Origin of the sequence: Enterococcus raffinosus (assembly GCF_018917525.1) — a bacterium.
Lineage (GTDB): Bacteria > Bacillota > Bacilli > Lactobacillales > Enterococcaceae > Enterococcus_A > Enterococcus_A raffinosus_A.
This window is the reverse complement of sequence record NZ_JAHLOS010000019.1, coordinates 1-57,671: the sequence shown is the minus strand read 5'-3', so window position 1 is coordinate 57,671 and position 57,671 is coordinate 1. Positions and strand designations below refer to the sequence as shown.

Annotated in this window: 61 protein-coding genes, 1 other RNA gene and 1 other annotated feature (1 of these 63 running past the window's edge); of the genes, 19 read left to right on the top strand and 43 right to left on the bottom strand. The window is 38.8% G+C overall.

The features are described from left to right. Positions 1-777, top strand: partial view of an NCS2 family permease gene (locus KQI58_RS12905; RefSeq protein ID WP_216409499.1) — the 3' portion only. It extends 663 nt beyond the left edge of the window; only the last 777 of its 1,440 coding nucleotides appear in the window; its start codon lies beyond the left edge, outside the window; the stop codon is at positions 775-777. A gap of 36 nt (positions 778-813) precedes the next feature. Here KQI58_RS12905 and KQI58_RS12900 read toward each other — a convergent pair whose 3' ends face one another. Further along, on the bottom strand, positions 814-2,295 hold the full coding sequence (locus tag KQI58_RS12900) for a sensor histidine kinase (protein ID WP_216409498.1): 1,482 nt from the start codon (positions 2,293-2,295) through the stop codon (positions 814-816). Further along, positions 2,292-3,014, bottom strand: coding sequence for a response regulator transcription factor (locus tag KQI58_RS12895; RefSeq protein WP_216409497.1), 723 nt, complete (start codon positions 3,012-3,014; stop codon positions 2,292-2,294). Before KQI58_RS12895 ends, KQI58_RS12900 begins: the two co-directional genes overlap by 4 nt. 211 nt (positions 3,015-3,225) lie before the next feature. Here KQI58_RS12895 and ssrA point away from each other — a divergent pair. Then, positions 3,226-3,592: a transfer-messenger RNA gene (gene ssrA, locus KQI58_RS12890) on the top strand. Positions 3,593-3,891: 299 nt separating this feature from the next. Next, a complete protein-coding gene (locus tag KQI58_RS12885) occupies positions 3,892-4,578 on the top strand; it encodes a phosphoribosylaminoimidazolesuccinocarboxamide synthase (protein ID WP_216409496.1) in 687 nt (228 codons plus the stop codon). Between the two features lie 89 nt (positions 4,579-4,667). Here KQI58_RS12885 and KQI58_RS12880 read toward each other — a convergent pair whose 3' ends face one another. Beyond that, entirely contained in the window at positions 4,668-4,886 is a 219-nt protein-coding gene (locus KQI58_RS12880; RefSeq protein WP_216409495.1) for a hypothetical protein, read from the bottom strand. 470 nt (positions 4,887-5,356) lie between these two features. On the opposite strand from KQI58_RS12880, the gene KQI58_RS12875 reads away from it, so the two are divergent. Next, positions 5,357-5,563, top strand: coding sequence for a DUF378 domain-containing protein (locus KQI58_RS12875; protein ID WP_216409494.1), 207 nt, complete (start codon positions 5,357-5,359; stop codon positions 5,561-5,563). 85 nt (positions 5,564-5,648) lie between these two features. Here KQI58_RS12875 and KQI58_RS12870 read toward each other — a convergent pair whose 3' ends face one another. The 14 genes from KQI58_RS12870 to KQI58_RS12805 form a co-directional block, all read right to left on the bottom strand. Next, on the bottom strand, positions 5,649-6,482 hold the full coding sequence (locus KQI58_RS12870; protein ID WP_216409493.1) for an energy-coupling factor transporter transmembrane component T family protein: 834 nt from the start codon (positions 6,480-6,482) through the stop codon (positions 5,649-5,651). Then, complete coding sequence (locus KQI58_RS12865) at positions 6,469-8,160, bottom strand: ABC transporter ATP-binding protein (protein ID WP_216409492.1); 1,692 nt, start codon at positions 8,158-8,160, stop codon at positions 6,469-6,471. Before KQI58_RS12865 ends, KQI58_RS12870 begins: the two co-directional genes overlap by 14 nt. A gap of 16 nt (positions 8,161-8,176) precedes the next feature. Beyond that, on the bottom strand, positions 8,177-8,728 hold the full coding sequence (locus KQI58_RS12860) for an ECF-type riboflavin transporter substrate-binding protein (RefSeq protein ID WP_216409491.1): 552 nt from the start codon (positions 8,726-8,728) through the stop codon (positions 8,177-8,179). A gap of 39 nt (positions 8,729-8,767) precedes the next feature. After that, positions 8,768-9,607, bottom strand: coding sequence for an SAM hydrolase/SAM-dependent halogenase family protein (locus tag KQI58_RS12855; protein WP_216409490.1), 840 nt, complete (start codon positions 9,605-9,607; stop codon positions 8,768-8,770). 118 nt (positions 9,608-9,725) lie between these two features. Beyond that, positions 9,726-9,969: a binding site (T-box leader), on the bottom strand. A 112-nt stretch (positions 9,970-10,081) separates the two neighbouring features. Further along, positions 10,082-10,720 carry a bifunctional 4-hydroxy-2-oxoglutarate aldolase/2-dehydro-3-deoxy-phosphogluconate aldolase gene (locus KQI58_RS12850; protein ID WP_216409489.1) on the bottom strand — a complete coding sequence of 213 codons (639 nt, stop codon included), beginning with the start codon at positions 10,718-10,720 and terminating at the stop codon, positions 10,082-10,084. Between the two features lie 9 nt (positions 10,721-10,729). Beyond that, entirely contained in the window at positions 10,730-11,272 is a 543-nt protein-coding gene (gene hxlB / locus KQI58_RS12845; RefSeq protein WP_216409488.1) for a 6-phospho-3-hexuloisomerase, read from the bottom strand. After that, positions 11,269-11,895: an orotidine 5'-phosphate decarboxylase / HUMPS family protein gene (locus tag KQI58_RS12840; RefSeq protein WP_216409487.1), complete on the bottom strand. Its 627-nt coding sequence runs from the start codon at positions 11,893-11,895 to the stop codon at positions 11,269-11,271. The genes hxlB and KQI58_RS12840 overlap by 4 nt, the downstream gene beginning before the upstream one ends. Beyond that, positions 11,892-12,854 (bottom strand): sugar kinase, encoded by a 963-nt coding sequence (locus KQI58_RS12835; protein WP_216409486.1) that lies wholly within the window; start codon positions 12,852-12,854, stop codon positions 11,892-11,894. The genes KQI58_RS12840 and KQI58_RS12835 overlap by 4 nt, the downstream gene beginning before the upstream one ends. Positions 12,855-12,931: 77 nt before the next feature. Next, positions 12,932-14,203, bottom strand: a complete 1,272-nt coding sequence (locus KQI58_RS12830) for a gluconate:proton symporter (protein ID WP_216409485.1) — start codon at positions 14,201-14,203, stop codon at positions 12,932-12,934. Between the two features lie 13 nt (positions 14,204-14,216). Further along, on the bottom strand, positions 14,217-14,462 hold the full coding sequence (locus tag KQI58_RS12825; RefSeq protein ID WP_016182127.1) for a hypothetical protein: 246 nt from the start codon (positions 14,460-14,462) through the stop codon (positions 14,217-14,219). Beyond that, positions 14,462-15,199, bottom strand: coding sequence for a sugar phosphate isomerase/epimerase family protein (locus KQI58_RS12820; RefSeq protein WP_216409484.1), 738 nt, complete (start codon positions 15,197-15,199; stop codon positions 14,462-14,464). The genes KQI58_RS12825 and KQI58_RS12820 overlap by 1 nt, the downstream gene beginning before the upstream one ends. A 185-nt stretch (positions 15,200-15,384) precedes the next feature. Beyond that, positions 15,385-16,371, bottom strand: a complete 987-nt coding sequence (locus KQI58_RS12815; RefSeq protein WP_216409483.1) for a LacI family DNA-binding transcriptional regulator — start codon at positions 16,369-16,371, stop codon at positions 15,385-15,387. A 78-nt stretch (positions 16,372-16,449) separates the two neighbouring features. Further along, positions 16,450-17,052: a transglutaminase-like domain-containing protein gene (locus tag KQI58_RS12810; protein WP_216409482.1), complete on the bottom strand. Its 603-nt coding sequence runs from the start codon at positions 17,050-17,052 to the stop codon at positions 16,450-16,452. Further along, entirely contained in the window at positions 17,033-17,563 is a 531-nt protein-coding gene (locus KQI58_RS12805) for an adenylate kinase (protein WP_216409481.1), read from the bottom strand. The genes KQI58_RS12810 and KQI58_RS12805 overlap by 20 nt, the downstream gene beginning before the upstream one ends. Positions 17,564-17,724: 161 nt before the next feature. Here KQI58_RS12805 and KQI58_RS12800 point away from each other — a divergent pair, with 161 nt between their 5' ends. Continuing rightward, a complete protein-coding gene (locus tag KQI58_RS12800; protein ID WP_216409480.1) occupies positions 17,725-18,513 on the top strand; it encodes a Cof-type HAD-IIB family hydrolase in 789 nt (262 codons plus the stop codon). A 36-nt stretch (positions 18,514-18,549) separates the two neighbouring features. On the opposite strand, the gene KQI58_RS12795 is transcribed toward KQI58_RS12800, so the two are convergent. Further along, positions 18,550-19,875, bottom strand: coding sequence for a citrate/2-methylcitrate synthase (locus KQI58_RS12795; RefSeq protein ID WP_437177528.1), 1,326 nt, complete (start codon positions 19,873-19,875; stop codon positions 18,550-18,552). Between the two features lie 187 nt (positions 19,876-20,062). On the opposite strand from KQI58_RS12795, the gene acnA reads away from it, so the two are divergent. Both acnA and icd read left to right on the top strand, forming a co-directional pair. Beyond that, positions 20,063-22,714 carry an aconitate hydratase AcnA gene (gene acnA / locus KQI58_RS12790; RefSeq protein WP_216409478.1) on the top strand — a complete coding sequence of 884 codons (2,652 nt, stop codon included), beginning with the start codon at positions 20,063-20,065 and terminating at the stop codon, positions 22,712-22,714. Continuing rightward, positions 22,714-23,949 carry an NADP-dependent isocitrate dehydrogenase gene (gene icd, locus KQI58_RS12785; protein ID WP_216409477.1) on the top strand — a complete coding sequence of 412 codons (1,236 nt, stop codon included), beginning with the start codon at positions 22,714-22,716 and terminating at the stop codon, positions 23,947-23,949. The genes acnA and icd overlap by 1 nt, the downstream gene beginning before the upstream one ends. A 213-nt stretch (positions 23,950-24,162) precedes the next feature. On the opposite strand, the gene KQI58_RS12780 is transcribed toward icd, so the two are convergent. After that, entirely contained in the window at positions 24,163-24,390 is a 228-nt protein-coding gene (locus tag KQI58_RS12780) for a hypothetical protein (RefSeq protein WP_216409476.1), read from the bottom strand. A gap of 117 nt (positions 24,391-24,507) precedes the next feature. Beyond that, positions 24,508-24,984 carry a GAF domain-containing protein gene (locus KQI58_RS12775; protein ID WP_216409475.1) on the bottom strand — a complete coding sequence of 159 codons (477 nt, stop codon included), beginning with the start codon at positions 24,982-24,984 and terminating at the stop codon, positions 24,508-24,510. Positions 24,985-25,308: 324 nt separating this feature from the next. Between KQI58_RS12775 and KQI58_RS12770 the strand changes: the two genes are divergently transcribed. Next, a complete protein-coding gene (locus KQI58_RS12770) occupies positions 25,309-26,718 on the top strand; it encodes a peptidoglycan DD-metalloendopeptidase family protein (protein WP_216409474.1) in 1,410 nt (469 codons plus the stop codon). An 84-nt stretch (positions 26,719-26,802) separates the two neighbouring features. After that, the gene (locus KQI58_RS12765) at positions 26,803-27,513 is read left to right on the top strand and encodes a DNA alkylation repair protein (protein WP_216409473.1); all 711 of its coding nucleotides are present in this window, start codon (positions 26,803-26,805) and stop codon (positions 27,511-27,513) included. Positions 27,514-27,556: 43 nt separating this feature from the next. Here KQI58_RS12765 and budA read toward each other — a convergent pair whose 3' ends face one another. From budA to KQI58_RS12745, 4 genes are all read right to left on the bottom strand, one after another. After that, positions 27,557-28,270 (bottom strand): acetolactate decarboxylase, encoded by a 714-nt coding sequence (gene budA / locus KQI58_RS12760; protein WP_216409472.1) that lies wholly within the window; start codon positions 28,268-28,270, stop codon positions 27,557-27,559. Between the two features lie 49 nt (positions 28,271-28,319). Next, complete coding sequence (gene alsS, locus KQI58_RS12755; RefSeq protein WP_216409471.1) at positions 28,320-29,972, bottom strand: acetolactate synthase AlsS; 1,653 nt, start codon at positions 29,970-29,972, stop codon at positions 28,320-28,322. Between the two features lie 236 nt (positions 29,973-30,208). Next, complete coding sequence (gene tsaA, locus KQI58_RS12750) at positions 30,209-30,673, bottom strand: tRNA (N6-threonylcarbamoyladenosine(37)-N6)-methyltransferase TrmO (RefSeq protein WP_216409470.1); 465 nt, start codon at positions 30,671-30,673, stop codon at positions 30,209-30,211. 35 nt (positions 30,674-30,708) lie between these two features. After that, the gene (locus KQI58_RS12745) at positions 30,709-31,557 is read right to left on the bottom strand and encodes a MerR family transcriptional regulator (protein ID WP_367397939.1); all 849 of its coding nucleotides are present in this window, start codon (positions 31,555-31,557) and stop codon (positions 30,709-30,711) included. Between the two features lie 133 nt (positions 31,558-31,690). On the opposite strand from KQI58_RS12745, the gene KQI58_RS12740 reads away from it, so the two are divergent. The 5 genes from KQI58_RS12740 (at position 31,691) to KQI58_RS12720 (ending at position 34,622) form a co-directional block, all read left to right on the top strand. After that, positions 31,691-32,554: an SPL family radical SAM protein gene (locus KQI58_RS12740; RefSeq protein WP_216409468.1), complete on the top strand. Its 864-nt coding sequence runs from the start codon at positions 31,691-31,693 to the stop codon at positions 32,552-32,554. Between the two features lie 80 nt (positions 32,555-32,634). Then, complete coding sequence (locus tag KQI58_RS12735; RefSeq protein WP_216409467.1) at positions 32,635-32,907, top strand: hypothetical protein; 273 nt, start codon at positions 32,635-32,637, stop codon at positions 32,905-32,907. 17 nt (positions 32,908-32,924) lie between these two features. Next, on the top strand, positions 32,925-33,845 hold the full coding sequence (locus tag KQI58_RS12730; protein WP_216409466.1) for a LacI family DNA-binding transcriptional regulator: 921 nt from the start codon (positions 32,925-32,927) through the stop codon (positions 33,843-33,845). Between the two features lie 130 nt (positions 33,846-33,975). Then, on the top strand, positions 33,976-34,179 hold the full coding sequence (locus KQI58_RS12725) for a helix-turn-helix transcriptional regulator (RefSeq protein WP_102871086.1): 204 nt from the start codon (positions 33,976-33,978) through the stop codon (positions 34,177-34,179). Then, positions 34,176-34,622, top strand: a complete 447-nt coding sequence (locus KQI58_RS12720) for a hypothetical protein (protein WP_216409465.1) — start codon at positions 34,176-34,178, stop codon at positions 34,620-34,622. Before KQI58_RS12725 ends, KQI58_RS12720 begins: the two co-directional genes overlap by 4 nt. Before the next feature lie 39 nt (positions 34,623-34,661). Here the strand turns inward: KQI58_RS12720 and abc-f are convergent, their stop codons facing one another. The 8 genes from abc-f to KQI58_RS12680 form a co-directional block, all read right to left on the bottom strand. Then, complete coding sequence (abc-f, locus tag KQI58_RS12715; protein WP_216409464.1) at positions 34,662-36,158, bottom strand: ribosomal protection-like ABC-F family protein; 1,497 nt, start codon at positions 36,156-36,158, stop codon at positions 34,662-34,664. A 438-nt stretch (positions 36,159-36,596) separates the two neighbouring features. Continuing rightward, positions 36,597-37,031, bottom strand: a complete 435-nt coding sequence (locus KQI58_RS12710; protein WP_216409463.1) for a GFA family protein — start codon at positions 37,029-37,031, stop codon at positions 36,597-36,599. A 62-nt stretch (positions 37,032-37,093) separates the two neighbouring features. Beyond that, positions 37,094-37,885, bottom strand: coding sequence for a MerR family transcriptional regulator (locus KQI58_RS12705; protein WP_216409462.1), 792 nt, complete (start codon positions 37,883-37,885; stop codon positions 37,094-37,096). A gap of 21 nt (positions 37,886-37,906) precedes the next feature. Further along, positions 37,907-39,097, bottom strand: coding sequence for an MFS transporter (locus tag KQI58_RS12700; RefSeq protein ID WP_216409461.1), 1,191 nt, complete (start codon positions 39,095-39,097; stop codon positions 37,907-37,909). Positions 39,098-39,253: 156 nt separating this feature from the next. Beyond that, positions 39,254-40,144, bottom strand: coding sequence for an AraC family transcriptional regulator (locus KQI58_RS12695; RefSeq protein ID WP_216409460.1), 891 nt, complete (start codon positions 40,142-40,144; stop codon positions 39,254-39,256). A gap of 77 nt (positions 40,145-40,221) precedes the next feature. After that, complete coding sequence (locus tag KQI58_RS12690) at positions 40,222-40,719, bottom strand: GyrI-like domain-containing protein (protein WP_216409459.1); 498 nt, start codon at positions 40,717-40,719, stop codon at positions 40,222-40,224. 118 nt (positions 40,720-40,837) lie between these two features. Next, positions 40,838-41,314, bottom strand: coding sequence for a MarR family winged helix-turn-helix transcriptional regulator (locus tag KQI58_RS12685; RefSeq protein WP_216409458.1), 477 nt, complete (start codon positions 41,312-41,314; stop codon positions 40,838-40,840). Between the two features lie 40 nt (positions 41,315-41,354). Beyond that, positions 41,355-42,425, bottom strand: a complete 1,071-nt coding sequence (locus KQI58_RS12680) for an alpha/beta fold hydrolase (RefSeq protein ID WP_253295941.1) — start codon at positions 42,423-42,425, stop codon at positions 41,355-41,357. Between the two features lie 189 nt (positions 42,426-42,614). On the opposite strand from KQI58_RS12680, the gene KQI58_RS12675 reads away from it, so the two are divergent. After that, positions 42,615-43,589, top strand: a complete 975-nt coding sequence (locus tag KQI58_RS12675; protein ID WP_216409456.1) for a serine hydrolase domain-containing protein — start codon at positions 42,615-42,617, stop codon at positions 43,587-43,589. Between the two features lie 276 nt (positions 43,590-43,865). Here KQI58_RS12675 and KQI58_RS12670 read toward each other — a convergent pair whose 3' ends face one another. The 7 genes from KQI58_RS12670 to KQI58_RS12640 form a co-directional block, all read right to left on the bottom strand. Then, on the bottom strand, positions 43,866-44,405 hold the full coding sequence (locus KQI58_RS12670; protein WP_216409455.1) for a DUF1697 domain-containing protein: 540 nt from the start codon (positions 44,403-44,405) through the stop codon (positions 43,866-43,868). Positions 44,406-44,414: 9 nt separating this feature from the next. Continuing rightward, positions 44,415-45,164, bottom strand: a complete 750-nt coding sequence (locus KQI58_RS12665; protein WP_216409454.1) for a GNAT family N-acetyltransferase — start codon at positions 45,162-45,164, stop codon at positions 44,415-44,417. Between the two features lie 255 nt (positions 45,165-45,419). Beyond that, positions 45,420-45,839 carry a GNAT family N-acetyltransferase gene (locus KQI58_RS12660; RefSeq protein WP_216409453.1) on the bottom strand — a complete coding sequence of 140 codons (420 nt, stop codon included), beginning with the start codon at positions 45,837-45,839 and terminating at the stop codon, positions 45,420-45,422. 182 nt (positions 45,840-46,021) lie between these two features. Next, a complete protein-coding gene (locus KQI58_RS12655) occupies positions 46,022-46,930 on the bottom strand; it encodes a sensor histidine kinase (RefSeq protein WP_216409452.1) in 909 nt (302 codons plus the stop codon). Next, entirely contained in the window at positions 46,917-47,606 is a 690-nt protein-coding gene (locus KQI58_RS12650; RefSeq protein WP_216409451.1) for a response regulator transcription factor, read from the bottom strand. The genes KQI58_RS12655 and KQI58_RS12650 overlap by 14 nt, the downstream gene beginning before the upstream one ends. A 74-nt stretch (positions 47,607-47,680) precedes the next feature. Beyond that, positions 47,681-48,439 carry an ABC transporter ATP-binding protein gene (locus tag KQI58_RS12645; protein ID WP_216409450.1) on the bottom strand — a complete coding sequence of 253 codons (759 nt, stop codon included), beginning with the start codon at positions 48,437-48,439 and terminating at the stop codon, positions 47,681-47,683. Positions 48,440-48,457: 18 nt separating this feature from the next. Next, positions 48,458-50,776: an ABC transporter permease gene (locus tag KQI58_RS12640; RefSeq protein ID WP_216409449.1), complete on the bottom strand. Its 2,319-nt coding sequence runs from the start codon at positions 50,774-50,776 to the stop codon at positions 48,458-48,460. A gap of 351 nt (positions 50,777-51,127) precedes the next feature. Between KQI58_RS12640 and KQI58_RS12635 the strand changes: the two genes are divergently transcribed. From KQI58_RS12635 to KQI58_RS12625, 3 genes are all read left to right on the top strand, one after another. Then, positions 51,128-51,769 carry a DUF3796 domain-containing protein gene (locus KQI58_RS12635; RefSeq protein WP_216409448.1) on the top strand — a complete coding sequence of 214 codons (642 nt, stop codon included), beginning with the start codon at positions 51,128-51,130 and terminating at the stop codon, positions 51,767-51,769. A gap of 3 nt (positions 51,770-51,772) precedes the next feature. Continuing rightward, a complete protein-coding gene (locus KQI58_RS12630) occupies positions 51,773-51,976 on the top strand; it encodes a helix-turn-helix transcriptional regulator (protein ID WP_216409447.1) in 204 nt (67 codons plus the stop codon). A gap of 206 nt (positions 51,977-52,182) precedes the next feature. Continuing rightward, positions 52,183-52,479 carry a hypothetical protein gene (locus tag KQI58_RS12625; RefSeq protein ID WP_216409446.1) on the top strand — a complete coding sequence of 99 codons (297 nt, stop codon included), beginning with the start codon at positions 52,183-52,185 and terminating at the stop codon, positions 52,477-52,479. Positions 52,480-52,526: 47 nt separating this feature from the next. Here KQI58_RS12625 and KQI58_RS12620 read toward each other — a convergent pair whose 3' ends face one another. After that, positions 52,527-52,982 carry a GNAT family N-acetyltransferase gene (locus KQI58_RS12620; RefSeq protein WP_437177526.1) on the bottom strand — a complete coding sequence of 152 codons (456 nt, stop codon included), beginning with the start codon at positions 52,980-52,982 and terminating at the stop codon, positions 52,527-52,529. 38 nt (positions 52,983-53,020) lie between these two features. Next, complete coding sequence (locus KQI58_RS12615; protein ID WP_216409445.1) at positions 53,021-53,752, bottom strand: TraX family protein; 732 nt, start codon at positions 53,750-53,752, stop codon at positions 53,021-53,023. 184 nt (positions 53,753-53,936) lie between these two features. Here KQI58_RS12615 and KQI58_RS12610 point away from each other — a divergent pair, with 184 nt between their 5' ends. Further along, positions 53,937-55,412: a helix-turn-helix domain-containing protein gene (locus tag KQI58_RS12610; RefSeq protein WP_216409444.1), complete on the top strand. Its 1,476-nt coding sequence runs from the start codon at positions 53,937-53,939 to the stop codon at positions 55,410-55,412. A 51-nt stretch (positions 55,413-55,463) separates the two neighbouring features. Here the strand turns inward: KQI58_RS12610 and KQI58_RS12605 are convergent, their stop codons facing one another. Together KQI58_RS12605 and KQI58_RS12600 are read right to left on the bottom strand one after the other, a co-directional pair. Beyond that, a complete protein-coding gene (locus tag KQI58_RS12605) occupies positions 55,464-56,510 on the bottom strand; it encodes a BtrH N-terminal domain-containing protein (RefSeq protein ID WP_216409443.1) in 1,047 nt (348 codons plus the stop codon). 63 nt (positions 56,511-56,573) lie between these two features. Then, the gene (locus tag KQI58_RS12600) at positions 56,574-57,395 is read right to left on the bottom strand and encodes a MerR family transcriptional regulator (protein ID WP_216409442.1); all 822 of its coding nucleotides are present in this window, start codon (positions 57,393-57,395) and stop codon (positions 56,574-56,576) included. Positions 57,396-57,671 lie beyond the last annotated feature (276 nt).

Here is a 57,671-nt window from a genome sequence, read left to right as displayed (position 1 = left end):
ACAACATTATTAGGAATCCCTATGGGTGTTGTTCAATTAGGAGCAATTGATTGGCATGCTAATTCATTAGGTAGTTCGATCCAAGAATTAGGCACAACGTTTGGAGCGGCTTTTGGTTCAGACGGTATGGGGTCACTTTTCTCAGATTCATCTAAGTTACCGCAAGTTTTAATGACGATTTTAGCTTTCAGTTTATCCGATACCTTTGATACAATCGGAACCTTCATCGGTACTGGCCGTCGTACTGGAATCTTCTCAAAAGAGGATGAAAAAGCATTGGATGATGATTCAAGAGGCTTCAAAACAAAGATGGACAAAGCATTATTCGCAGATGCGATCGCTACTTCAATCGGTGCAATTTTTGGTACATCAAATACAACAACGTATGTTGAATCAGCAGCCGGTATTGGTGCTGGTGGTCGAACAGGTCTAACTTCTGTCGTTGTAGCAATTCTATTTGCATTAAGCAGCTTGTTCTCTCCACTGATCGCAGTCGTTCCTGCACAAGCAACTGCTCCTGCTTTGATCTTAGTCGGTGTCATGATGTTAGCTTCATTCGCAGATATCAATTGGTTAGATTTAGAAGAAGCTGTTCCAGCCTTCTTTGCCAGTGTCTTTATGGGACTTTGCTACAGCATCTCTTACGGGATCGCCGCTGGTTTTATTTTCTACACGATCGCTAAAGTAATCAAAGGTAAAACCAATGAAATCTCCCCAATTCTTTGGGTCGTAGATCTTTTATTCATCTTGAATTTTATTATTTTAGCCATTCTTTAAAACAAAGCAAAAAAGAAGCGTAAAACCGATTTGGTTTTACGCTTCTTTTTGTTCTTCGGTTGCTTCTACTGCTTCTGGTTTGTCTGGAAAGACGACTGTAAATGTAGTTCCCTTGTCTAGTTCACTGGAAACCTCAATCGTTCCGTTGTGCAAACGAACTAGTTCTTGCACAATCGATAACCCTAGACCAGATTCACCGTATTTTGTATTTTTCCGCGATGGATCTGCTTTATAGTAGCGATCCCAGATATTCTTCACTTGATCCTCGGACATTCCGATACCAGTATCGGAAATCTTAATCTCCGTTGCATTCTCCAATTTTGTAATAGCAACAGCAATCGTTCCATCCTTAGTAAATTGAATCGCATTTTGAATCAAGTTTACCATCACCTGGACAAAACGGTCGTAATCAGCATAGACAGTGATCGGTTCATCTGTTTCAAGGATTAAGTGATCACCTGAGGCTTCAGCTTTAGCTGCTAATTGAGCTAATAATGTGGCTACTGCCTCCGTTGCGTTAAACTCCTGCAGCAAAATACTAATTTGATTGGTTCGAATCTTTTCGTAATCCAAATTTTCATTAACTAAACGAATCAAACGAGAGGTCTCGTTTTGCATCAGCTTGATGGCCTTCTCCCTCTGATTTTCAGGGATTGCATTGTATTGCAGCCCTTCTAACAAACCGTTGATCGTTGTTAAAGGTGTACGCATTTCATGTGAAGCATCCGCCATGAACTGCTTCCGCCGCTCCTCTTGGCGTTCGATTTCATCTTGCGACTCTTTTAAGGACACCGTCATACGATTAAAATCATCCGCCAGATCATCAAATTCGTCGCGATTGCGATTCGGCACCACCACATCAAAGTTTCCTGCCGCAACCTCTTTTGTTGCTGAACGCATTCGATTAATACGCTTCACCTGCTGTGTCGCAAAGAAATAGCTGACAATAATCGCAATGATAGAAGCGATAATAAAGGCCTTGAATAAATCGGCCACGATGGAATTGACACTTGTCTCAACATTCATCGCTGGTTGACTGACCAGCAAGACTCCAAAGAACACGCCCTCAGTGAAAAAAGGAACCATCGCATAAGAAGTCGTTTGACTTTGCCCCATCACATTTTTAGAACTAGTTTCCTTCTGCTGCTGTCCAGCCTTCAATGCTTTCCATTGCTCATCACTGACTAAGTGCGGATTTACTTTTCCTGATTTTTCAGGGTATTGCACCTCTCGATCCTTATCAATAAAGACAAAAGATACGTCTTGCTGATTTAAACTCGATTCAGTCACGCCAATCGCAAATTGAAAAATCTCATTACTCGACATGCCCTCAAAACGAATATCTCGACTCAAGGACAAATTATTCTTTTCCATTGATTGGGCATAACCTAATAACTCTTTGTAGTTATTGTCTTCCAACGTTTTACGGGTAAATTGTGTAAAGGATAGTCCTAAAGTTAATAGAATCAACAGAATCAAGCCGCCAAAAGCCAGTAATTGTTGATACAGGTATTTCATCGACCAACCTCAGTGTCGTCAAATTTGTAGCCAACGCCCCAAACGGTTTGAATAACCTGTGCACCGACCTTCTCAATTTTTTGACGTAATTTCTTGATATGGGCATCAACTGTTCGTTCATCACCAAAATACTGATAATCCCAAACTAGTTCCAATAGCTGTTCACGAGTAAATACCTGGCGCGGCTTTTTCGCCATTGTATATAATAAATCAAATTCTTTTGGTGTTAATCCGTCAATCGGCTTTCCGTCTAGATACGCCTCACGAGTTTTTAAATTCATTTTAAAATGATCTGTTTGAATATCAAAATTGTCATTCGTTGCCGCAGCTTCCTTTTGCGGTTCCGTTGTTAATTCGCTACGACGGTGCAATGCCTTAATCCGGGCAATCAAGGTTAGTGGTGAAAAAGGTTTCGTTACATAATCATCCGCACCCATTTCTAAACCAATTACTTGATCGCTTTCAGAATCTCTGGCTGTCAACATAATGATCGGAACTGTTTTAGAGATTTTTCGAATTTCACGTCCGACTTCCATTCCATCCATACTAGGCAAATTCAGGTCAAGAGTAATCATGTCCCATTTCTCGGGTTCCGCCTTAAAGGCATCCAATCCTTCTTTTCCATCGTATTTAAACTCAGCCTCCCAGCCCTCATTCAAGAAAAACATTTGCATCATTTCCGAAACGGATTCATTGTCTTCAATCATTAAAATATTCATACTTTAACCCCCTGGTATCATCTGATTCTCATTCTAAGTATACTCTATTTCATTTTTTTGAACCATTACCTTACCCGTATCTTCACTAACTATTTGTTTTTTCTTCAATTTTTTGGACTCTAGCACAATAAATTCTTCATTTCTCATTTACTTCTTTGCTTTTTTTATAACGAAATGTTATACTTTTTCTTGCAACAAAATTATTCATTAGGGGGACGTTACGGATTCGACAGGCATAGTTTGAGCCTGAATTGCGCTTCGTAGGTTACGTCTACGTAAAAACGTTACAGTTAAATATAACTGCTAAAAACAACAATAACTCTTACGCTTTAGCTGCCTAAAAACAGTTAGCGTAGATCCTCTCGGTATCGCCCATGTGCTCGAGTAAGGGTCCTATTCTAAGTGGGATACGTTACAACTTTCCGTCTGCAAGTTGTAAAAGAGCCTATCAGACTAGCAATGTCTGCGGCCTGTCATGCGGCAGAAGACAAAGCGAAATTTAAATAGTATGACTATGAGCGTAGATTTTTAGGTGTCGATATGTTTGGACGCGGGTTCGACTCCCGCCGTCTCCATTCTATGATCTTCAGAGCAAAGCCAAAACGTTGATGTAACAGCGTTTCGGTTTTTTTTATAGATAAAATTGCAAACTTTTTGTATTCCGATTAAGAACCAATAGTTTTTATATAGACAGATCACTAATTTCAGAAAAAAACACTCATCATCTAGATTTATGTACATTCCCCACCACTCTATCAAACAAAAGCCGAACATTCGGCTTCTTTTTTAAAATAAAATCCGAAAAATCATCGACACTAAAAATATCCAATGTTATCATTTTTTAAAACACTGGATATTTCAGAGAAGGCGGGAAAAAATGGAAGAATTGTACGATGGGAAAACAAAAACAGTACTACTAGATGAGGAAAACAGGGAAGTCTATTTACTATTTAAAGATAGCGCAACTGGTGAAGATGGCGTCTTTGATCCGGGCTCAAACACTGTTGGCGGAAGCGTTGACGGCAAGGGGAAAATCGGCCTAATTATTTCCAAATACTTTTTTGAGCTGATGGAAAAAAATGGTATCCCTACCCATTATCTAGACGCAGACATCGAAAAAGGAATGATGAAGGTTCGGCAGTTAACCGTACCTAATTTAGAATTTGTATTGCGTTATTTCACTGCTGGCAGTATGTGTCGTCGTTTTACTCTACCAGAAGGATTACCCTTCGACCCACCTTATTTGGAAGTGACTTTAAAAGACGATGAACAAGGTGATCCATTAATTACCGATCGCTTATGTCAAATGAAGGGTATCTTGAAACCCATGCAATACGATGAAGGTTTGGATATTTTGACCAGAGTCGGTACTGTACTTAGAGAAACATTGGCTGAAATGAACTTGACTCTAATTGATTTCAAGATTGAGATTGGTTATGATGATGAAGGGAAAATGTATGTCGTTGATGAGATCACTCCCGATATCTGGCGCGTGAAAGACGAAGCTGGCAATATTCCCAATCAAATTGACTGTGCGCAATTAATCTTAGACAAAATTAAATAATACTAAAGGTGAGGCTCATTTAAGAGTTCCTCACCTTTTTCATTGAAAAAGAAGATGCTTCTTTTCAAGTTGAAACATCTTCTTTCCTTTTACTGCTCTTCTACTTCATTTAAAGAAAGCTGTTCTAAAGCCTCTTGTTCCTGATCAACAAAAACGAATTTCAAGCTATTAGGATAGACATAAACAATCAAACGCTCTTTACATACATCGGTAGCAGTAGCTGGGTAAACTTGACCGGTAGTATATTTATCGCGAAAAAGGTCTTTTAAAGCAACTTCTAAACCTGCATTGATAAACGGATTCAACATTCAGCTCGCTTCCTTTCTGCCCTCAGATTCTCTTACCTACATTATACGCGCTAAGTTATAGGATAGTTTCTTTAATTAAAAAAAAGTTCATTTTTTAAACTAAATGGTTTGCTTTCTAAAAAAAACACTGCCATCGTACCAGATTGATAACTTGGTATGACGACGTTTTTTCCCTTCCATACTTTATTGTTTTCGAGCAAACTTTTGCATCTATAACGGTAAGCATTTCCCCTTGATGAAAGTGCACAATTTCTAAAAAGAATTTGTCAGTTAGATGCAGCATTAAATGGAGTTCCTACCTCTTATCTATAAGATAAAAAAACAGTTTTCAACTAGAAAAATAAGAGCTCTCATGTGTTTAAAGCATTTTATTACCATATAAAATAAGAAAAATCAATTCTTGAGCAGATAAATATGGTAGGGTATCCAATTATGGTACTGTTAAACAAATCAGAAGGGAGGGTTTACAGATGAAATACCTAGATATTATCGCGCTTATTTTGTTGATCGTTGGTGGAATTAATTGGTTATTAGTTGGTCTTTTTGAATATGATTTAGTTGCAGCAATATCTGGTGGAAGTACGGCGATTCTCGCAAAAATTATCTACATCGTTGTTGGACTATGCGCTCTTTACTGTTTGAAATTTATCCCTGGAATTGCGAATCGTGCTGAATAAAATCAGTGATCTATTAAATAGATAAGATCGTTCAATATATAAAAAAAGACAGAGCACTCTGCGTAAATGCAGAATGCTCTGTCTTTTAACGAAATGGATTATAAAAGCGACCACCATTGATAACTAGTAAGACGATTCCAGTCGAACACAAAATGATACCCAAAAATAACGCTAAGTAATCATTGCGTCTTAGCGGTTTCGCCAACAACCACGTTCGCCCCTTTTTCTTCCCAAATCGACGCAGCTCCATAGCGGATGAAATAGTTTCGATTCGCTCTAAACTTGAAAAGATCAACGGAATCGCGATTGTCAAATTTCCCCGCACTCGCTTCATCAGTGAGGCCTTTTTAGAAAGCTCGTTTCCGCGCGCCTGCTGTGCCTTAGAAATCGTTCGAAAGTCTTCCTGGATATCTGGAATATAACGCAGTGCTAGAGAAAAGGCATAAGCGATCTTATAAGACCCGCCTACCCGATGAATACTTGAAGCAAGTTCGCTAGGATTCGTGGTCAGAATAAAGATCAAACCTGGAGGAATGGTCACGAAATACTTGATCAACAAATTGAACTCATAAAAAAGTTGCTCCTGCGTCACGGTGTAACGTCCGATCCCTTCAAAAATAACATGACGCGTGCCATAGATTGTCACTCCATACTCTGGTGCAAATAAATAGACCGTCAACAAATTTAGAAGTGAGAAAAAGGCGATAAATTTCACCACAAACGAAATTTCGCGGTAACTAATTTGCGCTGTGCGAAATAAAATTATTGAAAAAATCGCCAGCCCTAATAAAAAGCGTGTATCATAAGAAATCATCCCAACCACAGAGATCATCAAAAAGCATAAAAGTTTGGTGAAGCCGCTGAGTTGATGGATTACAGTTTTTTTCGGCAAATAACCGATTAAATTACTTCCTTCCATAGGCTCCTCCCTCGTCGTGCCGGATAAAGGCTGATACAAAACCAGTCGCATCTGTTAATTGATTATTTTTTGCCAAACGATAAAGACTTGTTTGCCGTAAGCTCGCTGAAGCGACAAGCTCTGCCGAAGATAGTACTTTGGCTGGTGTTTCATCAGCGATGATTTCTCCCTCTTTTAAGACCAGTGTTCGTTGCGTATGTTCAAGCATTAAATGCATGTCGTGGGTAATCATCAAAATCGTAATTCCCCGCTGATTCAATTTTCTTAAAAAGGTCATCATCTCATTGTAATGATAATAATCTTGCCCCGCAGTCGGCTCGTCTAAAATCAATAGCTCCGGCTCCAACACTAAAATTGCGGCAATCGCTACACGGCGTTTTTGTCCATGACTCAAAGCGGAGATCGGCCAATTACGAAACTCATAAAGGCCACAAACCTTCAACGTATCAAATACTTTTTCTTTGATCTTATCTGCTTCAACTCCACGATTTTCTAATCCTAAGGCAACTTCTTCAAAGATCATATTCTTCGATAACATTTGATTGCTGTTTTGCAGCACGTAGCCAATTTTATCTGCTCGTTCTTTGATACTTTCATCCGCTATCGACTGTTTTTTCCATAATAACTCCCCTGCTTGCAAAGGATAGAAACCAGTGATCAGATTGGATAAGGTTGATTTTCCTGCACCGTTATGTCCGACTAAACTGACCATCTCACCTTGATAAAGCGTCAAATCAATCTCCTTAATCACCAGCTCTTTGCCAAAACCAAAGGAAATTTTTTTCAATGCTAGTAATGGAACCTCTTTTATTGGGATAGGTTTAAATTCACCTTGCGATTTTGCTAAAGCAGAAGAAATTTCTGGTGAAACCAATTGATCGACCTGCGTTAGATCAGAAAAATCCTTCAGAGAAATTCCTGCACGCTTCAACGCGGTGATATAAAGCGGCTCACGAATCCCGTAGCTGGCTAATAAATCACTTTTAAGTAATTCAGTCGGTGTCATATCCGCAACAATTTCTCCTTCGTTCATCAAAACAACACGATCGATGGGTGCCGCTAAAACCTCTTCCAAACGGTGCTCAATGATGATCGTTGTAAATTTTTGCGATTGATACAATTGATCAATCATTTGAACTGCTTCATAGCCGGTCTGAGGGTCAAGATTGGCTAGCGGCTCATCGAATAGTAGGATCGGTGTTTCATCAATTAGCACTCCCGCCATTGTCACCCGCTGCTTTTGACCACCAGAAAGATCCTGTGGCCGTTTTTCTAGTTGTGCTAATAAATTAGTTTTTTCCGCCCAATGATTAACTGCTTCTCGCATCTCTGCTTGTTGAATCATTTCATTTTCCAGAGAAAAGGCGATATCTTCTGCAACCGTCAAACCAACAAACTGACTATCTGTATCTTGCAGCACCGTACCGACATCAAGAGAAAGATCATAAATTGATGATTCGCTAAAAGTCTTCTCATTGATCATCAAGCTGCCGGTAAAAGCCCCCTTTTCATTTTGCGGAATGATCCCATTCAAGCATTTTCCCAAAGTCGATTTTCCTGAGCCGCTGGGCCCCATGATCAAAATTTTTTCTCCCTGATTGATCGTCAAATTGATCTTTTTCAATGTCGGTTCAGCTTGACTGTCATATTGAAATGTAAAATCACGAAACTCGATCATTTTATATCCTCACGTTCTAAGCTTCTTTGTTCAAACTGCCCTTTTTCGTCTTCGTTTGTGCGTAAGCCTTTAATAAAATAAAGCCAATAATTCCTGTTACGATTGAATTCGTGATTCCGGCAACGACACCTTGAGTAAAGACTTTACTTGGTGCTTCTGCATAGATCAGGATATCCCCGATCGGTGCGATAACCACCCATGTGATCAAATTGGCAATCGTTTCACCAACTAAAAAGATTCCGATTTCTTTCTTGCCAAATACACCTTGTTCAATTGGAATTCGTTTTGCTAACAAACCGAAAAATACACCTAAAATTCCTGAAGCAACGATCCAAGACCACCATGCACCATAAGTTGTTAAATCACCTAATGCATGACCGATAAACCCTGCCAATCCAGCAACAATTGGCCCATAAACGACACCTAATAGTGCTAAGAAAGGATACGCCGTTGCAATATCCGTATTGGGAATACCTGTAGGAATCGTCACGAATCGTTTTAAAATGAAGAAAACTGCCGCGCCAATCCCAATTGCTACAATGTGTTTTACCGTAAATTTCTTATTCATACTTTATACCCCTTTTTTATTTGATAAGTGCTTAATGCCTTAAATTTTAGTCAATTCAATCGTCCAATCGTTGCCAGTACCGATTTTATAAACTGCGGAGAATGAATCCAAATTAATCCCTAATCCAACATTTAATAATGAATTAATATAAAGAACTGCTTCATTCGGTGCCACTTGAGCGAAGGAACGCCCGAAAACAACTTCATCTTGATAACGGACCACACCTTGATAGTATATTTTTACTAGCAGGCTTTGTCCATATTCAACCTGCCAGTTTTTGAAATAACCCACAGGAATGTTCGTCCACAGTGAGCCAAATCGAATATCGGTAATATCAATTGTTCCCGTAATTTTATCTTGTGTTTGTTCTGGAGCGATCAAGGGGAACGTCACTAATTCACTGCTTGGGATAATCGTTCCTAATTCAGCAAAACCTACTTTGCCGCTAGCTAATCGGGCACCATTATAAACATAGACATCTCGACCATGGAATGTGTGGCTTTCAGATGAGCCTGGCAGACGTTGACTCTCCTCATCGATTTGTCGAACTTCCTTAACTCCGACATATTGGGCTAAATACGTCAATGTTCCGTTATCTGGCGTGATTACATATTGCCCATCCTTCAACTCTACGACGACACTGCGACGAGTTGAACCAACACCAGGGTCAACAACCGATACAAAAACAGTTCCTGCTGGCCAATAAGTGACCGCCTGTAATAAACGATAGCTTGCATCATGAATGTTATAAGGTTCAATCTCATGCGTTAAATTATTGATGTTGAGTTTTGGTTCAACTTGATAAGCTACTCCATACATCGCGTTGACTGCACCATCCTGTAAACCAAAATCCGTTTGAACTACTAAAAATCCTGCCATTATTCTTCCACCTTCCAATTTTACACTTATTATTGAAGTTATCAGTGATTCAATTTCGTACTGAGATCGTCATCCCAGTTAAGGAAGAAACACAAAAAAGCCCTCAGCAAATATAATTGCTAAGGGCATAGACTATGCGTTACCACCTTTAATCGTAAAATCCTCACAGATTCCACCTCAATCAGTACCCAAAATTTACCTTGGAGACTGTGCCTTGTTAACGGGGGCATCCGTATTTCCTTAAATTTTCGGGAAATCCGCTCAAAAGCCATTTTCAAGTAATTGCTCTGCATCCCCTCTCACCAAACAGGAACTCTCTTTAACAAAGATGATTACTTTACTTTCTTTATCAACGCGTTTCATCAATTGCTAATAAAATAGCAGAGATATTTCAGCTTGTCAATGGAGAAAAATTATCTGCAAAGTGATTCTTGCACGATCTATCTCAAAAAAAGATGGAAAAATGTTAAGCAATTAGTTTTCTCGCCACACCTCAATATATTGTTTAGCGGTTTGAGAAACTAATTCGTAATTATCATCTTTGACACCCTTAAATAGGTTGCCGCCAACACCAACAACGATTGCTCCCGCTTGTTTCCAGGCCGCTATATTTTCTAAATTCACTCCGCCAGTCGGCATAATATTCGCATGTGGAAGTGGGGCCTTTACTGCTTTAATCATTTGGGGAGTAAAATTATTCGCAGGAAAAAGTTTTACGATATCTGCACCGCTTTTCATTGCCTGCTGCATCTCAGTAATTGTCATACAACCTGGCAGATACGGAACTTGATAAAGATTACACATTTCTGCCGTAGCCTGATCAAAACAAGGGCTAACAATAAACTCTGCACCTGCTAAGATCGCTAAACGAGCGGTAACGGCATCCAAAACTGTTCCTGTACCAATCGCTACGCTGGAATCATTTTGATATTCTTCTTTCAATTGTGCAATTACTTGATCTGCTTGCGGTACAGAAAAAGTAACTTCAATCCCCTTAATCCCGCCTTTTATGACGGCGCGTGCTGCCTCAATGGCACGTTTTTGAGAATCTTCCCTGACAACGGCCACTACACCAGCATATTCAATGCGTGTTAATCGTTCCATTTTTTTCATCTTGCTCACCTACTCTACATTGACATGCTCATGAAGGGCATCTTCATTTGATGTTTGATCACGTTGAGCCAGCTTCAAGGTTAAAGCATCCAAGGTGATATGCACTGTCTGGTCAAATAAACTTGATAATAACTGAACAGATTTTACTCCAGCACCAGTCTTTGTTGCGCCAGGTACTACAATAACTTTGTCAGCAAGCTTGGCTAATGGAGACTCTTTAGCACTCGTTAACACCACAATATCAAGTCCCAATTTTTTCGCTGTTTCGGTATCTGAAACAATTCCTTTAGTGGTACCTGATCCGGAAATAGCCACCCAAGTATCTCCTTTTTGAATCGAAGGAGTGATTGTTTCACCCATAACATAATCAGTGTAACCGATATGCATCAAACGCATTGCAAAGCCCTTCGCTTGGAATCCGCTGCGACCTGCTCCGATTACAAAGATTCGCTTATTTTTTTGAAACAGTGGTAAGGCTTGCTCCAGTTCCGTTTCATCAACTAGCTCCATTACCTGATTGATTTCTTGCATGATTGTTTCGATTGTTTTCATTTGTGAACAGCTCCCATGAATTCATTTACTGCTTTCAGCGGATTTTCCGCTTTAGTGATTTTTGATCCGACAATGACAACTTCAATTAATCCTTGATCTGCTAACAACTCCGCCTGTGTCAAATCGATTCCGCCTGCGATCGCCAATCGTTTGATTTCGGGGAATTTTTGGTGAAAAGCTTCGACACTTGCGGTCGCATCAAACGAATCTTTCCGATCAACTGAGTGATGTAAGGCATAGATGGCATTGGGGAAATCTTTAATTCTTTCAATTTTCTCATCTGTCACTTCAAGTAAATCGATCATCATTGTTTTATTCTGTTTTTCGGCGACTTCATAGCATACCTTTAAAGTATCAATCGAGGCTGCGCCCATCACAGTTACAATGTCTCCACCGTGACGAAAAGCTTGATTAAATTCATAGGCCCCTTCGTCAATTGTCTTACTGTCTACTAGCAAATCCGTTTGCGTCAAGACCTCTCTCAACTTTTCGATCGCCAGATTTCCATAATCCTTGACCAGAGAAGTACCCATCTCCAAAATGTCTGTTTTACCATCTAGTTGTTCGGCTAACGCAATCGCCTCTTCTAATGATACACGGTCAATTGCTGCTTGTAATCTCATGCTTCCACTTCCTGTTGTTGTAAAAATTCTTCTAATTCTTGAGGAGTTGGATATCCATCGTTATCTCCAGGGGATTGAACGGCCATCGCCCCAATGGCATTAGCACGAATAACCGCTTGCTTTAAAGATTTTCCTTCGATCAAGCCAGTGATCAACCCAACTGCAAAGCCATCACCAGCACCGACAGTATCTACAACTTCCGCTACTTTAAACCCTGGTACAGTAAAGGAAGTACCATCCTTTTGTTTCACATAAGCCCCTTCAGTCCCTAACTTGACGATCACTGTTTTCGTTGCTTCTCCATTGTTCAAATAGAAGTCCGCAATTGTTTCCGGATCACGACTGCCCATCAAAATTTCTCCTTCATTGATTCCTGGAAGGACAATTTCGGCATGGGAAGCCAAATCATTGATCGTTTCCACCATCTCTTCCTGACTCGCCCAAAGCTGAGGACGTAAATTGGGATCAAAGGTCGTACGGATATTGTTCTTTTCTAATAAATGAATCAAATAGCGGAAGGCTTCTTGGGCCTCAGCTGAAATAGCTGGAAAAATTCCGGATAAGTGGGCCATTTTCACCTCTGAAAAATCAATTTTATCTAATATTGCTTGATTAAAATGAGCGGCAGCCGAACCCTTACGGAAGTAAAATATGCTTGGGTCTCCTTGACTAACGCGGTCCTTTAATTGAAAAGCTGTCCAAAAGTCAGCCGTTTCAGAAATATAATCTGTCCCAATTTTATTTTCATGCAGGCGATCAATAATAAACTCGCCAAATGGATCTTTTCCGACTTGTGTAATGTATTCACTGCTATGACCTAAACGAGAAACACCGACAGCGACATTAACCTCCGCTCCTGCTAAAAATTTTTGAAAATGACAAGCATCCTTTAAGGATTTGTCGACTTCTTCTGATCCGAACAATGCAATTGGTTCACCAATAGTTAAAAACTCACTCATGTTAATTACTCCCTTTTAGTTATTTTTTTACAGCTTACTATTAAAACTAATTTGCAACTAAAATCTATTGATTTCCTTTAAAGTAAGATATAGGCAACAATCAAGTTTAAAACAGTTGCTGCCCACGCCCATGGCAGTCCTGTCATTAAGAACGTTTTAGTATCCAAACCGGCATATTGTACAGACCATAAATTCCACGATTGAGTAATACAAGCTGAGACACCCATCATAGACGGTACGACTAACAGACCGTATAAGAAATATTGGTCAAACATTCCCGTTCCAACCAAAATTGCAGCAGTTGCAGCACCGGCGCCATACAGCATTAGTGGCCCACGGAAATAAGAAAGCGGCGCGATAATCGCTACGATAATAATTAAGACAAGCTTGCTGCTTGGAATGATTTCTTGAAAGACACTCGTAAAACCTGACATTGCATGAACAGCTGCCGATTGAAACATAGTTAAGACAAACAGCATAATCAACAAACCAGCAATGTCGCTAATCGCATGTTTAGCCGTCTCATTCATCATCGTCACAAATTTGCTGTAACGTTTCATATTGCCTGTCGCAGCAAAAGCGATGATGGTTGAAAGCAAAAGGGCTGGTACAGCATCCCATTTAGCAAAAATACTTAAGGCTACAGGCATAACTGGTAATACATACGTCCAAATTGGAACTTCCACTACTTCCTCTTTCAAATCACTTTCGACAATTTCAGGTTTGCCATTTTGAATTTTCTTTGCGTTAAACAAAATGAACAGTATCAGAATCACCATTTGCACGCCCATCGCCACAAAACCGAAGCGTTGGTAATGAGGGCCCCATGCTACTTTCGGAAAGAACACTTGAAATTGTACAAACAGCACATTATTGACATACATTGCGGCACCAATAGCAATCGTAAAAACGGAAACAGCAATATTTTTTGGTACCCCAATCGAAAACATAATTGGAAACAGAATGACCCCAACTGCAATAGCCGATCCAACTCCATAAGAGCTCGTAAAGATTAAAGCGATTACAAGAGCGATCAAAACAGTGGCTAGGACAGGACTTTTCTTTCCGACTTTTTCAGTGCGACGACTAATACTTCCTGCGATTCCAGTATCAACTAACACTCGTCCAAACCAGGAACCAAAGATAATATACGCAGCCGTTTTTCCATAATTTAAAACAGGCTCGGTAAAGATTTCTTTTACAGCTATGTTAAACGGCACCATTCCGATGATCGTCCATAAGATTGCCATTACGAAGAACCCAACAGTCAAGTTGCCGCCCTTCATCGCATAGAGTACAAAAAAAATGAAAGTTACGGCTAATAGTATTCCTGTTATTGCACTACTCATGTTCCTTCACCTCCTAATATTTGTTTAGCTCACTTAAGATGCGCTGGTATTTTGAAATCGGTTTTGCATGATCTTCAACAAAGAAGTCATTTTCCAAATGATTGAATTTTTGGATCAAATAATACCCAGTCAGATAAGCAGCTAAAGCTTCTTTTGCTGCTACCTCCATATCTTCCTTATCTATTTCAGGTCGATGAATCGTTTCCATAAAATGATAAGCAAATGTTTCTGGATCGATTTTTGTTTGTTGTTCAGTCATTAGAATTCACTCTCCAATAATTCTTTGGCTTCTAAAATTTCAGCATTTGCGGTTGTAGGATACTCGATTGCAACTGGTACATCCTGAGGTAGTATTTGTAAAACTTTACGCCAATCAATATCACCATGATCAAGTCCTATTGCTTGTGGTTGTTCTTTTTCAACTTCTACATCCTTTACATGAATGTAGCGAACATAGTCTTTTAATAATTCGGCGGCTTTTATTTCATCCTCGCCAACAAACCGCCAGTTACCAAGGTCATATACGTAACCAATCGGTAAGCCAGCCACCTTAACAGCTTTCATAAAAGTATTGATAGCACTAATCGTTCCCGAAGTTTGAGTTTGATCATTTTCAATTGAGATAGCAACCTTAGAAACAACAAGCGCTTTCAATTCATTTTCATGAAGTTCTCCATTAAAATCGCCAATATTCCATTTGATGTGCTGGACACCCATTTGCTTAGCTTCAATTAAGTATTGTTGTAACTTAGGATTGATTTCCCCATTCACATAGACCTCGTCAGGAACACTGTAAAACAACTTCAATTCCAATCGTTCTGCCTCTGATTGGATAACAGGTATCTCTTTTTGAATATCTTTAAAGTACTCTCTCCGAATTTCAACTTGGGTAAAACCTAAATCAGATATTTCCTGTAATAAATCGCTTTGCAAAGCACCATTAGCTACTCTATCTGCATAAACTAAAAAATTAAGTACAAGCTTTTTATCTCTCATAAAATCGCGTCCTTTCAATTAGTTAACCGGTTTCTATATTTGTATAGTAAACCGGTTTCCAAAGAATGTCAACGATTTCAAAATTAAAAAACATCTGCCTTACTGCAAAATAAATAAGCCTTGTTTGGTAACCGGTTTCCAAACAAGGCTTATTTGTTAAAATTCATTTTATAAAATAACTCCGATTATACTGACTTCCGCCAACGAACAGTTGAAGGTACGATTATTTCTTGAACCTCTTCCAATTTCATCGTCATTTTTTGCAGTAATTGATTGGCTACAACTTCACCAATCTTTTTTGAAGGCTGTTCCACACTGGTGATTCCAGGACCGACAAGTTCTGTTAAATTCCAGTCGTCGAATCCAGTCACACCTACTTTTTCTGGAATGGCGATTTCTTGGTGAATCAGCCACGTCAAGACATCCATCAGCATTCGACCGTTGGAAGCAAACAGCAAAGTCTGTAAATCCTCTTCAAGAATAGCTGATAACCTGTTACTGATTTGCTCTTCCTGACTAATTTCGATCAGTTGGCATTGCTTTCCTGCTTCCTTTACCACTTGATCGACTGTTTCATAGCGTAATTGTCGAGTGCTAACGTCTTTAATTGGTTCACTGATGACAACTACCTGTTCATAGCCCTTTGCCAACGCTTTTTCCAATACCTCTCTTGTCGCAGCACGATTATTGGTCAACACAGAGGTCCATTGCACTGGATCGGTTTGCCTATCCACCAATAACAGTGGAATATTTCGCTCTGAAATAAATGTATAATTTGCCGATTGTCTTGAAGAAGGCTGTAAAATAATTCCTTCAACACTTTGATCTAACAACTTTTCCAATAGTTCTTTTTCTTGAGTGATTGAGTTTGCCGCATCCATGATAATCATTTGATACCCGCTTTTTTCTAAAACCTCTCCAATTCCCTTCAAAAGTAATGAAGAAAACATATTAGAAATATCCGCTACTACGACTCCAATCAAATAGCTGTGCTTTGATTTTAACGCTTGGGCCTGTTTGCTGGGCCGATAATTTAAGCGTTCGATTACTTCTGCGATTCTTTCTTTGGTTTCCTTTGACATATTGCCATAATTATTATTTAAAAAGCGCGAGATCGTTGTTTTCGAAACGCCCGCTTCTTCAGCAACTTCTTTAATTGTAATCTTCTTCATCTTGTCTTCTCCAACTGTCTTTTTTATCATTGTAGCGAATTTCCAAGCAATTGGAAAGACAACACCTTAGCTACTCCCCTAAAGCGAATCCGGCAGTTCATTTCCGTACATTCTCAATGCATCTTTGCTTTTATCCAAAAGAACCATAGTTTTTCTATTTGGTCTTGTAAAAATCATATTGTAATCTCGCTCACCTAGATTGGTATTGGGTTCGAAGGCTAATTGTTCTCTATCCAAAAGAAATTGAGCATTGATTCCCGGTTTATTTCCCCGTGCATCAATCCTGACCCACTTTTCCAATGTCTCGAGATAAACAGCATTTAACGCATGAATACAATAGCGCTTTTCTTCATCATCAAAAAGCCGCAACTTTTGATAGCAATAACCTGTAGGAATGCCCGCACCTCGTAATAATCCCGTTAGTAGGTTTGCCTTGGCATAACAAATTCCGTGTCCGTTCCTCAGTACCTCGACAGAAGTTTTGGTTACCTCATCTGTTTGGATATCCCACGAATGATCTATCTGATCTCTGACATATAAAAAGGCTGTTTGAATGGCTTCTATTTCATCCTTTGTATTGTAAAAGAGCTTCTGGCTCAACTTTTTCAATAAAGGATCATACAAGCATATCTCTGGTAAATCCTGTAGGTAATCTTCACGTTTATATGATTCCACTCTCATGTAAGTCCTCCTCAAAATTATAGGTTTCATCAATCAATAAATAATTACAGGCGTATTTTTCGCACATCGTTAGATTTTCACTGTTGGTTTTAATCAAATCCTCCATCGTCAAATCCGAATCATCCAGTCTTTTTTCAATCGTATTTGCATACTTTTTAATATCAGAAAAATGAGTCTCAATATAGTTTTTCGTCATAATCAAACAGTAATAACTGATCTGATCCAAGTATTCTTTAGAAAAAGATTGTTTCCAATTAAAGGGAACATATATCCCTTCAATAATTAAATTTTGTTCATTTTCAATCGCTGTTTTAATGACCTCTTTTAAAATGTTCCATAGATAGAGTGTAAGTTCTTCATCATCCGCTGGCGTTAACTCTGTTTCGCCACTTCGGATCAAGCCCATCTTCAGATGATCAATTGACAAATAAGGATAATGATAGGTCTCCAATAGTCTTTGTGCTAAAACTGTCTTACCTGTATGAGTCGCTCCCGTTATGATTACAATCATTTTCCACATTCCTTTCATTAAATCTTTGCTAATTAAAAATTTGAGCTGATGTTTCTTTAACTTTCTTTTATACTAATTGTAAAAGAAAAAATTTAAAGTTTCAGTTTCGATTTTTTACAGAGTAATTACTAGCTCTGAAATATATTACGAGGAGTGTTCGCATGAAAAATTATCGAGTAGCTTTTTTTGATATTGATGGTACCCTGGCCGATAACAACTTACCTCATGGATTGTCCTTCGATGAACGAATTCCCGAATCTGCAAAGCAGGCTTTACGCAGATTAAAAGAAAGCCAGATCGAACCCGTGATTGCTTCCGGTCGGCATTATGGCACTTTAGCTGATATGGCCCGTAATTTAGGCGTGGACAGCATTATTTCATCCAATGGAAATTGTGTACATTACCAAGGAACAATGATTCATCAAAATGTAATCCCTCAACCGCTATTAGCGGAGCTCTTAGATCATTTAGAAAAGCTGAATATAGAATGTTTAATCGAAACTCCTCATGAATTGTATTGCTTCGAGACAAATCAATATATAGGAGACCCTTCCTCTAAAAAGACCTTGCTGAAAAAAACAGATCCGCTCCCGAAAGATGTCATCCAATTGATCGTTCCTTGGAGCGAAAAAACAGATTTCAACTTAGGGATAGACTCCCCGCTTATCGTAGAAAAGGTCGCTCCTGTTGCGGCTAATATCCATTTGAAAACTGGGACAAAGGCAGAAGGAATTCATAAAATCTGTGACTCAATGAACATCACGGCCAAACAAGCACTAGCCTTCGGTGATGAAGAAAATGATTTCACCATGTTTGATGCTGTAGGGTTTCCCGTTGCCATGGGAAATGCTGCACCAGCTCTTAAGGAAAAAGCCGCTTATGTGACAACTGCTGTAAATGACGATGGTATTTGGAAAGCTTGTGTTGACTTAGGATTGATTACAGAATAGAAAATATCCGCCAGAAGAAGATTCTGACGGATGTTTTTAGCGCTTAGTAATATTTTGATATTCACGGTCTTCGGAAACTTCCATATAAGCAGGCCGAATGATTTTTTGAACATTAATCAGCTCTTCGATACGGTGTGCTGACCAGCCAACGATTCGCGCGATCGCAAACATCGGCGTATACAATTCTTGGGGTAAATCTAACATGTGATAAACAAAACCACTAAAGAAATCAATATTGGCACTGACTCCCTTATAAACTTTACGTCGTTCAGAAATAATCTCAGGTGCCAGACGCTCCACTTTGCGATACAAGTTAAATTCGGCAGAGGCCTCAGAACCCTTTTCTGCCGCTAATTTTTCAACATACCGTTTGAAAATCTCAGCTCGTGGATCGGACTCCGCATAAATCGCATGGCCCATACCGTAAATTAGCCCTTGTTTATCGAATGCTTCCTTATTTAAAATCTTTTCTAAGTAATCGCGAATTTCGTTCTCATCTTCACAATCATTTACGTTCTCTTTTAAATCTTCCATCATTTGGGTCACCTTAATATTGGCCCCACCATGCTTTGGTCCCTTTAATGAGCCTAATGCTGCTGCAATTGTTGAATAAGTATCTGTGCCGCTAGAAGTAACGACTCGAGTTGTAAAAGTCGAGTTGTTCCCTCCGCCGTGTTCCATATGTAACACCAACGCCATATCTAATGTTTGGGCTTCTTGGCTGGTATATTTTTTATCTGGACGCAGCATTGTCAAAATAGCCTCTGCAGTACTCAAGTTTTCATCCGGACGATGGATATACATGCTATCGCCCTTACTGTAGTGATTGTAAGCATGGTAAGAATAGACAGCAATCATTGGAAACGTTGCAATCAATGATAAACTTTGATCTAAAACATTCTCAATACTGATATCATCCGTTTTATCATCGTAACATCCCAATGTGAGAACACTTCTGGAAATCATATTCATGATATTATGTGATGGCGCCTTCATAATAACATCACGGACGAAGTTGGTAGGAAGTGTTCGTCTTTTGCCGATTAAAGCTTTGAATTCCGCTAGTTCAACTTCGGTTGGCAATGACCCAAATAATAACAAATAACTCACTTCTTCAAAGCCCAGACGCTCTTCTGAAACAAAGCCATTTACTAATTCATTGATATCAATTCCACGATAACGTAATTCCCCATACTTGGAAACAATCTTATCACCGTCCATAATTTGCGGATGAATCGTGGAGATATTGGTTAAACCAGCTAAAACTCCTTTACCATCTAGATCACGCAAACCTCTTTTCACGTTATGTTTCTTATATAAAGAAGCATCTAAATAGTCCTCTTTTCGGCATACATCAGCCATTTGGTTCAAATCTAACATCATTATGTCCTCCTAACCTTATTTAATTTAACAATCGGGTTAAGAAACATTATAACACCATTGGCGTAAAATGAAATACTTTTAATAATTTCATTTACTTTCTTTTTCTTTATTCGTATAATAAACCCATCTGATTTTAAACGATAACGTACTTAGGAGGGATTTTGGATTGAATTGGAGAAAAGAACTTTTAATCAATAACGAACATTATACATACTTCGATCTTTCATCAATTGTTGATTCGTATCAAAAAAATATCGCTGATTATCCATTCAGCATTCGAGTACTATTAGAAAGCTTAGCCCGTCATCAGGAGCTTTCGGATTTAGAAAGTTTAATTGCATTTAACGCAAAACAACCGTCAGGTGTGGTTCCATTTAGACCGTCAAGAGTTGTTCTACAAGACTTTACAGGTGTACCCGCAGTCGTCGATCTTGCTGCAATGCGCGATGCTGTTGTAAAGCTAGGCGGTGATCCAAAACTCATTAACCCAGAGATTCCAGTAACTTTAGTAGTGGATCATTCCGTTCAGGTCGATTGTGCTGGTACCTCTGAAAGCTTGGCTTACAATACAGAGAAAGAATTCGAACGAAATCACGAACGCTATCAATTTTTAAAATGGGCACAGCAAGCCTTTGACAACTTCGAAGTTGTCCCTCCTGAGACAGGGATCATTCATCAGGTCAATCTAGAGTATTTATCTGATGTCATTTTGAAGAACGATGAAAATCTGCTTTTCCCTGACTCATTAGAAGGAACAGATTCTCATACAACGATGATCAACGGTCTAGGCGTACTTGGTTGGGGTGTCGGCGGTATCGAAGCGGAAGCTGCAATCTTAGGAGAAGCCTCCTATTTCCCAACACCTGAAGTAATCGGTGTAGAGCTAACTGGAACATTGAGTCCAGGAGCAACTGCAACAGATTTAGCTCTTTACCTAACTGAACTTTTACGTAATGAAAAAGTTGTTGGTAAGTTTGTTGAATATTTCGGAACTGGCTACAAGACTTTAAGCCTTTCTGACCGTGCAACAATCGCTAATATGGCACCTGAATACGGTGCAACCTGTGGCTTCTGCCCAATCGACGAAGAAACATTGAACTATCTACGTTTAACTGGTCGTTCTGAAAAACAGGTCGAATTAGTTGAAGCCTACGCGAAGCTAAATAAACTCTTTTACGATGGCTCTGAAACACCTATCTATACACGTGTGATTCAATTAGATCTATCAATTGTTCAATCTTCCGTTGCAGGTCCAAAACGTCCGCAAGACCGGATTCAATTGGCAGAAGTGGCAGAAAACTTCCAAACTTCCTTGACTAATCCAAGTGGTCCTAAAGGGTTTGGTCTGAATTCTGAGGAAGTGGATCGAAAGGTAGCCATCCAAGGAACAACTAATACAATTGAAACTGGGGATTTAACGTTAGCTGCAATCACTAGCTGTACCAATACGAGTAATCCTTCTGTCATGGTAGCTGCTGGCTTACTGGCTAAAAAGGCTGTATCCCTTGGGATGAAGGTTCCAGAAACAATTAAAACTTCGTTAGCTCCTGGCTCAAAAATCGTGACCCAGTATTTAGAAAAAGGCAACTTGTTAGAGCCTTTGGCTGAATTAGGATTTGATATCGTTGGTTACGGGTGTACAACCTGTATCGGAAATTCTGGTCCTTTAGCAGAGGAGATTGAAACTACCTTAAAAGATAGTGAATTAGTTGTTTCGGCTGTCTTATCAGGGAACAGAAATTTTGAAGGTCGGATTCATCCGCTAATTAAAGCAAATTACTTAGCCTCTCCTCCTTTAGTGATCGCCTACGCTCTAGCCGGCACGATTAAAAAGGATCTAACAAAAGAAGCATTGGCTACAGTTGCTGGTAAGGACATTTATTTAAAAGATTTATGGCCTACACAAGAAGAAGTGAGTACTTATATAAATGATTTCTTGAATCCAGATGATTTCCGCGAAGCGTATAAAAATGTCTATCAATCTAATGAACGCTGGAATCAGATCGAAACCTCAGAGGGTGATTGTTACGAGTGGGACGATGCATCAACATACATTGCCAATCCACCGTTCTTTACAACTCTTGGACAAGGATCAAATGAGACAAATCCATTAAACAATTTACGCATCTTAGCCAAATTTGGAGACACGGTAACAACTGACCATATTTCTCCTGCCGGAAATATCGGCCTTCAATCTCCTGCTGGTAAATACTTGAAAGATCGCGGCTTAGCGTATAAAGATTTCAATTCCTTTGGTTCCAGACGAGGCAACCACGAAGTAATGATGCGGGGAACCTTTGGAAACATTCGAATTCAAAACCAATTAACTCCGGAAACAACTGGTGGGTACACAAAACTGGCGACAACTGGTGAAGAGCTATCCATTTACGATGCAGCAATGCAATACCAAAAAGAGCAAATTGGTACATTGATTCTTGCGGGAAAAGATTACGGTATGGGATCGTCTCGAGACTGGGCTGCTAAAGGAACGAACCTTTTAGGTGTCAAAGCAGTTTTAGCAGAAAGCTATGAACGAATCCATCGCAGTAACTTGGTGATGATGGGGGTTATTCCTTTTGAATACCTTCCTGGAGAAACCGCTGAATCGCTTGGTTTGACTGGCTTGGAAAGCTACAGCTTCGATTTTCCAACGGAACCGGCAATCAATCAAATCATTGATGTGACTGCCAGTGGCGAAAAGGATATCCACTTCCATGCAAAATTACGCTTTGATTCCGAAGCTGATATTGCTTATTGGAAGAATCAAGGAATTTTACCGCTAGTGATTAACAAAAAAATGCAAAAGGAGCAGGCATAATGACGAACACTTTGACTCCAATTATTCCTTATATCGAGGGTGATGGTATCGGACCAGAAATTTGGCAGGCGACAAAAAAGGTTGTTGATGCGGCCGTTTTTTCTGCTTATTCAAATGATCGAAAAATTGAATGGCTTGAGATTCTTGCGGGTGAAAAAGCGTTTAACCAAACAGGTACCTGGCTTCCCGACGAAACATTAGAGGCAATCAAACAACATAAAATTGCTATCAAAGGACCGCTGACAACACCAATCGGGGAAGGATTCCGTTCTCTAAATGTAACCTTGCGTCAAGAATTAGATCTATACGCTTGTGTAAGACCTGTCCGCTATTTTAGTGGAGTTCCTTCACCTTTGAAAGAACCTGAAAAAACGGATATGACGATCTTTCGAGAAAATACTGAGGACGTTTATGCTGGAATTGAGTTTGCTAATAATTCTGCCGAGGTCAAACAGCTTTTAGACTTTTTAACAGAACAATTAGCCGTTACTAAAGTCCGGTTCCCAGACACCAGTTCGTTAGGGATTAAACCTATCTCTCAAGAAGGCAGTGAGCGTTTAATTGCGGCTACTCTAGATTACGCCATCGAGCAAGGGAAAAAACGGGTGACGCTTGTCCATAAGGGAAATATTATGAAATTTACTGAAGGCGGTTTTAAAAATTGGGGTTATGATTTAATTGAAAAGAACTATCCTCAAGCTTTTACGATGAATCAGTATAAAGAAATCGCTTCTGAATACAGTACTGAAAAAGCGAATGAAGCATTAGAAAAAGCCAAAAATGCAGGGAAAATTATTGTGGATGACGTTATTGCGGATAACTTCCTGCAACAAATTCTGCTGTATCCAGAAAAATACCAAGTAGTGGCAACAACTAACCTGAATGGTGATTATATTTCTGATGCATTAGCTGCACAAGTTGGCGGGATCGGCATTTCTCCAGGCGCAAATATCAATTACAAAACAGGACATGCAATTTTTGAGGCTACCCATGGAACAGCACCTGATATTGCTGGTAAAGGCTGGGCTAATCCTTGTTCATTACTACTCTCCGCATCAATGATGTTGGATCATCTTGGCTGGTTTGAGGCCAGCGAAAAAATTATGGCTGCCATTGAAAAAGCGTTGCTGAACAATCAGATGACACACGATTTCGCGCAGATGATTGATATCGAAGAGTTATCTACCTCAGAGTTTGCTGAGTATCTAATCAAAACAATTGAAAAAACTAATTAGCTAGTAAATCCCATGGAATAGCCTTCCATGGGATTTTAAGTGCATATTCCAATCATTAAGTTCTTAATTAATAAGCAAAAACTATTTTTTTGAAAAAAACTAAAAAATATGGCTATGTTATTCAATAATTGTAAATCTGATTTACCTGAAAAATTGATACAAAAAAATCACTCAGAGATATTCTCGGAGTGATTTTTTAAACAGGACGGTCCGTTAACTAAAGAAACACTCTTTGGAAACAATCCCTGCTACTTCACTGTATTTAATTACTACTTGTCCATTTACTTGATCGATCTTATCTGCATCTAATCCGTAAAAGCGTTCAACATTCACGATGCAGCCGTTAGTATCTTTACGGATCACCTCTCCAATGATCGGCCGAGCAAAATCAGTCTTACGACATTCATAGCTTTCTCCAACAATAATCGCTTCTTTATTCATTAAACCACCTCATTAATGTTTTATACTACACTTATATAGTAGCATTAAGCGGAGTAAAATACTACATTAAGGGTGTTATTTATCAAATAACCATCTTTTTAGATAAATATTAAAATTTTAGTTTAAATTTTCCAGTAATAATGAGACGTATTGTTCCAAGTAAAACTGATCAATTTGATCGTACATAGCTATCTCGGAACTATCTAAATCCAATACGCCTATCAATTGTTCCCCCTTCTTCATTGGAACAACAATTTCTGATCGTGCAGCTGAATCACAAGCAATATAATTTTTGTGCTCCAGCACATTTTCCACGATTAATGTTTGGTTCTTCTCAGCCGCTTCCCCGCAAACACCTTTTCCCATTGCGATGTGAACACACGAAACATTTCCTTGAAATGGGCCCAAGATTAATTCATCGTTTTTAAAAAGGTAATACCCTGCAAAAACTGTTTCTTTTAATGTCTGATTTAATAAGGCAGATGAATTAGCCAAATTAGCTATCAAATCCGTTTCACCTTCTAATAATGCTTTTTGCTGCATCAACATTAATTTATAAGCCTCTTCTTTAGCTTCTTGATTTTCCCACCCCATGTTAATTCCTCCTGATCTGAAAATTTTTTAAGTAGATCAATTTCTCTAATCTGATTTATGAGAGTATTGATAACTTTCGGTTTATTTTACCGCAACTCCATGAATTACTCCATTGATTCAAATATAAGTTAATTCAATCAATTTTAGCATTCAAAAAACATTAAAACGGCGACTTGTCAAGCAGTTTCACGCTTAATTTCCTCTTGGAATATTTCATTATCATTACAATCTATACGGTTAGATAAAAATTCAAATACTTTAAACTTTTTCTTCATAAATTCTTATATAATTGAACGCGAAAGCTGAAAAAAGTGAGGGAATCCATTGATTAAGTTGAAAAAATACACGGCACTAACATTATGTGCCTTAACACTAACCACTACCCCATTAAGTGCATTAGCAGATGAATACGATCAAAAGATTGCCGATCAAGATAAGAAAATCTCTGATTTACAGCAAACTGAGCAATCTGCTGAGGATCAAAAAGCAGCGTTAGAACAGCAAGTTGCTGCGGTGGAACAAGAAGTAAATGCAGTCTTAAAAGATAAGACAAACGAGGAAAAGAAATTAAGCGATTTAACTGCTAAAATTGCTATTCTTCAAGAGAAAATCCAAAAACGTGATGAACAAATCAGAAATCAAGCTCGAGATGTTCAGACAAAACAGGATTCTGGTTCAATCGTTGATGCTGTGATTAACTCTAAATCACTTGGTGAAGCAGTCAAAAAGACAATGGCTGTCTCTACTATTTTAACAGCAAGCAAAAATATTATGGAACAACAAACCAAAGATAAAGCAGAATTAGAAAAGCTTGAAAAAGAAGCCGAACAACGTTTGCAGGTAATCAACAAGAAAACGGCGGAGTTAAAAGCCAAACAAGAGCAATTAGTTCAAACGAAATTGGATCAACAAGTGAAGATTAATGAGATCCAAGCAAGTATTGCTACTGAAAAAGACCAAAAAGATAAATATGAAAAACAAAAAGAAGAGGCTGAGAAGAAACGTCAAGCCGCTTTGAAAGCTTTAGAAGAACAACGTAAAAAAGAAGAAGAAGCTCGTGAAAAAGCACAAGCTGAAGCTGAAAAACAAGCGAAAAAAGCCGCAGAAGAAGCTCAAAAGGCTGCGGAAGAAGCCGAAAAACAAGCAGCTGAGGCGGAAACTGCAAAACAGAAACAAGAAGCGGAAATTGCTCAGCTCGAAGCTCAGAAACAAGAGCAAGAAGCGAAACAACAACAGCAGCAAGCACAAACAGTTACCGATGCTGGTGCTAGTCAGGTGACAACCAATCCGACGACCTCAACATCGAATACCTCTAAACCTGCGGCAACTAGCAGTGGTTGGGCTTCTCCGTTGTCAATTGGGTTAGTCGTTACAAGTCCATTTGGTCCACGCCAAGATCCAACAGGCGCATCTGGTACACAACACGATGGTATTGATTTTGCTGGTTCTGCTGGCACTCCAATCATGGCTTCTAAAGGTGGAACAGTCGTTGAAGCTGGTTTCCATTGGTCAGCTGGGAACCATGTGGTGATTCAGCATCCTGATGGTTACTACTCTTACTATATGCACATGGTCTCTGCACCAAGTGTTGGTGTTGGCTCATCAGTCAGTGCTGGTCAAGTATTAGGCGGTATGGGAACAACGGGAAATTCAACAGGCGTTCATCTACACTTTGGTGTATCAACAGCGTTATGGTCAGGCTTTGTAAACCCTGCCCCACTATTAGGAATTTAAAAAAACATTCAAAAAAGCAGAACAACAATCAGAATATCTCTGATCATTGTTCTGCTTTTTTATTCTTTGGAAAGGATGACAAATATGACGATTGATGAAATTCTGACTTATTTAAAAGAGGCTGCTTCAGAGAAATTCAAGGAGAACATTATCAAACTTGGCATTCCCGAGGAACAAACGCTCGGTGTTTCTACTGCTGAACTGCGTAAATTCGCTCGAAAAATTCCAAAAGAAAAGGATTTCTTAATGCAGCTATGGCAAACCAATTATCATGAATGTAAAATACTTGCCGTGCTGGCACTCAAGTCTAAAGACTGTAACGATCTAGATATCAACTATCTAATGGATGGAATCACTTCTTGGGATCTCTGTGATTTGTTCTGTAAAAATATTCTGATCAAACAAAATGATTTTGATCGTTACATTCAGAGTTGGATAAATTCTGATAAGCTGTATTTCAAGCGTGCCGCCTTTACACTTATCGCCAGTACCTCGACGCATGCTTCTCTTTCAATCTCTGAAATAAAAGCCTATTTAAAGCTGATCGAGAACAATTCAGATGACGATCGCTTATTAGTGAAAAAGGCCGCCTCTTGGGCTTTGAGAGAACTTGGCAAAACCAATTTAGAAGCTAAAGAGTTAGCAATCAAAACAGCCGAGACAATGCAAAAACAAACATCTAAACCAAAGCAATGGATCGCTAAGGATGCTCTGAAAGAGTTGACAGTTTTAGTCCAAGCCCCTGGTCGCTCTCGTTTAATCTCAGCAAAATCAAAAATGGGAAAAAATGCGTAAAATGACAGAAGCAAAAAATTAAAATTTGCTTCTGTCATTTTTTCTATTCTGCTTCTTCAATATCTTTTGAAATTTCGTCCAATTTGATCTCATTTGAGAGATAATCTGCATTCTCAGTTGGAAAGTGTTGTCGGAATTCGGCCAATTCCATAAGATCGATCGTTCCATCTGACAACTCAAAATCCAACACGTGACCGCCGAATTTCCGATCATCGCTAATGAAATGTAAATGGAATCCAGCAGCTGCGGCACCGTGAAATAATCTTGGTGTAAAGAAACCGACAATCGTTCCAGAAATATTATCAGCCTCAAATTCTGGTTGGTTTCGTGCAATTTCAACGAAACGCGGATATGGTTTCTCTTGTTTTGGTGCGACCCGCACATGCATATGTTTAAACTTGCCATTTATTTTGACAGCCGCAAATAGATTGTGGCTGATTTTTTCTAAAATATCCTCTTTTACATTATCATCAGAAACATCCATTAAATTAAATCGTTCATCCGACTCAAAATTAGTGACTGCCGCATATGGCGTCAATTCATCACCGAATAATTGATTGATTCTTCCCGTTTCATCAGCATGATAGATGACACCATCTAGGAAAATGACTTCCCCGTTTGAGCCTTCTAATGTTCCCAAACCAAAATCACCGTAATCTGATAAAGTACCGATTTTTTCTGTTCCATCCATTAAATCTTGCATCAAACCACCCAGTGTTCCATGCTGATAGATATAGCTTTTTGTTTTCACTGTCATGAGTAATCCCCTTCTTTTATTTTATTTCACAGATATTCACTAAGAAGGTCTAATAGAATTGATCAGGTAAAATTGTTTTACCTAATTCTTTATTATCTGAATAATCAATCGGAATATCGATGATTACCGGTCCTTCTGTGGTTAGCCCCTCTTGAATGGCTGTTTCTAATTCTGCTTTTGATGTTGCACGTAATCCTTTTGCTCCGAAAGCCTCTGCATATTTCACGAAATCTACAGGTCCAAAATGTACGCCTGACGAACGATCATATTTCATTTCTTCCTGAAATTCCACCATATTGTAGCTGCCATCATTCCAGATTAAGTGGATAATTTTTTGCTTCAAACGAACGGCTGTTTCTAATTCTTGGGCTGAGAATAAGAAGCCACCATCTCCGGAAACTGAGAATATTTGAGTATTTGGACGTACTAGTGCAGAAGAAATTGCCCATGGCAAAGCTACCCCTAATGTTTGCATCCCGTTACTGAAGAGCAGATGGCGTGGTTCATAACTGCGGAAATGACGAGCCATCCAAATATAGTGACTACCGACATCCACGGTTACTGTCATTTCATCTGTTACATTTTTTTGCAGCGTATCAATGACTTCTAGGGGATGAACGCGACCTTCTGCTGTTTCACTTTTATGTCTGCCGTTTGTTAATTTGTCTTGCAGGGTTGATAAATAGTGATCAGCATCCGCTGACAATTGGTAAGTGTCGATTGAATCACTTAATTTTTCAATCGTTCTGGCGATGCTGCCAATTAACTCAGCTTCTGGCTGCATGTATTGATCGATTTCCATAGGGACTTCATCAATTACTACAATACGTGCATCTTTCTCTGCATTCCAGTTTCTTGCTTCATACTCGATTGGGTCATAACCAATTGCTAGGACTAAATCACTACGCTTCAACAGCATATCACCTGGTTGATTGCGAAATAGTCCAACGCGGCCAAAGAAATGATTCTCTAACTCTCGTGAAATAATTCCCGCCCCTTGAAAGGTTTCAACGACTGGTAAACCAGTTTTTTCAACCAACTTTCGAATCGCAGCTGTTTCTTTTTTTCCGGATGCCCGCATACCGACTAATAATGTTGGTAATTTTGCATCACGGATTCGTTTAGTTAAGTCCGCAATATCTTCCTCTGAGGCTGCACCTAAAATCGGAGCAGATAATGGCTTAATCGCTTCTCCTTGCACTTCCCCATCCGTTACATCTTGAGGAATAGAGAGAAAACTAGCGCCTTTTTTAGCTGTTTTTGCAATTCGAAACGCATTCGCGATATTTTCTGATAAGGTTTCTGGATCTTGAATCTCAGAACTATATTTTGTGATAGGTGCAAACAGTGCTGCATTATCCATACTCTGATGAGTTAACTTTGAAAGGTCAGAACGTTTTACCTGACCAGCTAAAGCTAAAACAGGATCTCCTTCAGCTGTTGCAGTAACTAATCCTGTTGCTAAATTACTTGCTCCAGGGCCGCTGGTGGCGATCACAACCCCCGGTTCTCCAGTCAACCGTCCAATTGCTTGAGCCATAAACGCTGCGTTTTGTTCATGACGAGCTAAAATTAGTTGTGGCCCGTGATCCTCTAATGTATCAAAGACGCCATCAATCTTGGCACCAGGAATCCCAAAAATAAATGGAACATTATGATTTTCTAAACTACTTACAATGATTTCTGAACCCTTCTTGCTCACTGTATTACATCTCCTTAAAATCTGTATCAATTACATTTGATAATATAGCACTAATTCATTTATTTATCAATAATGAAACATCAATAGAAATTGTTTTATCAGAAAATCACTGAAATTTTCATTATTCTTGATTTTTTTTGCTTAAAAACGAAAAATGAACGATCATGCTCATTTAAAAAGACAAGCATGATCGTTCGATTGTTAAAGTGAAACTATTTTTTTAAAATTTTTCTACCCTATTCAGGAAAATTGAACTCTGCTCCCCAGTCAAAATTTCCCGAGCGTTCAAAGGATTGCGGCCAATGCGCGCACCACTCAGGTCCTTGAAAGGTTTCTAATACGTCAGAGCTTGCTGTATAAGGCTTAATATCTAGAATTGGACTGTCAGCTTCTGCATCTAAATATTCAAGATACACTTTGTTTCCCTGAATGCTGACAATTTTTGCTGCCGACAGCGCAATTGGATTCGGTCTAACGGGGCCTCTTGTAGCAAAAGTTCCTAGTTCTTCTGGTCCGTTTGTATAGGGCTTGCTGACTGTTGTTCCTCTAAGCTCCGGTATATCTAAATGATGGAACCAATACAAAACATACAAATGACTAAAATCATCCAAACCAATCAACCCGTCCTGGTATTCCGGCAACAACTCTAAATAAACGCCTGCATCCGTTTGTTTCACTTTGCCGATTTCTTTAATTTCCATGTTGATTCCCCCAATTATTTTTTGAGTCGCGACCTCTAATTAGAAGATAAATCCTCACGTTGCGTGAGAGTCAAGGAAATTAATGGAATTTGTAGTTCTGTCAAATACTCTTCTGGATTTTCTGTGTGTTCTGGACCCACATGACAAATTTGTCGTGTGGTTTTTACCATGCTGAATTCAGGATGTTCCTCTAGCCACTTAGCAAATGCTTGATAAGTTTCTGGAAGCTGATGATAGTTTCCTTCGACATACATGATTGCAGCATGCTCCAGTGCAGGAAGTTCTCGTACCTGCAACGGTTCCACTGCTTGGACATCTGAAAGAATCGCTACCTCAACATCCACGCCTTCCTCCAGGTATTCCTTATCATGAAAAATTGTCAAATTCTCATCAGGGCTAGTCGGAAAAGCAATTCCTTGTTTTTTTAACAGAGACATAAATTCTTCCCAAAGTAGTCCTTCATGATAAAAGCTCTTAATTCTCTTTCTCAAACTGACGATGGAGAAAGCTGGAATTTTCTTGATCGACACTTGGTATTTCCCTTTATGCTGCATCCGTTGAATCATTTGATGGATTTGCTGCTGACGGAATTGATCACGTTGAATTTCCTTTTCAATTTCACGATCTTTTTTTAATAAAGCTGCGGTAAAAATCTTCGGATCTTCTTGAATCAAGCTTTTGATTTCTTTCAAAGAAAACTTTAGCTCCCTCAGTAACACAATCTGGGCTAAAACTTCTAATTGTTTTACTGAGTAATAACGATAACCTGATTCTTCATCGACTACTTGCGGATGAAGCAGATCGATCTCATCATAATGGCGCAAGGTTCGAATCGACACCTGACCAAGCTGGGAGAACTCACCAATTTTCAGCAATAAAAACACCTCCACTACTCATTATACCGATACTTAAGATTGTTATCAGCAAAAATTTATGTGATAATAGATACGAACTCTTGTTCTTGTAAATTCAGGAAAACATGCTCAGACTGAAACAAATTAGAATGGATGGTGTACAATGCATTATAAAGAATATAAAACGATTTTATCAGCAAAAAACGGCTTGAATCTCTTTCGCGGCTGTACACATGGCTGCATTTATTGCGATAGCCGCAGTGACTGCTACCAAATCAATCATCCCTTCGAGGACATTGAAGTAAAAGCGAATGCATTAGAGATTTTCGAACAGGAGCTGCAAAGACGGCGAAAACCTTGTATGATTGGTACCGGAGCAATGACCGATCCTTACATTCAATTAGAGCCTCGATTAAAAATAACACGTGGCGCTTTGGAATTGATCGACAAGTATGAATTTGGTGTAGCAATCCAAACAAAATCCGCGCGAATCTTACGGGATCTCGAATTATTAACATCAATTAATCAAAAAACCAAAGCCGTTGTTGAAATGACTCTGACAACTTATGATGAAGAGATATGTAAAATCTTAGAGCCTTATGTTTCTACTACTAAGGAGCGATATGAAACCTTGCTGAGATTTAAAGAGGTCGGAGTCCCGACAGTTGTTTGGCTCTCCCCTATTTTGCCTTTTATTAACGACAGCGAAGAAAATCTTCGCGGTATTTTAGATTATTGTGTTCAAGCCGGAGTCAAGGGGATTCTTTGTTTTGGTTTTGGGGTAACTATGCGTGCTGGAAACCGTGAGTATTTCTACGATCAACTAGATAAACACTTTCCAGGAATGAAGAAAAAGTATCAATTTGCTTTTGGAGATAATTACGTATGTAACAGTCCTAATAATGATCGGTTAATGAGCATTTTCATCGAAACCTGTCAAAAACACAATATCCTTTGGCGAACAGAGGAAGTTTTCGGATATTTACATGAATTTGAAGATAAACGTGAACAGCTTTCACTATTTTAGAAAAATGAGCTAAAACGCTTGCTATGAAACTCGTTTCATAAATTATACTTCCTTTGTAAAGAAAATAAGGAGGAATTTTTATGAATACGTATGTGAAGGTCCAACAAGCTGAAACACAAGAACATTTTATCGTTTCCCTGCATTTTTCCGAAGACCAATTGAGACTTGTACGGAATCGTGGTTTCAAACGTCCAATCATTGAGAATCTTCAAAAAAGTGAAATCAAACATTTACTTATCAACGAAATGTTAGGTTGTCCAATCGTTAGTTTCTTTTATCAGGATCGTCGCTACACATTCTATCAATTCGGTCCTGCTGTCATCGAATATTTAAAAGAAAATTTAGCTGCTTAAACTAAAGAGGTGTTACTATGGCAAATATCCGCGATATCGCGAAAATTACTGGCTACTCTGTCTCCACGATTTCTCGTGTCATCAATAATCATCCTTACGTTGACGATGAAAAACGAGCAAAAGTACTGGAGGTAATGGCGGAGCTGAATTATGTGCCAAATCGTTCCGCTCAAAATCTGAGCTTTGGTAAAACAAAAAATATCGGTGTGATCCTACCTTTTGTGAACCATGAATATTACGATCAGATGCTCAGCGGTATCATGCAAGCGGCTTTTGACCATGGTTATCAAATCAGTTTGCTTCCGACCAACTACGATCAGGAATTGGAGAAACGTTATTTAGCTGAATTTGCAAAACGGGCCTTTGATGGATTAATTGTCACAACTAAGGCGAACTCAATCAAAGAATTTTTTGACTATTTTAAATACGGACCCATTATTTTTTGTGAAGAAATTCCGAATGCTGATGCCAGTTGCGTATACATCAATCTGAAACAATCCACCAAAGAAGCTTTTTCATATATGAAGGAAAAAGGCATTGAACGTCCTGGAATGACTTTGGGAAGAAGTAAAAATATTAGCCATAACTCAGAGTTTTCCATTCACAGCGCAAAAGAAATTTATCCTGATTTTGATGAAGCAAATATTTTTTGGGATTGCATCGTTTCAGAAGACGGTATTCAAGCTGCTGAATTTTTCAAAGATCGAAAAGTCGATGGCATCCTCACATTTGGCGATGAAATTGCCGCAACCATTTTACAGCAGTATAAAACAGATCGGCCTTTCATTATTGGTCGAGAGAATCTGCTGATTAGTGAAGTAATGGGCTTTTCTACTCTTGATCATCATTTGGCGGAATGCGGTAAGAAAGCCTTCGAGGCGTTTTATCATAATAAGCACGAAAAGCTCTGTATCTCTCACGATTTTATTAAACGCTAAACCGACTGAAGTATTTCCTCAGTCGGTTTTTTCTTTTCATAAAACGAATGGAAAGGAAGCTTTACATAAAAGCGAAAAGGGTTTATACTTATAGTATGGAAAGGAAGCTTTCCTTAAATGAGGTGAAGAAATGAAGAACCGCTTAGAAGAAATGCGCAAAGAACGCGGAATCAAGCAAGAGGAACTCGCTATTTCACTGGAAGTTTCTAGACAAACGATTGGATCATTGGAAAATGGCAGATACAATCCCTCGATCCTTTTAGCATTTAAGATTGCTCGCTATTTTAATGTCAGCATAGAGGATATTTTCATTTATGAGGAGGAAGAACAATGAAAAAATCAATGCTTTATACCGGATTTGTTTACTTCTTTGTCGGTATCATCAGCTTAGTCATTGCGTTAACGACCGCATACCCACTTGAAGCTTTGCTTTGGGGAATCACTGGAGCTGGAATCGCTACAGGTATTCGTTTGCTCGGAAAGTATTATTATTGGACGAAACCCGAACATAAAGCTGAATATGATGCGCGCCTACAAAATGAAGCGATTCAATTAAAGGATGAACGTAAGGTCATGTTGCGGGATAAAAGCGGACGTTTGGCCTATATAGCTATGATGCTTTTACAATTGATTTTAACTTTTATCTTTTCCATTCTAAGTATGCTTGAATATTTTTACCCATTTTCCAGGTATGCGTGTATTGGCATGAGTATTCTATTGATCATTCAATATGTCTTTGGGATTGTTGCTTATCGACGTTTGAGTAAATCTTTATAAAATTAACCAGCTGAAAGGAATTCTTCAGCTGGTTATTTCTTAGAGACTGATTCTCTTATCGCTAACCGCTTTGACGAAATATTCATCATGCTCGATCAGGATCATTGTTGGTTTAACTTGCTGCAGTAGTTCTAAAATTTGCTTTTGGTTGAAAACGTCGAGATAGTTCAGCGGTTCATCCCAAATATATAAATGTGCCGGTTGCGACAAAGATTTTGCCAATTCGACCTTCTTCCGCTGTCCCATGCTCATGTTTTGAATACAATTAGCAAAAACGTGCCGTTCCATTCCAAGTTTTCTCAGGTTGCTTAAGAACTGAGAATAATTTAACCCCTCTTTTTCTGCAAAATCCTCCAGCGTTCCTTGATTGCTTTCATAATTCTGACGGACTCGACTGATTTTCAATCCGTTTGCTCGATGAATCGTCCCTTTAATCTCTCCGCTAAATTCTCCTAGCAACGCGTCGATCAATGACGTTTTTCCACTGCCATTTTTTCCCGTAATTGCTAAACATTCGTTAAGTAATAACTCAAAACTCTTTCCTTTGAATAAGTTTTTTCCAGAATAACTTAACGATAGCTCCTCTACGTGCAAAATTCGACGATGATAAGTTGGTTCATAGGACATTTTTAATGCATCTACCGTTTCGATATTTTTTAGCAGCTTTTCCTTTTCAGTAATCTGTCCCTCTACCCGTTGAACGATTGCTTTTGAGCGCTTCATCATTCGGGCAGCATCCGCCCCAATTGCTCCGGGACTGACGCGGCGATATTCGGTATCGATAAAGCCCTTTGGTTTATTGGTTTTATCTTTCTCCCTAGAAAACGACCATTCTGCCTTTTCCTTCGCTGTTTTTTGCAATCTGGTGATTTCCTTCTTCAATTTACTATTTTGCGCCTGTTCATAGGCATCACGTTGAGCCTTTTGCTCTTCATAGGTTGTAAAGTTTCCTTGATAAAGAATCAATTGACTCTTCTCAATCGCTAAAATATGGTCCACGGTTTGATTTAAAAAGGTTCGATCATGGCTGACCAAAATATATCCTTGCTTTTTCTTTTGAAGGTAAGCTGCAACTTGTTGGCGGCCCTTCATATCCAAATGATTCGTTGGTTCATCGATTAATGGAAAGGAATAATCATCTAGAAATAACAGTGCCAAAAGAACTTTGGTCTGCTCCCCTCCTGACAATGTTGAGTACGGTCGCCAAAGCACATTTAAGTCGCATTGTAGCAACGTGAGTTCCCGCTCAATTTTCCAAATCTCTAACTCTTCATTTTCTGATAGTGCATAATAAGTTAATTGATTTGGATCGTTTATTTTTTTAGGAAAATAATTCATTTCCAGCTGATGAGTAATCTGCCCTTGATAGGGAATTTTTCCTCTTAACAAATTTAGCAATGTGGTTTTCCCTCGCCCATTCCGACCAACAAGACCCAACTTCCAATCAGCTGAAATAGTTAATTTTGCATCGTCGAACAGCAATGTTCCTAATTGATCATACCCAAATGTCAACCGGTCGATTTTTATGTTTGTCATTATAAACACCTCGCAATGACTTCAAATGAAGCCAAAAAAGACCCAGTTATTTCCGAAAAACTGGGTCGACGAGCTATTTTTAGACATTCGGGCCTTCAGAAAATAAGCCTTTTATGCACAAAAAGGAACCTCGCTGATTATCCACCAATTTTTCGAAAATCTGCACACTGCTCCCTTAGTCTCCAGAGGTACAGTCTTAATGCAGCTTCTCTACTTCACTGATGAATCAATCATTCGTGATCCCTCACTTTCCTTCTTATAATTTTACGATAGCATGAAAACGTTCTATCGTCAAAGTTTCTTAAGATTTCCTAGTGAGTATTACTAAAGGAGCTTGTCTAATTTAACTTGCTTTTTGAGTTATGGCGTTTGATTACCGCTTGAGTACCAAATGAAAACCTATCCTCCATAGAAGCAGAGGATAGGTCAAACAAGTTTTTATTCATTCGTATCGTGAAAATATTTTTCCTGAACCATTTGCATGATTTCTGCTTCAGTCAGTTTCTTCGTTTCATTAGCAAAATCATAATATTCTGGCTTTTGATCGTAATACACTTCTGTCGTTAAAGTAGCATCTGGCAAATCATCGAACAAATCAATGGGAATACTGTAGGCATCCGTTGGTAGCAAATGATAGAAAAGATTTGAACCACAATTTGAACAAAATCCTCTTTCAGCCCACTCTGACGATTTATATCTGCTGATCAAGTCTTCGGAATGAATGCGGATATTCTTTGCCGTTCCTGCTTCAACCGTCAAAAGCGGCCCTGATCCCCATTTTCGACACATAGAACAGTGACAGGCACCTACTTCTGAATGTACATCTATTACCTCAATTGATACATTCCCACATAAACAAGTTGCTGTTTTCATTCTCTTTCCTCCTTTTTCTTCCATTGTAATAAAAATGTTATTTGCAAACTTGATCTCATTTGTCATTTTTTTGTTGAAGTTTGCGAATTTTCTTTTGACCAAGTAATAAGCTGATTAATAATATTAGAAATTTGTATTCCTTCATTTTCTAGTTTTCTCAACTCATAGAGCCATCGATCTCCGACTGAGAATAACTCGTCTTGTTCAGGTTGATGCAAAGAAACCACTACATTTGTTTCTTTTCTATGATCGAAATCACTCATACTTCGATGAATGGCTGAGATACTATAGCCTGCTTGACGCAGCATGTAGATAACATGAAACCTAACTAGCATTTTTTCCGAATAGTAAGTAGTCTTCGTTGATTCGCAATGGTTTGCATGGACGAGCCCGTTTCTTTCCCAATTTCGCACCGCTTCAACAGTCACCCCAAAAATTTCAGCGACTTCTTTTCTGTTGTATCTTTTCTCTTTATTTTCGTTCTCTAAATTGTTTTGCATACTGCTCCAATCGAGTAATATTTTACCAGCCTTCTCAGCAAGCTCGATTTCGTTTCTGATAGCAGCAATATACTCTTCATAACGTCTTTGACTCATTTGCCAGTCTTGTTCAGCAATCGCATGCAATAGAGCATCACCTGTTTTTCTAATAGCTCTTTTTGTAAATGGATAGCCAAAGATTTTACGGCATATTTGCAGCTGCAACACGTGAAGTTCAGTAAATTCTCGATAACCATTTTTACTTCGCTGGGCTTTGCTGATATACGACAATTTTTCATATAAACGGATGGTATTAGGATGAACAGCAAACATTCGTGCTAAATCGATTACTCTATAAATGTTTCCTTTAGTCATTTTACCCCTCCCGTTAATCGTTTAACTTTGCATAGTAACGATCTTTTTTAAATAACTTATCCCTATTATAACCAAAACAGCTCCTGTAATGAGTAATATCTGTTGAACACGCATAATATCTGCCAAAGGACCAAAGAAAAAAATCGCAATCGGCATCGCGCTGGCTGTAATTACTTGAACTATTGAGAAAACCCTGCCCAAAAGCTTTGGATTTGCAGTTTGTTGAATTCTAACAGTTTGTAAGGTCACGATAATCGGTAGCAAAATCCCCGTGAGCCCTACTAAAATTTGATATACCCAAAAGTTGGAAGCCGATCCTTCTAAAACTAATAATAGTCCAAAGGATATCAGCAGGCAGGAAATTACTTTTGCTTTTTGTTTGACATCTCCAAAAAACGAGAGAGATAGACCGCCAATGATTGAACCAAGTCCCCAAATGATTTGGTTGAAACTTAATCGCCAAAGCTCATTTCCAAAACTGCGTTCAATTAGTAATGGGGCTAACGTAGCAGCTGGTGTAAACAGCACAAATGAAAGTGCATAAACCAACATGATTTGTCTCAATTGACGATGATGAAAGGTATAGGTTAGTCCCTTCTTTAAATCTGTCAAAATATCTGATCGTTGATCTTCAGAGATCTTTTTCTCTATTTTTAATCGAAGCATAATCAGAACGGCTGCTGCAGCCGATAAAATATCAATAATAAATGTCCAAACAAGGCCAAACTGATTTAATACTAGTCCGCCTAGCGCAGGAGCCAACAACATCATCGCGGAACCTAACGCTTGATTGATTCCCTGGACTCGTGCTAATTGATTCTCAGGTACTATTTCAGGAAAAAATGAAGTCACCGCAGGAGTCTGAACGCCAGCACCAATCGAGCGCAGCAGCGAAACAACTAAAATCAAATAAAGGTTTTTAAACGCTGAAATAAAAGCAATGACTAAAATGAATGTTGCTATAGCAATGAATGTGTCAGAAAGTATGATCAGCGTTTTCTTGCTATATCGATCTGCCAATACACCGCCCCATAAAGAAATCAAAGCCTGAGGCATCATCGAACATACAGTAACCATTGTCAGCCATACGCCTGATGAAGTCTCTAAAGTTATATACCAAATGATGGCGTAACTAACCAGTTGCGAACCAAAGAGAGAAATATTCTGACTCGCTAAAAACCAACCTATTCCTTTATTCATACATATATTCACTAAACTAACCTCCAATACTTTAATAAAAGATTAGCATGCCAATGCGAGGTGGTGTATGACTGTAAGCTTTACTTTTTGCTTATGATTTTAGTTATCTCCTTACTAAAGGATAAACAAAAAGCAAGGATTCATGACTCATCCTTGCTAAGTAGTTATTTACTTTTTGATTGGTAGCCAAATCTCTAAGCAAGCTTGACTCTCCAAAGACACATAGGTTTCTAATTCCGGACCATCGATTTTTTGATACTGGGTCTGCGGCAACCATGTATTGAAGATTTGCTGCTGTAACTGATAATAAGCATTTGAGACATTTTCTGTCTTACGATAATCATAGGGTTCGCTTACAAAAACAGCATACGTCTGATCAGGAATTTCCAGCGTTGGATATTCGGTTGAAATATCCTGATTTAAAACAAAACCAGTAAAATAATTTAAGTATCCCGACTTTGCTGGAGCGGGGTTGGCAATGGCAAAATAAGGCTCTCGCTTTAAGCCAAAAAAATTCTTACGGGTCGCATCACTTTCAGCAAATGTCCGCAAATGCCGATCTCTAAAAAATTGCTCCCATTGTTTTCCGGTATTTTTGAACAACTCATCTTCTAAAAGAAGCTCCTTCATTTTCCCAACCACCGTAAAACTCGGCAAATGTTCAATATGATAATTTAGTGTTTTGCCACCGTTAATCTGGATATCCAAACGAATCTGCGGAAAGAAATTAATCGCCGCGTCAATCAATTTTGCCCGGCTTGGTGCGAGCCCGTGAAATTTAGAAAAGGCACGATTAAAAGCAGAACGATTGGCATAACCGCATAATTCAGACACTTCATCAATTGGAATTTCCTGACGTAATAAATCCACCGCTTCGGAAAGACGCCGATTGCGCAAGTAAGTTGAAAAAGAAAAACCTGTTAAATAGGTAAAAAAACGATGGAAAGTATATTCTGAAAGCAAGGCTTTTTTCGCTAAATCCTTAAGTATGATATCTTCAAACAAATGATTTTCAATATACGCTAACGTAGCCGAAAAACGTTCAAGGTCTTTTGACATGAAACTCCTCCTGTAATTCTCTTTAATAAGAATAGCATATCGAGGAAAAGTTACGAACCCTTACTTGTTTATCTTGGCTATTTTCTTCGGACAGGTACCCAGATTTCAACCTCATCGCCTTGGCCGTAAACTTCCAAATCCGGTCCACCGGAAACCATCTCACCGGTTGCATAGCCTGTATTCAACAATTCATAGTCACTTGTCTGTGCTGCCCATTGGGTTACGATCGCAAACTGTGTTTTTCCAGAGGTTTTTCTGGTACACGGAAAAACGGCCCAACTATTTGCCGGTACTTCTACTTCTGTTAACTCTTCAGGTATTTCACTGGTGGTTGCGACTGCAATATAATAGTCGAACTTTTTAGCATCCGTAGTGTCCACGTTATAAAAACTGGCACCAATTAAACCATAAGGTTCATGGTTGATCAACGGCAATAGTAGCTCATGCTTTCCAGAAGACATAACTTCATTCCAAAGAGCTGGACAATCCTTCATTCCCTGCTGCTTTTCATTGGTGGAGGCTTTTTTAAAACCTGCTAACTTAAAACTGTCTAATTCTACGATTCGATAGTCCATAACTAATCCCTCTCTTTCTTTTCACCACTATAGCAAACCCTTCTTGATTTCCTTTTATCCTTTTTGAAGCAAAAAAAGAGAAAGACACAATCGCTATTCAACGATTGTGTCTAATCTTTTATAATTTCCTTCCGTCTGCTTCAAAGCCATCTTGGACTTCGCCATCAAATTGGTAAAGCTTCTTAAGCAAGGTCCAAAGCTGTGTTAGTTCTTCTTCGGAAAAGGCTTTGAATGTATTTTGTAGGAACATCCAGCCCTGTTTATTGGCTTCTTCAAAAATTTTTTTGCCTTTTTTGGTAATTATGATATTAACGGCACGTGCATCACTTTTACTTTTTTCTGACGTTAAATACTCTTTATTTTTCAAATTATTAATTATTTGAGCCGTACTTTGCTTTGTTGCGCCAAGCTTAGAGGCAATCGCGTTCAGGGTTACCTCTTCTTTAGGAATGTGGGCAATCGCAATCAATGCCATCAGTTGTCTGGTAGTCAATTCTCTCATAGATTCGTCACCTGCAGCCTGAAGCTTATTCGTCACCGAAAACAAGGTCGCATAGGTTTGAGAAATTAAAAACAGACGATCATCATTTTCCATCTGATCACTCTCCTCGTAAATCATCATACCACAGGAAGTTCTACGGTTGCTGTTCTATCCGAGTTTTGATAGTCTTAACTGCATTGTAGAAGGCTTCCGTTTCTTCATAATTCGGACTATGAGCGGATTTTTCAAAGGTAATGAATTCTTTATCTGGTGCTTTAACCTTACTGAAGTATTCTTTTGCTAATTGATAGGAGACTTGGTAGTCATACTTTCCATGTAACCCATACACCGGAACGTCCAATTCGGGCACCGACTCTAATAAATTATCAGTTGAATAGTCCTCGTTATCCAGTTTTTCATTTGATAAGGGCATGCCTTTGATAGCGTTAATCTTTTCAGTCAAAGTATAGCCCTTGAAAAATATCAGATGCTTGATCATCGTCATTAACGATGGACCCTCATGACGAATCCCTACGCCATATTCTTCTAAAAGCAAATTATACGCAGGAGCTTCTGGATCAAATGTTTCCAATTTTTTCAATGCTTTTTTATCATCAATTTTCTTGGCATGGCTCCGCAGGTAATCATAAGCAAGTTTCTGTCCTTTCTTTTGCTGGACAGGCTGACCGATTCCTATATAGGCTGAATAGAGTTCTGGATTCTTTTGTACGGTCTTTATTCCTAAGTAAGCACCCCAAGAATGTCCCATTAAGTAAATTTTTTCTTGCTTAAAACGTCCACGCAAATAATTCGTCACTTCAACCGTATCTTTCATCAGCCGATCTTTGGTGATTGTTTTACTGTCCAGTTCTTTCGTATTAGACATTCCTGTTCCCCGTTGATCCCAGTAACAAACCACAAACTCCTTTTCCAATCGCTTTTGCGTTTCCCAAGCTTCCGACATAGCAAACTCGGGTGTCCCAGGCCCACCATGCAGGAAAAGCAACACAGGTTTTGTCTGATCTTCTCCTCGAATAAACATCCCTTGCTTGATTCCGCCGATTTTGACAAATTTCTTTTCACTGATACTGCCTTCAATCGTTTCGCCTTTTTCATTTTTCAAATCTACCAGCTCTCCCGGACTGTTAAATAAGACGATTAAAAATCCGCCAACTAATCCTGCTACCAACAAAGCTAAAATTGATAAAACCACTTTTTTCACCATCATCATTTCTCCTCATCTGAATTTAGTCATTATAATTACTACATTAGAATAGCATGCTCCTCTGTAGAATGAATCCGTCTTAAGTCGTAATAATCAACTATTTGAAGAAATTTTAAAATAACACTTGATTATGATTTTTAATGATATTACTCTAACTATAGAAGGCGCCTTCGGAAATGGAGGAAAACAATGAACGAAGAAAAATTCAAGACAATTCAACAAAAGATCGAAAAGGACTATGAGAACATTACAGGGATTATTGTGCAAAAAAATAACCAACTACTGTATGAGCACTATTTTAATGACTGTGATGCTGCAAGCAAGATTCATGTCTATTCCATCTCAAAAAGTATTCTTTCACTATTGTTTGGTATTGCTCAAGCGCAAGAGACAATCGGTGAACTAGACCGTCCAATTTTAGACTACTTCCCGGAATTTCAACCGAAGGATGCCAACCTTAAACAGATTACCTTGGAAAACTTACTGACGATGACGACACCCTATAAATACAAGAATGGACCACTAGCTTATATCAAGTATTTCACTAGTAAAGATTGGACTAAATTTACTTTAAAGCAGCTGGGCGGAAAACAGCCGATCGGGCAATTCAACTACACTCCTTTGATTGGTCCGGATCTATTATCAGCGATTCTAGCCCGTTCAACAAAACAGAGTGTCTTAGAATTTGCACGTAAAGAACTCTTTAAACCTTTGGGTATCAATGTTGAAAAAGCAATTCGCTTAAACAGTGCGAAAGAGCAAACCAAATTCAATCAATCCACTACTGAAAATGGCTGGGTGGAAGACACAACTGGTCTAAATTCTGGTGGATGGGGCCTCACGCTTTCAACCCGTGATATGACTACAATTGGCCAACTGATCTTAAATCAAGGAAACTGGGGAAATCAACAGCTGGTTCCTAAAGATTGGTTAGAAAAAATGCAGCAAAAGCACAGTCACTGGGAGCAAGAACAGCTAGATTACGGATATCTGTGGTGGATCATCGATCCTACTAAGCCAATCATCGCAGCTATGGGAGATGGTGGTAATGTTATCTATATTGACCATGAGCAGCAGCTGGTTATTGCGATCACCGCTCTTTTCAAAGAGAATGTCTATGACCGCATTGCATTTATTCAGCAGGATATTTTACCTTTGGTATAAAATAGGAAAGGCTTCATGAACTCGCTCAGCTTTTGAGCAATAAGACCAAAATATTTTTAAATTGCTCCTCAAATTTAGAAATATTTTTGCTTATTGCCGATATGCTAGTTCTGCTTAATGGAGTTTAGCAGTAACTGTATGCGTAGCTTGCGTAGAAAAGCTAGTTTGTGAAGTCGGACATGGATATTCCCGTTGTAAAGCAATTCATTCATGTGAAAATTTTACACTTTCTATACATGTCAAAAAAATCAAGCAGCGGCTAAACTGCTTGATTTTTTATTTGCTCATAGTTAAAAGCTTTTTGACAGTATTGGCGTTACGGATGGTCACATGGTGATTAACAGCCGTGCTGGCAATCTTTGACCAGCGAGCTTTATTAAAGGTCTTGCGCGGTGCTGACCAGAAAATTACTTCACCATAATGAGCGATTTTTTCGTATTCAGGTTTTATTTCTCCAACTGCTGCTAAGACCTCCGTTATCGTCATAGGAGGGATCATAAAAATGGCATAATGAACCGTTTCTTCTGCATGATCCCACCATTCAGGTGCATGTGTTAAGGTTTCAGCCAACTCATCAACTGCAACAATAGCCACCGAAATGTCTAAATCAAAGTGCTCTAGTATCAATGCTTCGCAAATTTCGATCAGTTCCTGTTTCTCTTGAATAGCACTAGAAAAAAGAACATTGCCGCTATTGATATAGGTCGTAACCTCAGTGAAGCCATTTTTCTCAAAAGCGTCTCGTAGCTGCGGCATCGCGATTTTGTTTCTGCCACTCACATTGATTCCTCGTAGCAAAGCAATATATTTTACCAAATCATTCCCTCACTGACTCGCTAATAGTTTTTTCAGAACATTCTTGTTCAGCATGTGTACTGTCAAAAACTTTCCTTGATAATAGACCGCCCAGTTGTTAAAAACACCGGGAAGCTTTTTAGCCTTTTCTACGCTATCCACTGGAATCAAGGTTAATGGCAGATTTTCCTCTTCACAATAGGCTTCGACTTCCTTTAACCCATGGGGAATAAAGGGGCATTGGCGGCCATAATAAATCGTTAACTCTTGATTATCAATCGTTTGCTTTCTTGCGGTATCAGAAAAAGCCGGCGCAGTTCCATCAAAGGATAACGCCAACAGTTGATAGCCGCCTTCGATTTCATCAACAACCTTGAAGCCGTTTTTTTCCATAAACTTCTTATCCGATAAAAATGGCGACTTCTTTTTAGAACTGATAACACAAATGCCAGATTTATTTTGGTGTCTTGCATCCTCGATACAATAGTTCAATAAATTTTTCCCATGCCCTTGTCCCTTGTAGCTGCCAGAAACCCATAAACAATAAATATGCAAATAATTCTCGCCGATTACCGGCACCCACGCTGTTTCTAGCGGCGCATATTCGATAAAAACTTTTCCATTCGCATCTAGCTTGCGGAAGACATGCCCCTCGGACAAACGCTCACCGATCCAAGCTCGTTTAGTGTCTACACCCTCTTGATGCTTCTTACCAGAAATCGCACAGCACAAATGTTCGTTTGCCAGATTTTCCGTTGTAACATTCACGTACTCAACCATCAAACCCCTCCCTTAGCTTATTCACTTAAGTATAGCATTAAGTATTCCTTGGACACCTTCAATATTTTTATTTTTTTTAATTCCGTCCTCTGAAAAAGAGCACTCCAAATGAATGTTCAAGCTATAGGCAAACTATAATTCACTTATAAACTCTACTCAAATGATGAAGAAAAATACAAATCCATCTGATCGTTTCGTATAGCTAAAGGCTGATTATTTAGTTACCAACTACTCATTTATTAGAAAATAAAAGTTCTATAAAATCCTTGCATATTTAAGACTGTTTTCCTTCGTAAATCCGACACTTTCATAGAGCTTATGTGCAGGATAAGCAGTATCTAAACAGGTTAATGAAATTGAATGGTAACCTTCATTTCTGGCCTTTTCAATAATATGTGATAAAAGGTATTTCGCAATCTGCTTTTCGCGATAATCCATTCTTACAGCGACGTTAAATAGCATCAGACAGGGTTGAAAATCAAAGGTGAATAAATCAATCGCATATTGAGTAGCACTGCCAATAATTGTAGTCCCTTCTTTGACAACAAAAATTTTGTAAGCTTGATTTTCATTGTACTTTTGATATTTTTCTAACTCATTGCTTGTACCAAAACATTCATCAATCAGCTCTTTGTATGACTTCAAATCTTTTGACTTTAAGATTTCAATTTCCATAAACCTTTCCTTTCTCAATAGGCAATAAATCCTTCCAACTGCTTAACTAATTTAAATACAGGTATTTAGTTGATTTTTTTACAATCATTGCAGAGTAAAATGAAAAGAAGAACCGCTGTATATTATTAATAAATTTGTTACCAGACTGAAACAGCAGAAGCGTGAAGTGCCTCTGCTGTTTTTTAAATAGTAATCACAAATTTCTTTGTATAGACTTCGTCATCTAAAAGCTCAATAGTAAAGCCATGTTTATTAATAATTGTTTTAACGATCGCTAAACCTAAGCCGCTTCCCTGAAAGTTCCGTTCAGTTTCATTTTCACTCACGAACGGTTGAAAAAGCTGATCCCGATCCTTTTGTGGAATACGTGTGCCATTATCAGCAAAAATGATCTCCGTTTTGTTTTCTTTGTTAATTAACGATATAGACAGCTTGGTACGGGGCGGATTGTGCTTGCAGGCGTTGATCAGAAGATTATTAAAAACGCGCCGAAACTCCGTTTGATCGATCGCTCGAATAATCGGTTCATCGGGAAGATTTAAGTCAAGTTCGATTCCTTGAGTCTCAATCAAATCATAATTATCCGCTACCGCTTCTTTCAATAGATAATTTACCGCGCATTCCTGCTTGTTCAAAGAAAATTCTGCTGAATGCAATTTTGTGTATTGAAACATTAAATCCAATAATTCATTGGCGGTCACTGACTTTCGATAAATAATCCCTGAAACTTCCTTGATTTCCTCTGGCTCCACCACTTCTTCAGTCAATGCTTTGGAAAAACCTGTGATACTGGTCAAGGGTGTTTTTAGATCATGGGCGATATTCGCAAACAGGGTACTCTGTTCTTTAGCCAGTTTCTGACTTTCTTTGCCGATCTTTTTGTTTAAGCTGCGATAAAACAAAAAGGAAAATCCGATCACAGCAAAAATTTGAAAAAGGCCGCTGACAATCAGTAAAGAAATCTGATAACGATCTCCTAGAAGCAGCTCTTCCAGTTGATTGAAAAATTCCTCAATTAGTCCACCAGTAATCGAGAGACCCAGGAAATACAAAACGAACGAGCGCATAATCGCATTTCTAAGCTGTTTCATGCTGAACCTCCAAACGATAGCCTAATCCTCGAATCGTCTTAATTCGATCCGCGCCGATTTTTTCTCGCAGCTTACTCATCATCACTCGGACATTGTTATCACCTGCCAGCGGATCTTGCCAGCCATGTTCGTAAATCTGTTCCTTGGTAAATACGCGGCCGGGCTGCTCCATTAACAGCTTCAACACTCGGAACTCGACAGCAGTCAGCTCGATTACCCTTCCTGCTACATTGGCGATACAAGCCTGCGTGTCTAATTCGAGTGAGCCGACACTTAAATGAGTTCTTTCAGCCTCACTGGAAACACCAAGTGAATGGTATCTTCTCAGCAGCGCTTTGACTCGTGCAATTGCTTCATTGGGATCAAAGGGCTTCGTCAAGTAATCATCCGCGCCAATCTCCAGTCCAAAAATCCGATCTGACGCGGCTACTCGAGCAGAAATAACTAAGATTGGAAGATTACTGGTTTTTCTGACGGTGCGAATCAGTTCAAAGCCGTCGATCTCCGGCATCATGATATCAACGATTAGCAGATCAATCTTTTGGACAGCTAAAATCGCTAACGCTTCACGCCCATTGGCAGCTTCGAAATGGTTAACCTCTTCACTTTTTAAATACATTTTTAGCAGTTTGATGATTTCCTTTTCATCATCTACATGCAGGATATTATAGGTCATCAGCTGTCACCGCCCTTCGAAAATTATTCGTTATCAATAATTTTACCATAGTTGACGATTGGATAAACGCTTAGTTATATGCTTTCGACCGCTAAAACTTTCTCGTTGATTTTTTCAATTCGTGCCTCAAGAGCCTCTCCTCTATAGCTGCCTAAGGATAGCTTATCTGTAATTTGTCCATCCTCCATGAAGTAGACCTGTTCACTCTGCGCGGCTACTTTTGCGTCATGGGTGACAATCACGATCGTTGTACCTTCTTGATTAATTTTTAAAAAGATATCCATGATTTCCTGAGCGGCTTTAGAGTTTAAAGCACCTGTGGGTTCATCTCCAAAAATAACACTTGGCTGACTCATTAACGCACGGCAAATCCCGGCTCTTTGAAGCTGACCACCAGATACTTGTGTAATTTTACGCTCTTCTAAATTCTGGATACCAACCTTTTTCATCAGTCTTTTTGCTCGCTTTGTCAGCTTATCCATCTGCTTTTTATCTCCAAGACTTGGTAGAATGATATTATCGATCAATGAAAGATTTTTAAGCAATGTGGGTTGTTGAAAAACAAAGCCCATCTGTTCACGTCGAATATCAGCCAACTGCTTTTCTGACAGATGATTCAATTGCTGATGATTAAAGCTAACGGTACCAGAATCAATGGCATCCATCCCACTGATGGCATAAAGTAATGTGGATTTCCCCGACCCAGAAGGACCCATGATCGAAACGAATTGTCCCTGATTGATGTGAATATTCACTTGATTTAAAACAGTGATCTGCTCTGTCCCTGTTCCGAAGCTTTTGATGATATCATTTCCTTCAATTAATGTATTCATTCTATTTACCGTCCTTTTCTAATCCTTTAGATTTTCTGCAATTTCAATCTTGCCGGCTTGGGCTGTGACTGCTTTGGTCGCAAAAACCGTGACCAACAACATTAAGAGCGGGCAGCCTAAGTAAATCAGGAGGCTGCCTTTTAACTGAACATTAACGCCGCCTAATGCTAGAGCGAGTATCCCAGACATGCCTTTACCTACAGTCATCGCTAGCAACGTGCCCGAAACTAACCCTATGATCAGGATCGTCAAGCTGCGAGATAGATATTGATGATTGATTTTTTTATTTGTGAATCCTAATGCCTTCAGCGTGGCAATCTCTTTTTTATCCTTCACTAGTAACAATTTCATAAATAAGGCGGTGATCAAACCTGTAATCAACAACGCCACAAGCAATGAGCCTAGAGAAATCAGCATGATCGAATGAATCGTTGAACCAAATGTCTGATCCCGGTATTCTCGTGCGTTGTTCATCTTGGCAAAGGGCAGATCTTGCTTATATTGACGCATTTTTTGCTCCAATTTATCTGGATTTTTCAATTTAATATAGATGTCCGTCCAAATACTCGTTGCCTTGTCATCTTTAAAGGTTGCTTTAGCGGTTTTTCCGCCATTAAAAACATTGGCATAAATGCCACAAACCACGAAACGCTCTTCTTTTCCATCACGAATGAGGACTAGTGAATCCCCAATTTTCTTATTATATTCCTCTGCATTGATCGTTGATAAGGCTAGCTCGTTGATTTTATTCGGTGCCCTGCCCTGCAAATAATCCACCGGAAATTTTTGATGATTGCCTAATTCAACTGATAAGACATTTTCCGTCGTGCCGGCATCCTTCACATCAAAATTCTTGGTTACAATCTTACTAAACGAGGCAACATCTGAATCATTCTTCAAGTAGTTCTCAATTTTCTTTTCATACTTAACGTTATTGGTTGACTGATATAGGCTGGTTCCGATATCCACCTGATGGCTAAACCCAATATTCTCTATAAAGTCATCAGACACAGTGGTGTGGTACACCAGCGCGGGAACAATCATAATAAAGGTCGATAAGATAAAGACCATTAACATCGTTAGGTAAATCTTTTTACGATTCATAATATCGATAATCCCTAGTCGTGTATCCACAGAAAAGAGCTTGAATTTACGGAGATTAAAATGTGTCTTCGTATTAACCTTTTCACTTGAAGAACTGAAGCGAATCGCCTCCACCGCAGAAATCTTTTTAAAACGACTGAGCAATCTGTACACATAGCCAATAATTAATAGCATTACGACTACGACACCCACTAAAGCCAATAACCAGCTCAATCCTTCGTTCGTACTTTCTCCCATAAAGAGCTTAATGTTTTTCAATAATAAATAGCTTAATGGTAACGAGATTAGATAGCCAATCAGGCTGCCTGCGACCGATAGTGCTGCGTATTTAGCCAGATAGATCTTTTTGATGTCCTTAATCTGTAAACCAATTGCTTTCATCACTCCGATTTCGCGATAGTCTTCTTCAATTTTTGCCAATAGGGTAAATCGAATACACATAAACGTCATCAAAACCACCAGCACACTAATTAATAACAAAATCCCAATCAAGACACCATCTGACAGGGCATTTCCTAGCTTAAAGAGCCGATGCGTACCACTTGGTCCATTGGCCTCTAATCCGGCCTTTTTATAAGCTGCTTCAAATTGATTAAGCTTACTTGGGTCCTTTAAGCGAAACTCAATAATATATTCCAATCGTCCTTTTGAAAAAAGAGCATCGTAATCCTTTTGGTGCAGCAGCAGACGTTTTGACCCAGCCATTTGCGAATTCATCGTGCCATCTCTCAGAAATCCCGTGACAATAAATTTTTTCCCTGCAATCTCCGCTTTGTCTCCGATTTCAGCAAAACCCTGCTTTTTAAAGGCGACAGGTATATACAGTTCACCAGGCTTCGGTTGAATCGGTCGGTTTTCCATATCCACAAAGAAATCTAGATTTTTATTCTGCACTGCAAGTCCGTTGTCCTCCACACTATCTGCGAAGCTATGCCCGCCAATCTCAATGTCCGAACCACTGAGATTTAAAAATTCCGAAGCCTCATAAGCAGACACATTACCGTTATCCTTTACAAATTTTGCTAAACGCGCCTTGTCCAGACTACCAGTATGCATTTGCATATAATGTGGCGACTGTGTCTTTTCCATCAACGTGTCAATCGAACCCGACAGATTCACACTTAAGATCATCGCCAATGCTACCAAAACTGCTGCTACCGTGATAAACATCGTTGTTGCTGCTGTAATTAACTTACTTTCTCGTATATCATTTTTGACTATTTTCCAATACATAATACTCGCTCCCAACCCTTATGTTCTGAAATAACTATAGCAAGGCAAGCTTTCTTGAATGTACACGTAGTATTAACCTAAGATTAAAATTTTAAAATCATTCCTTTTTTCACCGGCTTAGCCGCTGACACAGAGCCTGTCGCATTTCAACCAACTTGAAAATACTTATGAGCAAGTTAGTAAAGACAGGCGCGAAGCAAATTTTTCATATTGTCTTGAGATCGCATATTGGATTTTGCATGGTCTTCTCAAAAAAGTGACTTATTTATCTCTTTTTCTATTGACTTCAACCCTATATGTGATATATTTATCTCATAAAGAGACAAATTCATCACATCGGAGGAGTATAAAATGAAAAAAGAAAAAATTAGAAAGTTAGTTTTCGCTGGTATTATTTGTGCGTTGGTTTTAGGAGCAGCATCTATCCATTCTGTTCTGTACAATGACAGCCGGTTAATTAAACCAACTGTCATTTCAGAGTATGTCTTTCAAATGAAGGACGTGCCTATGTGGATTGCACTGATACTCACAATCGCCTATGTCCTTTATTTAGTAGGTACGATCTTCAGTGCACTCTGGCAGAATAAAGCATTGGAAAAGAAGCGGACGCGAAAGATTCATCCAATGTTAGGTTTACTTGGCTTCGCCGGTTTTTTTGGCTTTTTTGGTTTCTGGACTTATAGTGAGTTTGGAATCATTTACCCATTTTTCGCTTTTATTTTCTTCGGATTTTTTGGTTTCTTTTTTGAAGGTAAGTTGTCTGATACCTTAAAGGATGAACTCTATGAGGAAAATGAGAAGAAAGCTGAATTAAAGGCGTATAAAATTGGTTTTCTTCTACTGTTTTTAGCGATTTGGGCAATTGCTAGAGGGATGCTTTCTTGGAATCTTGAATGGTGTGCGATCTTTATGTTAAGCTCAATGTCACTGATCTATGGAATTGTATTGTTTCTCAGCAAATATTTCTTATATCGATTTGAAACCGAGGCTTAAACGATGAATGTAAAATTTGAGTGTCACCTAAAAAAGTATCGAACCTTGAAGGGCTTAACGCAAGAACAGCTGGCAGAATTAGTTGGTGTGCGCCGTGAAACCATTATGCGGTTAGAAAAAGCGCAATACAACCCTTCACTAAAACTTGCTTTAGACATTGCAAAGGTTGTTGATACCCCAGTCACAGAATTATTTATTTTCGAGTAAAAAAGTACAGTCCACAGATGTTTAATCTTGGACCGTACTTTTATTTGTTCCTCTAGAGATACAATACAAAAATCAGCTTTCTCTTAACTATCATTTGAATGATTCCTTTGAATTTTACCATCAAAAATCATCGAATATTCATACTTAAGTTGGACGACACCAAACTCATTTTTCGTTAAACTGGAGAAAACTTTTGGGAGGAAATTATGCTGAAAAAGAATCACGAAGAAAGTAAATCTAGTCAAAGAGATACAGACACAGCGTCTTCTACTAAGGAATTTCCCACTATGAAAGTGAAAAGAGGAAAGACATTCTTCTTCGTCTCCTCCATCTTTTCTACGGCATTTTTCCTGATGCTGCTTTTGATCAACACAATTTTGAATTTAAATCTTGATCTCACTGGATTTCTAAATATTGCATGGCTGACAGCAACCTGTATTATCGGCTTTATCCCGTGGCTGTTCTTCTTTCTAGTCGACAAATATCGAATGATTACAGCTTAAAAAAACCTTCACTCAGTAAAGTGTACACTTTTACGAGTGAAGGTTTTTTATTTCAATTGGCAAACCATAATATACTCTTCTCCATTTTCAGCAACAATTTCAAAACCAACCTTTAGATACATGTTCAATGCATAATTATCCTTTTGAACAGCCAGAGAAGTTTTTGAATAGCCTTCTCTATTCAATCGTCTAATCATTGCTTTCATCAGCTCAGTACCAATCCCCTGCCCACGATATTCTGGCAAAAGCGAAATCGCAAATTCAGGCGTCTGATCATCAATCGAACCAAATCCCTCAATGTTTCTAACCCAAACAGCACCAACAACTTTATCATCAAGCTGAGCACATAAACAAAGATCTGTCTTGTACTTGCCAAAATCTTGAATATAAACAGCAATATTCGGATCATTAATGATCGATCTGGGGATAGGCTTTTCTTGATCACGCTGATAAATCGCCTGGTATAAAAACTCTCTTAGTAATGGATATTCAGATAGATGCATTTCTCGAATTAGATACTCCAGTAAAGTCTCCCATCAACTTACTGAATCAACATACGAATAACTGACAGAGCAACTAAATGTATCGGATAAAAGCCATAAAATCCCCACTTGACCCACTTAGGCGAATAGCCTCTTTCTCCATTATAAGCATAGAGTAAAGGGATCACCATCAGCATACCGAGTCCAGAGAAAACCTGATAAAGCGGCACAGCCTGTTTATCTGCGACATGAATCATGCCAAACATCAGTATTAAAAAGGCAGTTGTATAAACAATCGGCAGCCATATTCCAATCTTTTTATCCTTCCATTTGTAGAAACCAAAGATCAATAGGACACCAATTAAGGACCAGTCAGATGTAATCGTAATCAACGAAAAGAAAAGAACCCATAGATATTTTAGAAATGGCGATTTTGTTTTCTCATAAGCCATCATCAATAATAAGCCCATAAGTAAGGTGAAAAAGATGTTATTGACCAATTCGATTGGACTAAAAGGTCGATTCCCGCTAAACAGCAGGTGAAAAGGATAAACTGATATCAACCAGAAAACGGCCATTCTTCCAGCATACCTTCTTCGATCATGAGTGTAATAAAATCCTTCGACTAATAGATACGCCATAATCGGAAAGGTCAGTTTTCCAATAAACTCAGTGAAGAAAAAGAGCACACTCGACTGTTCATAAAGTCTAAAGCCGCTGCCGATATGATTCAACAGCATTGCCAAAATCGCAACTACTTTCAATTTGAAGCCATCAATAGAGAGAGTCATTTGTCACTTCCTTTTTATTTTTTATACTTATAGTATGCCACAACAAATTTGTGAAGTCTTCCTGCTTTAGGAGTATAGTTCACCAGCCAATCGAAATATTTCTTCTTTTAAATCGACTAATCATTTTCAGTGAACATTTTTTCCTTTATACTGGTAGTATCAATCGATTGAAAGAAGGTTCAACATGAGACATGCCTTATCTTCTACCAATAATCGTCAAATCGAAATAATTGAGCTTCTGAGAACTGCGAACAATTACGTGTCAGTAAAAAATTTGGCTGATAAAGTAAAAGCGGTTCCTAAAACTGTTGTAAGTGATTGCCAAGAAATTGAGGATCAATGGGGCGACATCGTTCAAATAGAAAAAAACAGCTCTGGAGAATTACACTTAACAGAAAAAGACAACCATACAGTCCATGAGATTTTTTCCGATATTCTGAGGGAATCACCAACCTTCCAACTCCTTGAGATACTTTTCTATCATCCTGGGGTATTACGGTCAGATCTTGAAAAAGAGCTGTTTCTAAGCTCCTCCAGTCTGTATCGACGAATCGTCAAATTGAATGATGGCTTGGAAAAACGCGGATTGCAAATTGATCGCAATAATCTAATCCTTGTCGGGGATGATGAACAGCATGTTCGAGTTTTCATGGCTGAGTATTTTCTGGAAGTTTATGATGTTTATGAATGGCCTTTTGAGCTAGACCAGAAGATGATTTTTGCAACTGTTGCTCGCTTAAATGAAAATTTTGATCTAAAGCTTAACTTCCTTCAAAAAACCGAGTTCGCTTTCTTAATCGCCGTTAGCTTGATACGTCAAGGACAAGGCTTTCTCAACAAGCCCAAAAGAAGCCTTTTATCTGCCGAAAATTTAGAGAATTACACCGCTTTAATCAATGAGTTGATGCTACAATTCTCTTTACCTCTTACTCAAGAAAGACAAACTGATTTGATCCAAACCATTTTTTGGTATGATTTTGCTTGGGATAATCTTGAGGAGGATGCGCGGATTGAGCGTCTGTGCCATTCAATGCTTTCTTTAATGGTCGAGGCTCTAGGAATCACACTTTCCGATTTGAGCCGTAAGAACTGTGTTTTCTTTTTAAAATCTGTGTACACCTCTTACAAGACCTATCCGTATGAAAAATATATCGCCTACAATCGTGAAATGTATAATAGTTTGACGATACAAAGAGATTTTGCCGTCTTCACGAAGGTCCTAGAAAAGACCTTAAAGGATCAAGAAGCAAAGAGCCGCTTTCCTTGGTACTCGATGTACTTTCATTTGATTTTATTCAAGCTGTTTATTTACTGGGATGACCTGCCAAAACAATTGGATAATCTGCGCCAACCGGTTTCTACTGAAGTTTGCAGCGACTTGGGACCCAAACATGCACAGCTTTTGGCCTATTATCTTGAGAAAAATTATCATGAGAAAATTTTTTTAGATGTTCAACCAGATAAAGTATACTCTGAGGTAGCAGCTAGCTCACTCAAATCTGATCTATATGTTACTAATTTTTCTACTCCGATCATTCCAAAGGAAAAGTTGTTTGTGCTGGAAGATATCCCGTCAGCCAAAAAATTAGCCAGTTTAGGCAGAAAGATCGAAGAATATCGTATGAACACACTTATCAAACAGCTGGCTTACTTGAATTAAGGTATAAAAGGCTAGATCAAACGTCATACTCGTTTGATCTAGCCTTTTCATTTATGCATTAATTACTATCTGTAGTCTTTCCAGTACTTCCTGTTCAAACTCTCCTAATCGTGCAATTTCTTCACTTATCGGACGCAGCAACTCTTGATTTCCTGTACTTCCCAGTTGCCAAAAAAGTTCAGCCAACTGATCCCAAGCTTCAGCAATGTCAATGAATTGCCGACCGATTTCGCCAAGCTCTTCCTTAGATAAAATCGGTTCAACTTCCAGTAAAAACTCGCCATAGATTCTCCGAAAGATGCCTCCTCCGGTTCCGCCATCTTTGCTGATCTGAAAATAGTTGGTGATTCCTGCTGTCTTTAACTTCTTCTGATCAAAGGCTTGCCATTTGATGATTTCTCGCGAAAACTTAGCTATCCCATTAATACCTAATAATTGGGCGGGAGGTCTCAACATCGTTTCGCAAGTTTCGTTGATTGCAGTGCTGATTGTCTCAGCATTTGGTGCTTTATAGGTTGAAAAATCAAAGGTCAAATACTTATTATTTGCTGGAAAAGGTCTGAAGCTGCTGCTACGTGCGTTTTCCATTTCCTGATAGCTGACTAAATGATAATCATTGGCAATCTCACCCTTTGGTGTACGAATCGGAAAATCTGAATGATCACGGTCGCTTACGTAAAAGACCTCTCGCTCATCATCGTAACCAAATAGCACCACCGCATGTCCGCCAAAGTGACTCGCCGAATGCATCCCTAAATACTTCAGGTAAGGCATATCTACATAGATCATGACTGGTTGGTTTTGCTGAAGCATCTTCTGCGCCTTCGTAAAACCTATTGCAGCATTTTGGGGTTGTCGGCAATTCAGCTTGATTTGTAAACGCTCTGCTAGTTTTCCCTCAAACTCGCTTGGCTTTGATCGACCAGAAACCATCGGAGAATGCGCCAAATTAACATAAGTAAAGGCCAAGGCTGAGCCCATTCCAAAAAGCATCGCTTCTGTCATTGGTTTCTGATAATACTCGAACACCTGCTTCAAAGCATTCGTAATACAGTGCTTACCGCCCATAGGTTTAAACTCGCTTATCACATACTTCATTTCCGTTGCTCCCTTCATAAAAGCAGTCATTTATCTTTTACGAATAAATGACTGCCTGCCAACTTAATTTGTTTTTTTCGCTACAACAAACCCAGATTCAGTGACCCAATTTTCTGGATTTGGGTCTTCTCCTGGTGAGACATGACCGATATTGATCATCGGTCCAACGATCTGATAGTCGTTGGCTTCTAACCATTCAGCAATCGTTTGGGTCACCTTTGGCATTTGATCAAAGCTGCCGCTAAAAGTCACTGAGGCCATGATAAAAGCAGGGGCTGTTTTAAACTCGGCAATTTGGGCATCTGAATAATCGCCAATGACCGTTGTTTGTACTTCTACGTCTGCATCCTTCTCGACATACTCGACATCATGGAAAAGCGTCATATTTACTGGCGGCTGAGCCATTTTGGCATCAACCTCTGTGACACCTTGCTGCAATTTCTGCCACAGATTGCCTTCAAGTGTATAGTCCGCTAAAATGCCACGAACACTAAGAACGTTTCGTTCAGGGATTTCTTTTACTACTACATTATATTGAGTCATATTTTTTCCTTCTTTCACATTTTGTTTAAGCAAGGAAACCATCCGCTGCTTCTTCAACAGCTCATCCATATCCTCCTGCAATTTCTTCTCTTGAAGATTGTAGTGCTGTTCTAAAAAATCTAAATCATTTGTAGTAATGATTTCTTTAATCGTTTTTAATGGTAAGCCTGTTTGCTGCAATAGCTTGATTTGGTTCAGCCGAGATAACTGACTGGCTGAGTAATAACGATAGTTCGTTTGACTATCGATTGTTTCTGGCATTAATAGGCCTAAAGCGGCATAATGATCCAATGTTCGGACCGTAGTATTTGATAATTTTGAGAATTCTCCAATTTTAAACATCGATGTGTGCTCCTTTTTTGGCTTTGCTAGCTTACTTACAGTATAGAGTCACACGTAACGTGGGAGTCAATCAAAAATACAAAAAATTTTAATAAATACTTGAACGTTACTTTTAGTAATGTTACTATTAGTAATATAAAAAGAGTTTGGGAGGAAGAAGTTTGAAAATAAATAATACTAGTTGTTTTTGAAATAATGCATACCAAATAAGCCTGCCGTGTTCGATTTTTTTGCGGAAGGCGAAGGATTATTTCTTGAAGAATCAACGTCAAGCTG

Bases quoted from the DNA above. Each gene is read 5' to 3' on its own strand.
- KQI58_RS12900 (WP_216409498.1), bottom strand. From the start codon at position 2,295: ATGAAATACCTGTATCAACAATTACTGGCTTTTGGCGGCTTGATTCTG.
- KQI58_RS12895 (WP_216409497.1), bottom strand. From the start codon at position 3,014: ATGAATATTTTAATGATTGAAGACAATGAATCCGTTTCGGAAATGATG.
- KQI58_RS12885 (WP_216409496.1), top strand. From the start codon at position 3,892: ATGGAAGAATTGTACGATGGGAAAACAAAAACAGTACTACTAGATGAG.
- KQI58_RS12880 (WP_216409495.1), bottom strand. From the start codon at position 4,886: ATGTTGAATCCGTTTATCAATGCAGGTTTAGAAGTTGCTTTAAAAGAC.
- KQI58_RS12875 (WP_216409494.1), top strand. From the start codon at position 5,357: ATGAAATACCTAGATATTATCGCGCTTATTTTGTTGATCGTTGGTGGA.
- KQI58_RS12870 (WP_216409493.1), bottom strand. From the start codon at position 6,482: ATGGAAGGAAGTAATTTAATCGGTTATTTGCCGAAAAAAACTGTAATC.
- KQI58_RS12865 (WP_216409492.1), bottom strand. From the start codon at position 8,160: ATGATCGAGTTTCGTGATTTTACATTTCAATATGACAGTCAAGCTGAA.
- KQI58_RS12860 (WP_216409491.1), bottom strand. From the start codon at position 8,728: ATGAATAAGAAATTTACGGTAAAACACATTGTAGCAATTGGGATTGGC.
- KQI58_RS12855 (WP_216409490.1), bottom strand. From the start codon at position 9,607: ATGGCAGGATTTTTAGTAGTTCAAACGGATTTTGGTTTACAGGATGGT.
- KQI58_RS12850 (WP_216409489.1), bottom strand. From the start codon at position 10,720: ATGAAAAAAATGGAACGATTAACACGCATTGAATATGCTGGTGTAGTG.
- hxlB (WP_216409488.1), bottom strand. From the start codon at position 11,272: ATGAAAACAATCGAAACAATCATGCAAGAAATCAATCAGGTAATGGAG.
- KQI58_RS12840 (WP_216409487.1), bottom strand. From the start codon at position 11,895: ATGAGATTACAAGCAGCAATTGACCGTGTATCATTAGAAGAGGCGATT.
- KQI58_RS12835 (WP_216409486.1), bottom strand. From the start codon at position 12,854: ATGAGTGAGTTTTTAACTATTGGTGAACCAATTGCATTGTTCGGATCA.
- KQI58_RS12830 (WP_216409485.1), bottom strand. From the start codon at position 14,203: ATGAGTAGTGCAATAACAGGAATACTATTAGCCGTAACTTTCATTTTT.
- KQI58_RS12825 (WP_016182127.1), bottom strand. From the start codon at position 14,462: ATGACTGAACAACAAACAAAAATCGATCCAGAAACATTTGCTTATCAT.
- KQI58_RS12820 (WP_216409484.1), bottom strand. From the start codon at position 15,199: ATGAGAGATAAAAAGCTTGTACTTAATTTTTTAGTTTATGCAGATAGA.
- KQI58_RS12815 (WP_216409483.1), bottom strand. From the start codon at position 16,371: ATGAAGAAGATTACAATTAAAGAAGTTGCTGAAGAAGCGGGCGTTTCG.
- KQI58_RS12810 (WP_216409482.1), bottom strand. From the start codon at position 17,052: ATGAGAGTGGAATCATATAAACGTGAAGATTACCTACAGGATTTACCA.
- KQI58_RS12805 (WP_216409481.1), bottom strand. From the start codon at position 17,563: ATGATTGTAATCATAACGGGAGCGACTCATACAGGTAAGACAGTTTTA.
- KQI58_RS12800 (WP_216409480.1), top strand. From the start codon at position 17,725: ATGAAAAATTATCGAGTAGCTTTTTTTGATATTGATGGTACCCTGGCC.
- KQI58_RS12795 (WP_437177528.1), bottom strand. From the start codon at position 19,875: ATGGCTGATGTATGCCGAAAAGAGGACTATTTAGATGCTTCTTTATAT.
- icd (WP_216409477.1), top strand. From the start codon at position 22,714: ATGACGAACACTTTGACTCCAATTATTCCTTATATCGAGGGTGATGGT.
- KQI58_RS12780 (WP_216409476.1), bottom strand. From the start codon at position 24,390: ATGAATAAAGAAGCGATTATTGTTGGAGAAAGCTATGAATGTCGTAAG.
- KQI58_RS12775 (WP_216409475.1), bottom strand. From the start codon at position 24,984: ATGGGGTGGGAAAATCAAGAAGCTAAAGAAGAGGCTTATAAATTAATG.
- KQI58_RS12765 (WP_216409473.1), top strand. From the start codon at position 26,803: ATGACGATTGATGAAATTCTGACTTATTTAAAAGAGGCTGCTTCAGAG.
- budA (WP_216409472.1), bottom strand. From the start codon at position 28,270: ATGACAGTGAAAACAAAAAGCTATATCTATCAGCATGGAACACTGGGT.
- tsaA (WP_216409470.1), bottom strand. From the start codon at position 30,673: ATGGAAATTAAAGAAATCGGCAAAGTGAAACAAACGGATGCAGGCGTT.
- KQI58_RS12740 (WP_216409468.1), top strand. From the start codon at position 31,691: ATGCATTATAAAGAATATAAAACGATTTTATCAGCAAAAAACGGCTTG.
- KQI58_RS12735 (WP_216409467.1), top strand. From the start codon at position 32,635: ATGAATACGTATGTGAAGGTCCAACAAGCTGAAACACAAGAACATTTT.
- KQI58_RS12730 (WP_216409466.1), top strand. From the start codon at position 32,925: ATGGCAAATATCCGCGATATCGCGAAAATTACTGGCTACTCTGTCTCC.
- KQI58_RS12725 (WP_102871086.1), top strand. From the start codon at position 33,976: ATGAAGAACCGCTTAGAAGAAATGCGCAAAGAACGCGGAATCAAGCAA.
- KQI58_RS12720 (WP_216409465.1), top strand. From the start codon at position 34,176: ATGAAAAAATCAATGCTTTATACCGGATTTGTTTACTTCTTTGTCGGT.
- abc-f (WP_216409464.1), bottom strand. From the start codon at position 36,158: ATGACAAACATAAAAATCGACCGGTTGACATTTGGGTATGATCAATTA.
- KQI58_RS12710 (WP_216409463.1), bottom strand. From the start codon at position 37,031: ATGAAAACAGCAACTTGTTTATGTGGGAATGTATCAATTGAGGTAATA.
- KQI58_RS12705 (WP_216409462.1), bottom strand. From the start codon at position 37,885: ATGACTAAAGGAAACATTTATAGAGTAATCGATTTAGCACGAATGTTT.
- KQI58_RS12695 (WP_216409460.1), bottom strand. From the start codon at position 40,144: ATGTCAAAAGACCTTGAACGTTTTTCGGCTACGTTAGCGTATATTGAA.
- KQI58_RS12690 (WP_216409459.1), bottom strand. From the start codon at position 40,719: ATGGACTATCGAATCGTAGAATTAGACAGTTTTAAGTTAGCAGGTTTT.
- KQI58_RS12685 (WP_216409458.1), bottom strand. From the start codon at position 41,314: ATGGAAAATGATGATCGTCTGTTTTTAATTTCTCAAACCTATGCGACC.
- KQI58_RS12680 (WP_253295941.1), bottom strand. From the start codon at position 42,425: ATGGTGAAAAAAGTGGTTTTATCAATTTTAGCTTTGTTGGTAGCAGGA.
- KQI58_RS12675 (WP_216409456.1), top strand. From the start codon at position 42,615: ATGAACGAAGAAAAATTCAAGACAATTCAACAAAAGATCGAAAAGGAC.
- KQI58_RS12665 (WP_216409454.1), bottom strand. From the start codon at position 45,164: ATGGTTGAGTACGTGAATGTTACAACGGAAAATCTGGCAAACGAACAT.
- KQI58_RS12660 (WP_216409453.1), bottom strand. From the start codon at position 45,839: ATGGAAATTGAAATCTTAAAGTCAAAAGATTTGAAGTCATACAAAGAG.
- KQI58_RS12655 (WP_216409452.1), bottom strand. From the start codon at position 46,930: ATGAAACAGCTTAGAAATGCGATTATGCGCTCGTTCGTTTTGTATTTC.
- KQI58_RS12650 (WP_216409451.1), bottom strand. From the start codon at position 47,606: ATGACCTATAATATCCTGCATGTAGATGATGAAAAGGAAATCATCAAA.
- KQI58_RS12645 (WP_216409450.1), bottom strand. From the start codon at position 48,439: ATGAATACATTAATTGAAGGAAATGATATCATCAAAAGCTTCGGAACA.
- KQI58_RS12640 (WP_216409449.1), bottom strand. From the start codon at position 50,776: ATGTATTGGAAAATAGTCAAAAATGATATACGAGAAAGTAAGTTAATT.
- KQI58_RS12635 (WP_216409448.1), top strand. From the start codon at position 51,128: ATGAAAAAAGAAAAAATTAGAAAGTTAGTTTTCGCTGGTATTATTTGT.
- KQI58_RS12630 (WP_216409447.1), top strand. From the start codon at position 51,773: ATGAATGTAAAATTTGAGTGTCACCTAAAAAAGTATCGAACCTTGAAG.
- KQI58_RS12625 (WP_216409446.1), top strand. From the start codon at position 52,183: ATGCTGAAAAAGAATCACGAAGAAAGTAAATCTAGTCAAAGAGATACA.
- KQI58_RS12620 (WP_437177526.1), bottom strand. From the start codon at position 52,982: ATGCATCTATCTGAATATCCATTACTAAGAGAGTTTTTATACCAGGCG.
- KQI58_RS12615 (WP_216409445.1), bottom strand. From the start codon at position 53,752: ATGACTCTCTCTATTGATGGCTTCAAATTGAAAGTAGTTGCGATTTTG.
- KQI58_RS12610 (WP_216409444.1), top strand. From the start codon at position 53,937: ATGAGACATGCCTTATCTTCTACCAATAATCGTCAAATCGAAATAATT.
- KQI58_RS12605 (WP_216409443.1), bottom strand. From the start codon at position 56,510: ATGAAGTATGTGATAAGCGAGTTTAAACCTATGGGCGGTAAGCACTGT.
- KQI58_RS12600 (WP_216409442.1), bottom strand. From the start codon at position 57,395: ATGTTTAAAATTGGAGAATTCTCAAAATTATCAAATACTACGGTCCGA.